Here is a 53,431-nt window from a genome sequence, read left to right as displayed (position 1 = left end):
TCGTACAGTAAAATTCACGAGTTTATAAGGGTTTCCGGGTGTTGGGTCGTGCGGTCGGCCTACGTCTCACCTGAGACAGCCGGAAACCCTTGATTTTTCGTTGCGGCGTCTCAGGATTGGAACGGTGAGACGGTTAAGGTCTTTGATTGAGCTGTACAGTGCCAGATTGAATGACATCGGGACAAGGCTACTTTAATGACACCAGCGTGTCTCTACGACAAATAAAGTCACGTGCACATTCAGCACAACACAAAATCAGTACCTGGCCTTGAGAATCTGAGCCGCCGTCAGCCTGTTCTCAGATGCCAACTCTGTTAACAGAGCCGAGGTAATTGCAGCATTCCTCTCAACCAGTACCGCCTCGTATAACCCCTCGATCCGGGTCAGCACGGTGACCCGTTGGGCGATGGGGTCAACAATCCAAAACTCGGCAATGCCTCGGGCTTCGTACTGCGATCGCTTATAGCGGTAGTCACGATCGATGTTTTTCTTCCCTGGCGACACCACCTCCACCACTAGCCGAGGTGGCGGCATATCTAACGTTACCGTTGCCCGGTTCGCCCCCTCAAGAGCCATAGCGAGTTCCTCTGACAACACCATCAAATCGGGCACTCGCACGGTGGTGCGTTCCCCCATGACAGCTATCTCTGTTTTAGTTCGCAGGCGATCAGGGGGTATACCTTGCTGCAAAAAGTAGGCAAACAAAAACGAGGTAATGCGCTGATTTAGGTCGCTCTCTGGCGGCATTTCAACCGGTTCCCCGTCTTCTAACTCATAGAGGGTGTCGAGGTTGCTAGTATAGGCAAAGAACTCCTCCAGACCCATGCGGGTAGTTGCAACGGTCATGGTGTCCTAGCCTCCAACGAGAAACGCCGTGGTAATCGCATTATCCCAAGTTCACCCGCAGCGTGCCATTCCCCTCGTCTCGTTTGGGCTGCCACCAGGCGTCAAGCATCTCGGCCAAACTTGCTCATCATCGCCTCAGCCCGTTTGCGGTTAGCCAACTGCTGCCGGTTATCATGCTTCTGACTAGCGTTTTCTACCACCTGGGCCAGGGCCTCGGGGTTAGCCTCCATGTACTCGTACATGGCCTCGATCAACACTTCACGGCTTAGCCCCTGGTGCCGACAAAACGTGTGCAGCCGTTCGATCAGATCGGCTTCTAGGCGAAAGGTGCTGCGCTTTGTCGGTGGCTCACTCTCTATCTCTATATGTCTAGACGCCTGAATGTCTGTATGTCTAGAAGCTCCCACCGCTATCCCAGTATTCAGAGCTTCGGACATCTGGATATCTGTATGTCTAGACTTCACTGGTTCCAAAAGACCTGGCACACCGGCGTCAACCGCCATACCCTCATCTTCTATATGTCTAGATATCTGTATGTCTTGAGATTTTGGCGTCTGGACATCTTGAGGCTTTGAGATCAGGGAGGCATCGCGGGGGGCGACCTTAGGACGCTGCCGCTGTTTGAGTCGGTCTAGGGCATCACTCATGGGTAAGGGCCTCTACAATTTGCTCGAAGGGGTATTGCAGGTCGGGCTGGTCCAGTTCGCTGAGCAACTTGCCCTGCCGAATAGCGTTCTTAAATTTTTCGGACTCGCGGATGGAGGCCAGAATGGGGGCCTCACCGGCGAACTCTTGCATAGCAGCTATGTTTTGCCGACCCTCTAGGGTTTGGGTGTTGCCCACCCAGCGATCGCGAAAAGGAATTATTCCTAGTACAGACCCAGTGAACGCCTCTAGCTCAGCTTGTTCATTCAAAAAATCCAGCGTATCGACTAGAGAGTTCACTCCTTTAACATTAGCCTCTACCGGAATTAGCACATGGTCAGAGGCCCCGACGGCGGAGAGGCAGATCTGCGATCGCGACGGTTGCACATCGATCAGTACTACATCGAACATGTCGTGAATCTTGCGCAGCCGCTGCTTTAAGATGAAGGCCCCCGCCCCGCTGCTGCTGAGAAAATCGCTTACTTTGAACAGGCCGCGATCGGCAGGCATCACAAATAAGTTCTCGTACTGGGTGCCGTAGACCCCATCCTCAACCTCGACCTGCTTGGTCAGCACCTCAAAGAGACTAGGCTCATCAGGCTGCACCTCATGCCCCAGATAAAAGGTCAGATTTGCCTGGGGGTCAGCATCTACTGCCAGCACCTTTTTGCCCTGCTGAGCCAGCAGCAGGGCGGTAAAAAACACCGTCGTCGTCTTCCCCTGTCCCCCCGACAGAGAAATCGCTGAGCAGATTTTCACAGGGCTAATCCTATAACAGCGATTTGAAGATAGCATCTTGGCATCAGGACATCAATATGTCTATATGTCTAAACTTAGATATGTCTAGGTACATAAGCATATTTAAGTTTAGATACTGTGTGCAACGGTTTTCTAACGCTCGGTTTGCCTTCAAGCTTTAGCGTGGCAAGGGTTTCAGGATATAAAAGCCTAAATTTGAGTCGCCCTAGTTAACTAGTGCATATCCCCGATAACGCCTGCGTTTAAGAACATCCTGCATCAGCCGATTGCCTTCTTCGATATCTGCGCACAAGGTTTCACACTGCCCACACTTACCCGTTCGGCGGCCACCCCACTTGCGCAGCAAGACCCACTCACCAAATAGGTTCTGGCGTAGAGCGCACCAGTAGTAGCGATCGCCCCGCTGCCAAAACAGCTCCTGCCATTGTGCTGGGTCATAGCTTAGCTGGGTCATAGGCTCCACCTTCTCGATCCCAAAAAGCCTTGTAGCTCATTGCCGTCTTAGCCTGATAATAAGGGGTCTGCAAATGAAGGAAAAGTCCCTTGCCCCAAGACAATTCCCTATTCCCCGCCGACAATTATGATGTCTTTCTCAAGGACCTCAAAACCCGCATACGTCAGGCGCAGGTAAAGGCGGCTCTCGCCGTTAATAAGGAGCTGATCATCTTGTATTGGCAGATTGGGCGGGAGATTCTCGCCCGCCAGCAGCAGGAAGGCTGGGGGGCAAAGGTCATCGACCGCCTCGCCAAAGATCTGAAACGGGAATTCCCTGATATGAAGGGGTTTTCACCACGCAACCTCAAATATATGCGGGCTTTTGCGGAAGCTTACCCAGATCAGACAATTGTGCAGGAGGTGCTTGCACAAATTACTTGGTATCACAATCAAGCTCTCCTAGATAAGTTAAAAGCCCCAGATGAACGGCTCTGGTACGCCCAAGGCACTCTTGAGAATGGTTGGAGTCGGAATGTTCTGGCCATGCAGATTGAATCCAACCTGTTCCAGCGTCAAGGTGGGGCGGTTACTAATTTTGGGCGGACCCTACCGCCTGAACAGTCAGATCTCGCCCAACAACTGCTTAAAGACCCCTACAATTTCGACTTTCTCAAGCTGACATCCGCTACCCAAGAGCGAGAGCTAGAAAATGCTCTGGTCGAGAGAATCAGGGATTTTCTGCTAGAGCTAGGCGTCGGGTTTGCTTTCGTCGGCAGTCAATATCGACTGGAAGTCTCTGGCAACGAGTACTTCATGGATATGCTGTTCTACCATCTCAAACTGCGGTGCTATGTCGTGATTGACTTAAAGGTGACCGAATTTCGCCCTGAGTACACCGGCAAGATGAACTTCTACGTCGCGGCAGTGGATGACCTGCTGCGCCACCCTGATGATCAGCCCACCATCGGCATCGTGCTGTGTAAGTCAAAGAATAAAACTGTTGCTGAATACGCCCTGCGCAACGTCAGCACCCCGATCGCCGTCACCACCCACAGCCTGCCCGACCAGCTAAAGGCCAACCTACCCACCATCGAGGAGCTAGAGATGGAACTGGATGCGGTGGCGAGTGAGTTGTCGGAGGGGAATGAAGCAGTTGATGCGTGAAGTAGCTAAGTCATCTTCCGCATCGATTTCGGTCAGCCTAACAGTGAGGGTTTGCTGGAGTACCTCAATGTAGCGATCCAGCTCCCGAGAACCATGCACGCACCACCGCAGAGCCTCAAAAGACATCTCAATCACGTCTTTTTTTGTAGTCTTGCCTTAGTTGCGTAAATTCATCGCCTACAACGATACGAACGCGTTCGCCATCTTCTTTTCGGATAGTCAGCTCGCTGAGCCCTAGTTCCGATAGACAATCGGCCAAAGCCAGCAATTGCTTAGTCAAATCCGGGGTATCCATATTCATCCGCTGCTATAGATCGTTTGTATTATCACTCAGAACAACAGCGCCCCCGTCACCTACTGCCATAGCCTTGCAATGAATTTCAGTAACAGATAATCATTGCCGCCCTTTGACTCAATTCAAATCACCCTGAAAGCGTTATCAAAAGAGAGTTGCAGGCACTCAACCCCCTGAATTCGGATCACCCCCTAAGAGATGGGTTGTTGAGGGTCTCCAATATCAGAAGGCTCTCCAGCCCCAAGAAAATCAAGCACACGCAGATGATAGAGCAGTAGCAACCGATCCTCGTCCGTCAGCTCAGACCAGCGCTGGCCCTCAAATCGATCGGCTATGAATTGTCGAATCACCTCCCCAGACCAACCCAGGCTCCTGATCTGGTTTTGAAGTTGCCCATGCAGGGCTGGGTCATAGGCCGCAGGCTCGGCCTCCTGTGGAAAAGAGAAAGCGTCCCCCCGCACCCCCCTTTCCGGAGAAAAAGAATTTATATCCGACCCCGACTCACCAGCGCAAAGCGCCTCACCCTTCATATCTCTCTCCAAGGGGTGTAATTCCTTAGTTTGTAAAGAGTCTAGCGATTTTGGTACCGCTTTTACGATCGCCGCTTCAGGGGCTAGGAGGCTTGCTGTTGGGGCCATTACACCCTCTTGATGCTCGGGGTGCCAGAGGTGGAGATGCTTGTAGAGGGTTTGCTGACTGACTCTGGCTCCTTGGGCGATCGCCTTGGCCCGGGCCGTAATCTGCTCGGGCAACTCCCCCGCCTGCTCTAAGTTGGTGTAGGCGGCGCGGATGCGATGCTGAGCGTCTTCGGTCTGCCGCTGGTTGAAGGGCACAAGGTTGTTCTTCGGGTGACTAGTGTCGCGGGTGGGGGTGCTGCCTAGAGGCCAGTAATAGCCCTCGACAGCTCTAGCCCAGGCGATGACCTTGCGCTCGATGTCGTGCTGGTGGCGACAGTACTGCTCGTAGCCGGGGCAATAAAGGGCGATGCGCAGGGTGTAGTCGATCAGGGCTTGGCCCTGGAGGCCCTCGAAGACGCGGCCGTAGCAGGCAATGGTTTTGAGCAGGTGGTTGGTTTGGCCATAGGCGGTCCAACCTTCGGTGATTTCGAGATCCAGGTCGTGCCGCCAGCTCTCGACGGGGTGGCTGCGGCGCTTGGGCCGCTTGCGGTGGTTATCCCGACCAATTTTCATCGCATGGCGCAGGGTGTCCATGTCTTGGTGGCTCGCTGCACCATCCCAGAGCCAGAAGAACCGGGCCAGGCTGTCGCCAATGGGGTTGAGGGCATCGTCGAGCAGGCAGGAGCCGCTGCCGGGCTGTAGGGGCAGTCGGTGGCCCATGTATTCGATGAAGGCTTGAACGCCGTAGGCTTTGACGTTGGGGAAGATTTCGAGCTGCCCAGCCTGGAGCCGAAATCCCTGGGCTTTGAAGCATTCTTTGAGGGCAACGGCCAGGTTGAAAGTGTTGACCCGCTCAGCAAAGGGGAGGTAGAGGTGCAGGCCGCCGCTCCAGCTGGAGCGCAGCAGCAAGGTGCGGGTGATGCCAATGGTCTCTAGGGCAGCCCGAATCTGGGCCACCCCGTCGGCGCTGCAGTAGTCGCCACCGGCGTCGAGGTCGAGCAGGGCGTAGCGGGTGTCGTGGGTGAAGCGGACGCCGATCAGCTGGTTGGCATCTTGCCAGTAGTTCCACAGCACCCGAGGCCGCAGCGGATAGGTGGTGACGGTTGTCCAGGCGGCTTTGGCGGTTGCTTCATCCGGCAGGTCAGCGCGGATGAAGTTCCAGGGGTAGTGGCCAAAGAGTTCACACAGCCGCTGGCCTGTAGGGTCAGCGGGGAGGGGTTCGGAACGGGGAGCTCTACACGACTCCTCGCCCCATCCTGTCGATGCGGTCATGGGGGCTTCTCTCTCCTAAAAAAGAGCAATGAGTATTGCCCCGAGAGAGATCCGGTGTTACCATAGCCGCATAAGAAATTAACGCGCGACTCGGGACTGGTCCTCTCGGGTTTTCGCTTTTTAAAGAGCCGGTGGCATCTGCTGCCGGTTCTTTTTGCCTACTAAGGTCAGGAAAATTGACACTGATCGAGGCTCAGACGAATGGTCAGTTCAGCCGAACCCTAGCCATTACTGAATTAGTCTTTGCACCTTCTTTAGCCACTCTGCTAGATAGTTCAAACGTTCTCAAGCTGAAATATTGCCAAAGGTTAGCACTGAAAGTTTTGATTCTCAATAGCCTCCTATAGGCCTATACGCCAGAGTTACAGGTCACTTATACGCCAAAGTTACAGGCAAAACCATACGCCAAAGTTACAGGTCAGAAAATGACCATACGCCAAAGTTACAGGCAAAACCATACGCCAAAGTTACAGGTCATTTCTCGGAAAGCCTGCTTGTTAAAGCATTGAAAAAAACATGGCCAAAAACCATACGCCAAAGTTACAGGCAAAACCATACGCCAAAGTTATAGGTCAGAAAATGACCATACGCCAAAGTTACAGGCAAAACCATACGCCAAAGTTACAGGCGAAGGGCCAAAAAACATACGCTAAAGTTACAGGTACCTCAAAAAGCTTTGCCCACAAACGTTACAGAGTGTTTTTATCAACCATTCTTTCCTTAAAATGTGGCTCAATGCCGTGTCTGACAAGATGAGATCTCGCCGTGAGTCCCCCCAAGACGCCAACAATTGAATCAGACATATTCCCGGTAGACGGGCAGCTGCTTATGGTGTTGCCACGGGCTGGAGCATCGGTAAAAAACCCAGATGTGCAGGTGCCCATCCTACGGTCAGATGGCGACGGCTATTACCTTGAAATGCGCGTAGAGGCTGATTCGACAGACTCTACGGAAGTGGCCGTTACCCGCCGTGTTCCCCTTGAAGACCTAACCGCCGAAGAGTGGGAAGAGATCCAAGCCCAATATTCCAGCCTAGATATCGAATCCTGTATTGACATGGGAGTCAGTAAGGGGCTGGAGAAGATTCAAGACCGCCGCATCGAGCGACTGCTGGTCGCCCTGCTCACCTTTCTCAACCCGCGTCAGGTCTCCATCGTGCTGCATTTGTATCGCTTAGCAGCCCAGCAGGACCAGGGGCCGTTGGTTTCGTTTCGCTCTAATGATTTGCTGCAGGCCCTAGGCTATACCAAAACTAAAGATGGGGGATTTGCATCAAAACTCAGATCTCAACTTCATAGAGACCTAGTGGCTCTGCACCGCACTGAACTGGTGTTTGCCCAGTCTCTTCGCAAGGGCGACAATCTGGGGGCCAAGGTCACTATCAAAAGTGTTTTGCGAATCAGAGATTATGAAATCGACAATGTGCCCCGAGACTTTGACCTAGCTAAGGCTGCTGACTATACCTATGAGTTAGCCGATGCCTATACCATCTCCCTAGAGTTCTTTGATGGCCCGGCTCGGAACGGAGACTATGTACTCTTTGCCGATAGTCTCGACATTCGCCAGCGTTTAGGAGGCAGCGCCAAGCACGACTACAAGACTAAGCTGCTCATCTACCTCGCTAGCCGGATGCAGTGGGATCGGCCTGAGGATGGCCAATACCTCACTATTTCAAAGCGGTATCTATTTAAGAATCTGGACTTACTGGGCAGTAACACCTCTCGCAATAACCAGATTTTCTGGCGCACAGTGGAAGAGTTGAGCAGTGAGGGATACATCCTGGGAGCACAGGAGCTACCAGGAAAGAAGAAGTTAGCAACGATTCAATTTCAGATCAATCCTGAAAAACTGAGAGCTGAGGGGTAGGAAAGTGCATCGGTGCGGAGGGTGCAGCTGTGCATTTGCCTAGGGAATGGTTGCCAGATACAACCGCAGAAATAGAGCAAGCTGATAGCCTGCACCCTCGGCGGGGCAAAGGGCAGGACTGTTAATAATTTGATCGCGTTAAGGCACTGCGACTCTAGCCCATGCGGAATTTCACACCTGCCCCTGGCGATCGCCGGGGGCATTTTGTTGGTTGCTACCGCCGCCGTCCAACTGTTCCCTTTCTCTGCCGGCCTTTCATTGAAGATTGGCCTAATAGGCAGTTTTGGCATAGATACTGATGGAGGGCGTGGGTAGCGCTGATCCTACTTCATTGGGGTTGTTGTTCGTGAGCGCTAAGTAGTTGCCGCGATCGCTAAACGCAACCCGATAGCCATGAGGCCAGTCCTGAACTTCTCCAGTTCTCACACTGCCCAAGCGCGCTCCGGCCACCGGCCCAGCAAAGAAATAGCTGTCGCCATCTGGACTTAGGCCAATGGCGTCATCGGATCGATCAGCCGGTAGCCCCTTGCTGGTCACACGATCGCCTGTTTGTGGATTCCAAGTGACGAGCAGGCCATCGTAGGGCGATCGCGTTAGCACATTGAGCAGCCCATCGTTTCTAAAGGCCATATCCATTCCCCAGAAGAGAATATCTTCCGGCGGCAGCGTCCTAGCGTACTCAAACAGGCCGCTCTGATTGAGTCGCCATAGGTCTACACGACCCGATGAATCATTCGGGTAGATCTGGATGGCTAAAAACTGACCATTGGGGCTAATGGCAAATCTACCGCTGGTGTCTAAAGATTGTACCACTTCACCATTCGCCGTATTCCATAGAGCTAGTTGTGGTGCAGAAGCGCCGTCTCGATAGGGGTTCACAAACGTTATGATCCGCTGATTGTCATGGCTAAAGGCAATCTGACCCCCATCGATGGTTGAAGTTGCCTGGCTGATTGTTTTTCTCCACAGCGGCTGACCTGTCTCGATAGTCCATGCCGCTAGTTCAACGGTGTTGGTGGGAGACGTTTGCGCGATCGCCGCTACCTTCGTCCCGTCCTTGCTGATCGCCGCCCCATCAAAACGAGTCTGCTCGTCAGCAGTAATCTCCTTGATTAGCGCCCCTGTTTGCGTATTCCATACCTGAAGCGTTGCACCGTCTGTCGTCAGGGCCAGTAGCCGTTGTCCATCCGCGCTAAAGCTACACACGTCCGCTGCCGTTGGCAAGGTTGTTATAGGCGCTTTATTCCAGCGAGCACCGGCTGCTGCTACCGGTTGCGCCCTACCATCTTTGACCAACGCCTGATAGACAAAAGCCGCCACCTCAGCGCGGGTCGCTGGGCGATTGGGCAGGAGCTGATCGAGGGCAGGATAGTTAACAACGATGTTGGCGGCCCTGGCAGCGGTGATGCCAGGGCGAGCATATGCCGGAATAGCAGCAGCATCCTTATAGGCAGATAAGTCCGCCACACTACCGCCCTGATATCCCAATCCATTGGCGATAGAAACCAGGGCCTGTACGCGGGGTATCGGTTGATTGGGCTTAAACTGATTCCCCGGATATCCTGAGAGAAAGCCCGCAGTGCGAGCTTTAGCAATATAGCCAGCCGCCCAATGATTGTTAGGCACATCCGCAAAGGTTGGAGTACCGGGCTGCGTTGCATTCAACCGCTCATTCGGTATTTGAAAAGGCTGCGCTGACATAAACGCTTGATTCAAAATCACTGCAAACTGCGCGCGGGTTACGGGTTCGTTAGGCTGGAACGTGCCATCGGGGAAGCCGCTAATCACACTGAACCGGGCGAGGCCTGATATGTACTCATAAGCCCAGTAGTCGGCAGGGACATCTCTAAAGGAGGTGCTTGGCGCTAGAGTGGGTGCAGGCACTTGCGCTGATACAGACGCACTTAAAGGTGCGAGCAAGCTGAGACTCAAGCTAAGCGCTAGGCCGAGGCAAAATTGTGATCTGAAGCGCATATATTTATTTGCGGGTGGTTTCAGGGAGTAGTAGGTTTCATGTTCCGTCCATCTGGAACGGCCTAATACTGGAGTAGTCCAGTATTTCAGGCGGACTTATACTCGCCTGGGCTAAAGCCGTGACATACTTAGGTTTTAGCAGTTTTTATACTACTGCCTTGGCTCAGTACCGAGGGCTTTTTGCTGTCTAGGCCCGCTGCCTAAAATTCAGCCACAGCAGCACGGTAAGGCCACCTAACCAGAACAAGTCTCTCCCTAGCCCGGTGTTGTTTCCGGCGTAGAACATCCAATCACTAGGCCATTCCCCAAAGTCCATATCAGTACCCCACTCGACCAGGCTATGGTGCCCAAAACAAAACCCCCACGAGCCAGCGGTGCCAATGGGGGTTAAAAATCAGGTTTTCTGGATCCACCCGCTCTGGGGTAGCTTCTCTCCGCTGTGGGCCTATGGTGCTCAGCATGTGGATGCGATAGCAGGGGCAGGGCGAAAAGTGGCCCAGGCTAGTTGCCCCGCGCCACAAAGCAGCATCACAATCTCTCTTAGCAACTCTTTCATGAATTGACTAAGGGAACTAGCGTTCAGACTGCAATGCCTCAGCCAACGACACACCGCAGGCCAGCTCGATCGCCTTAAGCGCTGCGGATGGGTCTGTGAATTGATCCAGCTCTACGCCGTAGCGATAGGCCAAATCTTCAACCCTGTACAAATCGTTAGGGCCTCTATCACTAGCCGGCACCCCAGCTAATCGGCAAATTGACCCGACCATCTGCTCAACATCTCCGCCAAACCCAAACCAAATGGTGACCGCTTTGAACTGCATACTCCCTGGTTGACCAGGATCAGGGGCCAGCTCAGCATAGATGGGCCATTGTCCCTCGCCGTGATTGCTGGAAAAGAGTATTCCGCGCAAATGAACGTCGCCACCGGGAGGCAAAAAACAGATTTGGCTTGCCAAGTTGCCGCAGTCTGCCAAACCCGTTAGGCCTTCCTCATTAAGCGCAACAACCCCTGTCTTATAGCCATCTCTAAGCGCAGCGTTGGCGTCGAAAACACCGTGCATTGAGAGACCATCAAGCGCCTCTGGCGTAGTGATCATAATTTTGGCGCAGTCAGCGCCGACTGAACCCATATAAACCCGTTTGGGCGGTTTCATCTTGGGGCTAATCATTGCTCTCGCTCTCTATAACTACTTCGATAAGTCATGCATCCAGGTCAACTTAAACCGCTTAAGCCAGGCCATAATGTGGTCAAGGCAGCTCAGCAAAAACCGTTGCCATAACCAGAGATAGGAAGCACTTACCGCACTTGAAACGCTGTTAGACATCCGAACATCTAAACAGTAAGACATCTCAACACACAGCAGCAGCGATCATAAGTGCACAACTGTCTCTCCCCCAAGATCTACACCGTCGCCGGATGAGGGCCAGCCTCGACAACGTAGCCAGCAAAGTCGCAGGGGACCGATTGCCCTGCAGCTACATTGCACAGTGTCAGGCCCTGACTAGCGCTCTACTATCGCTCTGAAAGGCTCGCTCGCTATAGCTGGAGTAGGCTCAACAAAGGGCATCGAGTAGCCCCAGATCGTCGCCGGGCCCGTCATTCTTGTCCATTGCCTCCGCTCGTGCCTTCAGTTCGTCGTAATCGTGTCCCGTGGCCTCACACCATCTCCGCAGGATTGCGTCGATCTGGGCCGCAATCTCGCGGTTTTGTTGGCGGGCTTTGAAAAGTTCGCAAACTAAGTCGCCTCGGGAATCATCGCTATTCTGGTTCATCACTGCTGCCTTCTATGGGTTGCGGGTCGGTGCCAATATCGGGCATCATGGCCAGTCGTTCATACTAGCTAAGGGCATGCACTGGGGGTGACCCTAGGGACGGTTCTAAAAGGGTGAGGGGCAGTTCATTGAGGGCTGAACAGTCAAGTTCTAGAGCCTGCAGCTCGCCACACGTGAACGATGCAGGGTCTTTTTGCTCCTTTGGATGTCCTCATTCATAATGCAGGCTATTGCAGTAACAAAAGCCCCTGCGCTAAGTTCAGCGCAGGGGCCAAAGGCATTGACTTCAGGCGGTTAAGATCACCTACGCCATGACGAGCCCAGCCGAGTTGAGCGTAATGACTAAGTCGTTAAAGTCGTTGTCAGACGAGTCTTCGAAACTCCAAACACCACCACTGCGCTGAATGCGAGACTCACCGATAGTAGCCAGGTTATTGATATCACCACCCACTAGCAGCACAGGAGCGTAGTAGGTGCCACCGGGCAAGGTTAGGGTGACATCGGTCGTTACCAGGTTGTCGGCAAACAGCTCAACATTGAGCAGGTTGGCGGCAATGGCGGCCTCATAACCAGCATCCCCAGCTATCAGGCCATTTACCCGCCCCTGGGCGTCGGTTGCGTAGAACTTCAGCACATTATCAAAGGCCGCTTCGCGCGAGGCAGTAATGTTGAGGGCCACGTCTCCGTCAAAGCCGGTCAGGTCAATCAGCTCAGCCACAGGGACTGAAGAATCTGGATTGCGGGGGTCAAAGCTGTCGGTGTCGATATCTAGAGCTGCCTCAAAGGCGTTGGCGACCACCGCCCAATCCACAAACTTGAAGTTGGTGCTGTTGTTTTCGAGCTGTTCACCATCTTCAATCACATTTTGCGGATCGTTGGCACCGTCCTGAACGACTAGCAAGCCGTTGGGAAAAGCGGAGCCCAGCGCGACGTTAGTGATATCCAACCCGTCAGACTCGTTCACCTGGTCGATCAGGCCGGTATTGCCGACCGTGAAGCTGCCGAGGTACTCGTTGTTGCCCTCCCGAGAGAAGACCGCAAAGGAGTTGTTGCCCTGGCTAGACGCAATCAGGTAGCCCGTGCCCTCGGGCCCGTAGTAAATCGTCAGTCCTTCAAGGTCGGGTTCTAGGAAGTCTGCATCAATGGATTGCACCAGGGTGAAATTGCTGCCGCCATTGGGTTCGGCGTCAAATTTGAGAATGCCGACCTCGTTTTCCAACGTGACGTAGAGCTGGCCCAGTTCCTGGTCAACCACCAGGCCCTCAGACTGGGAATCGGCTGCATCCCCCGTCGGTACTGGCAAATCAATCATGCGCACCACGCGGGCATCCACGTAAGAGGCATCGGCGGGGCTGACCTGGGGCAGCAGCTCGAGCTGGGCCACCTGGTTGCCGCTGGCCTGAGTGACAAAGGCATAGAGTTTGCCGGTCACAGGGCTGAGGTAGGTGGCTAGCCCGTAGGCCGTAGCCTCGCCGTCATCCACCCCAAAGATCGAGAAGGCCGGGTCGCTGAGGGTAGGTGCCGTGAGGTCATACAGTTCGCCGGTGGTCGCGTCGATGCCGAAGATAGCGAGGGTATCGTTGGCGCGATCGCTCATCACTGCGATATCGGTCGTGAAGGAACCTGTGGGATTGAAGGCCGGCACCTCAATGCCGTAGAGCAAATCCACATTGTTGTAGCGGATTTCGCCATAGTCCGCAGGCAGAATAGTCTGCTGAAGTTCCCCTTGCAGATTGAAGGTGGCGGCACCGCCATCCTTGAGGGTGACGATGACTCGGCTGTTATTAGGGTTAGCAGGGTTCACCCAAATTGCTGGGTCGTCGGAGTCGCCTAGCAAGGGGGTGGTGCTGTCTTCATCGTCTACGGTTAGCGGCGTTTCTAAAACGGAAGGCACAGCGGGAATAGTGTCAAAATCAACTGCAAAGGCGAGGAACTGAGTGGATTGGGTATCGTTAAAGTTGTTGTCGCTGGCGAGAATCAGCGTTTGCCGACCATCTGCTAGCGTAGGGCCAAAGGTCAGGGCCTCCAGGTTGTCGGGAGCAATACCCAGGTCGGCTTCGATATCAAGAATCTCGCGCTTAGAAACGGCGGGATCAACTTCAAAAGGGCCAGGAGGAATAACCTCTCCGTCCTCTTCGAGAGCCTCTTCCCGGAACAGGTCAAAGACGCCCTGCACATCTAACTTGCCCTGAGAGCGGATTTCGTACAGCTTGACGGTGTTGCCCTGCCCTTCTGCAAAGGAACGCTCCAGAGCGAGGAAGGAGCCGTTGTCATCGATGGCGAGCAGCTCTACCAAGCCATTGTCACTAAAGGCGGTGGCGGGCACCGGCGCGGTGGGAACGGCCTCGACTTCGTAAACGTATTCGGCGATCGCCTCACCATTGGCTAAGTCATACTTCACAATGCGGCTGAGGCTGCCCTCTTCTAGACTGGCCGCAGGCCCATCCTGAAAGAGAGCATTCTCGGTGGCGGTGTAGAGGTACCGACCGTCGGGGCTGAGGGTGAGGCTTTCAAAGGCCAGATTGGGCCGAATGCCGCTGGCGGTTGCGGACAAAAATTTTGCATCTATCGGCAATTCAGACAGCTGCTGACCCGCTAACGAGAACTCGTTAATAAAGGGCGCAATGCCAGTGTTAGCGTTGCCTTCGGAGGCAATGTAAAGGGTGCCGTCGGGCGTCAGCACAATCGCTTCTGGGTCAATGCTTTGGGCTGCAAAGGGAGCACCGCTGGCATCGAGCAAGGTGGTGACATCGGTAACGGCAACATCGCCCTCGTCTAGGCTGCCATCGCTGAGGTCGATGTCTAGGGTGTAGAAACGGGCCGGGCCGAGCTGGCTGCGATCATCTGAAATGGCATAGTAAGCGTCAGCTTCGGCATCGTAGGTTAAGCCCGAAAGCCCGCCTACCTGGGTGCCCTCAAACGTCAGGTCAGTGGGGAAGGTAACCTCGCCCAGAAACTCCAGATCAGCCACGGTGCGTCGTCCGGTGTCTGTGACGGGCACCTCCACATCGACGTACACTAGGCGATGGTCAGAGGTGGGGAATTCCGCCAGCGGGAAAAGGGGATCGGTGCTGGGCTGCCAGAAGACTTGAGCCTCGGTAATGGTCAAATTGTTAGATGGCAGCACATAGTCAACCCGCAGGTTGCCGGGCGCGATATCAGTCGTTGGATCAGTAGGGCTAAAGCCAAAGTCAGCCGTATCGAAAGCGGGATCACCAATCTGGCTTGCATTAGTACCTCCTTGACGGATAGCGGCATCAGGGCCGCCAGCGCTGCTTGGGGTGACAGAGGTATTCACTAGAGGGTCGTCGAGCAAGAGTTGAGCCGCACCAGAAATGCTGTCGCCGTCAAAGGGGTCGGAGTTTTGGTCACCCATGATGACGAACTTGGCCCCAGTGGCCAACCCACCAATAGTGCCGTTGTCGTCGTAGATATACTCTTCGCCATTGATGTAGTCGGCCCAGAAGCGAATTTCGTCGTAGTTGCGGCGACCGTTGCGGTCTTCAGCCCCATCAAACACGGGCGGAGTGGGGTGGCTGGCCAGGACGTGGATAATTTCGCCATTAACCTCAACCGGCACATCGATGTGGTTTTTAGAAGAAAGGCGGAAGGCAGCAAGTTCTTCGGGGGTATACCAGTTGGCGGTGTCGCCGTCACTATCAGCATCGTTGGGATCGGTGGGTAGCAGTGCACCAGGCATGTCGGCCCACCGAAATTCTTTAAAGGTGCGGATCTCGTCTTCAACTATGGGGTGTTTGGAATAGATAACGAAGGCAAATTGCCCAGGGAAAAAGCCGAAGCCGTAGGCGTCATCAGGGCCGCCTACTGTGCCATCATTGTTTAGGTCGAGGCCAGAGGGTAGGCCAGTGTTGGAGGGAGCGGCATAGACATAGGGATAGGCAACAGGGTCAACGCCATTTTGAGAAACCGACAAATAATTTTCTTGAAAGAGGGCGGCGGCGTCTCCAGCCTCATCAAAGTCAAACTCGTTAACTAAAACGACATCGGGATTGCTGCGCTGAATAATTTCTGCGATCGCCCGAGCCTGAGCATTATCTGGTGTTGATAAATCGGTAATTAATTCTCCCTCGGCGGCGCGGTTGAGGGAGGCGTTAAAGGTAGCAAAGCGAATAGCCATAGGTTCTAGTTTTGGGGGACTTTGCAACGAGTTGAGACCTGGCCAGGCAGCAGAATTTCGGCGCAGTAAAGCAAAGGGCAATGCTTAAAGCCCCGTCACAGAACGCGATCGCACCCTATCTGATCTACTTACCTTGGTGCGAGTGCCTCCGTAAATCCTCTAAATCTGGAGATGACCTGATCACACCAATGCTGAGCATATCCCTGAGAAATCAAGAGCAGTTTATGGAAACTTTAATCTTGGTTTCCGAATTGCGTACCACTACCACGACACGCACTCTTGCCCTTAGTAATATTTCGCAAGGTCTATGATACCCCACCACAACTAGAGCACGGGGTCATTTTCCCTAACTGCGATGCGGCCTTAGGTTCGACACGGCTATAGCTCCTCTTCCAGCTTTTCAACGCGTGCCTGTAATGCCTCAACTTGTTTGCGATCGCCCCCATTCTTCCGTACAATGGCTCTTTGTTTGTTGTGGAGACGCATTAGTGTGTTAAAGAAGCAAAGCTAAATTCGGCTTGCTTTTCCGCCTTGAGCCAGCTTAGTAGTGCCGATGGTTAGACGAGGAACGGCTGAGTAAACTCTCTGTAGTCCTGCAGTAGAGAAGGTTTTGTTCAACGACACGAATTTGTCTCGATATCATTTAATTTGGCACTGTAAAAATCCCTTTCCTACAAATTTCTAAGGGGCTTCAATCAGCTCTTTAACTCAGAAGCCTTGGTTAGGGTAGAAGGGGGAATTCGGGTGTAAGGCATGTTTAACGAGTGAGAGGTTCAGCCAGCGGGTTTTTAACATTCGCTTGCTGTTTTTCGAGTTGGCGTTGCTGCCGTTCACGATCTGCATTAGTTTCTGGAACTAGCTTTTCTATTGCCCGTGCAATAATTGGCAAAAAACCGATAACAGCAACAGCGCCAATGATATTAAATAGCATTTGAGCATTTGCAATCTGCCGTCCAACATCATCACCAGAAATTGCTTGGGTTAATTGAGCTAGTTGTGGAGCTAAAAGAATTCCTACAACGGCACTACTGAGGTTAAATAAGAGGTGGAATAAACCCGTTCGCAACGCAGCACTTCCCCGTCCAATGGTGGCAACCAGAGTATCAGCACAGGTTCCAACTTCTGCACCCAGCATAATTGCAATTCCAGCAGGCAAAGCAATTAAACCGGAGCCTGCTAGTGTCACTACGATTGCTACTGTGGCCGAAGAAGATTGAATAATTACCGTAAAGATAGCCCCTACCAAAGCCCCTAAAATGGGATTACGACCCAGACTTTCCATCCAGTTTAAGAACGGTTCGTAATCTCGAAACGGCTCCATAGCTGAGTCGATCGCTTCAAGCCCGTAAAACATTAATCCAAACCCGAGCAAAACGATGCCAATAGATTTAATGCGGGCCGTTTTGCCTAAGAAGAATACCAACAGACCGCTGAACATTAAAATAGGAACATACAATTCGATATTGAGAGAAATAATTTGTGCTCCGACTGCTGTACCAATATTGGAACCCAGTACAACCCCAAGGGATTGTACAAAGGTAAGAATGCTAGCACTTACCATCGCAATCACCAGAATAATTGTGACGGATGATGATTCCAAGAATGTTGTGGCGACAACTCCGGTTGCAACCCCTGCAAAGCGGTTCGCAGTAAATTTGCTGAGGAGACGTTTCATCCGTTCTTCTCCCACGTCTTCCAATCCCTCAGCTAATCGCGTAACACCATAAATAAACAACACTAAACCTGCGAGCGCACCCATTACCACTTTAAAGAAGTCGATCGAATTTCCCCCTTGTTCCTCCTGACTCAAAGGAAGCTCAGGTTGTTGAGGAGCAACAGATTTAGACTCGTTACTTTCAGGTTGAGTCGTTTGAGCACTGGCGCTAGATGTGATAGCAGGTGAATTCAAAAATGAAACCTGAGAAGGAAACTCAGGTGGAAAAATGAGTAATGTTGCAATTAAAAGGACAAGACTCAGATAACTGAATAGTTTACGGTTTAGTTGCTTTAAGATAAACATGGTTGTCTCTCAATCATTTTGATCATGCTAAATGAGCGCAAAACTGATTCAAACATCAAGATTCAAGCATGCTTAGAATATCTTAATGGTTTTGCTCGTCTCTCCTCCAAAAGACGTAAATTAATCATTCTCCTCAGGCAAACCCGTGCTTTTAATTACATTTGACGGCGTTAAATTTCTCTAAAGCTAAACTTAACCATCGATTCATTTTGCTTAAAAGTAAGTAGAGGAAAAATTAAGTTAGTTTCTGAAATCAGAAATCAGATTTATTAGTGATAACTCGTTATTACGGTGGAGTGTTCATCTTCCAAGGAAAGTTGAGGCTCCAGCGCTCGAAGGATCCCCGATCGAACCGCAGAGTGGCCCAGGCTAGTTGCCCCGCGCCGCAAAGCAGCATCACAGCCTTTCTTGGCAGCTCTTTCGTAAGTACAGGCGTGGGGTAAGCCAGATTGGCTAATTGCGCGCGCAGGCAACTACTCCACTCTCACTATGGCGAGTACAAACGAATTCCTACTTGCACAGTAAAGTTAGCTCTTTTATATAGCGAAAAAATTAAGCCAATATCGCCGTCATATCAGTGAGTTCGAAGACCTAATCTCAACCACTGTAGGACTAGGAACAATGGCCCTACTCCTACTTCTGCGGCTCACTTTATAGCTGTGGTCACGTAGGTTAAGACACGGCTTGCTTGAGCACGACTTCGATAGCGGCTCGTAAGCCGTCGGCATGGGGAGTTATAGCTATAGCCAAGGTAATTAGGACGTAGGCTAAACGAGTGAGTCGTATCGTGTGAAGTGCAATGGCCATAGCTATAACTGTCCACTTTCTTGAGTCAATATCACTTTTTCGTCAGTATCTAGAGCATTTTTTGGCCTGCTAGCAATGACTTCGCTACTGTTGGTCTCGGTCAATCCATTTATGCACTACGGGAACTTCAAATTGACTTAGCTTTTCAATCAATTTCGCCGGATCTTCCTCTGCTAAAACAATATTTCTGTGTTCAGGACGAATAAATTTCTCTTGCGTCGCGTGGTTGAGAAAAGACAGCAGTCCGTCGTAAAATCCATCAATATTCAACAGCCCACAAGCTTTTTTATGGAGTCCAAGCTGAGTCCAAGTGGCTACTTCGCAAAACTCTTCTAGTGTTCCTAAGCCACCTGGTAGTGCAATAAATCCATCAGCAAGATCCGCCATCAGCGATTTACGCTCGTGCATTGAATCAACAATTCGAAGATCGCTCAATCCAGTGTGAGCAACTTCCTTGTCTACTAGGGCTTGGGGTATTACTCCAATCACTTTTCCGCTAGCAGCAAGAACAGAATCAGCAACTGCTCCCATCAAACCCACATTACCCCCACCGTAGACAAGGGTAATTCCGCGCTGTGCCATTTCTGCACCTAGACCTTGTGCAGCCTCAAGATAGCTGCCTCGTTCACCGAAGTTAGAGCCACAGTAAATGCAAATACTCTTCATTAAAGATGCTCTTTAACCAACTGCCTGAATCAGTTTATCAAGAACTTAAGATTGTTTTCTTTGCAGATGGCTTTCAAATGCTGCCACCACTTGTAAACGAAACGGCACAATTCGTTATTGAGGAAATCATTCCACCTGATTCCGAATGCCCTTACTTGAGGCGATCGCGCAGAGGCCAAATAAAAAACCCCACGGGCCAACAGTGCCGGTGGGGGTTAGTTCTCAGGGTGCATCTACGATTCAGGACTTCTGCCCGTTACTTGCTTATGATGCCCTCGTCGGTGGAGGTAGTAGCGAGGGTAAGGTATTTAGCGTAAATGGAATTTCACATCTGCCCCTGGCGATCGCTGGGGGCATTTTTTGCTGTGTCCTCGGTCGGAAGCAAAGGGGTGAGTAAGGCTGGCTGCGCGCGCAGGCAACTACTCTGCTATCTGCGACCTAAGCTTGCAAAACTTACTCAATTTCACCACGCGAGCTCGGTGAGCTGGTAGGGCTAGGAGGAGGCTCTATCGGCGATCGCCCTCATCAGCCTAGCTCCACAAGTGCTCCCAAAACTCTCAGCGTCGTTTTCTGCACTCTGATACCGAGAGGTATTCATCCGGTGAAAGGTCGACCGCGTCAGCACCAACCCATGCGAAGGCGCAGAGATAACACTTCCGACTAGCGATCGCACAACGAACATGAACGGGCATCGGGGGCAGGGCGATTACGGTCGAGCTGGGTCAGGGCGATCGCTCCCAACAGCAACCCAATCGCCACCACGCGGGCCGCGCTGATAGGATGGGATGCCAGGCCAAACCACCCCCACTGATCAATCACCAGCGACAGCACCATTTGGCTGCACACCACCGCCAGGGTAGTGGTCGTCAGCCCCAATTGCGACACCACCAGCGTATTCACTGTCACATAGATAGCTCCCAGACCGCCCCCACTAAAGGCCCACCACGGCACCTGCCCCAGTCGATCTAACTGTTGCGGGCCAAACACCCCCAGCACCAGCAGCAGCGTTAGCGTACTCGATCCCACCATAAAATTGATGGCCGCTGCGGCAATAGGAGAATGCAGGGTTTGCCGCAGTCGGGCATTGGCCGCCGCGCCCACTGACAAAAATCCACCTCCCGACCCCGCACCCAACAGAGCAATTAGCATATCCATCGATCGTTACCTCGGTTGAGTAAGCAAAAAGAGCGAAGCGGCCATTAGCCCTAGGGCAAAGCGACGATGGGGCGTGAGCCGATGCCGGGGCAAGTTTAACCAGCCATAATGGTCGGTGATGACGCCCACGATCGCCTGCCCGCCCACCACTAAACCCAAGGTGAGCGTCGTCCCCAGCACCGAAACAAAGTAGGTGCTAGAGGTGATGTACCAAGCTCCCAATACGCCCCCTATCCAGCTCCAGCGGGGAGCCTGGCCTAAGGCTGACCAATTCGGCGGATCGAACCGACCGCTCAACAGCAGGGCCATGAGCACAACGGTGCCCGTCAGGTAGGAGATATCTGCTGCCAGGGGTATCGAGTCGAGCGATCGCGCTAGTTGGGCATTCAAGCTGGCTTGAATGGGCAACAGCGCCCCACTCCCCAGGGCTAGCCCCAAAAACAGACAAGTTTGGCAGCGAGAAGCTACCTTTTGCAAATCAGACAAGCGCAGGGAAACCATTGAGAAATTGCCTCGAAAAAACTTCAGTTTGGGTCAAGCCTTAAAAGAATTGTGTCTAGCGTCGGTTTCAGACCTAAGCCGCGATCGCCCCTAATCGATAGGATCCCTGGGTCAATTCAGTCAGTACCGAAGGGGCCACTGGCACCCAATTAAGCAAATGCCTAGCGCGATCGCCTGATACCCGCTGATCGAGCGCTAGAGCATCCGCCAGGTCGCCCCAGGTTTGGCGGGCCTCGTCTAGTGAAAGCCTTTGCACTCGCTCCCCAATGCCAACGGCCTCAGCAGCCGCTAAGGCCACTTGGCCCATTGCCACCGACTCCCCGCTGGCCCCAATCAGTACCGTACCCGCTGGAGCCTGCTCCATCGCGGCAACATACAGCATTGCCAGGTCATCCACATGCACGAACGACCAGGCATGATGCCCAGCACCGATCACGGGCACGGCACCCTGACTTTGTCCAGCCTGGGTGAGCATGGCCAGCAGCCCGCCGCTATAGCCATAGACCAGGGCCGGACGGATCACCAGCGATCGCACTCCCTGTTCCGCCGCAGCTAGCACGAGGTCTTCTACCCCAGGTCGCCAGGCTACCAGCGGGGGCGGATTGAGGGGAAACGTTTCATCGGCAACGGTTGCCCCGGTATTGCCCATCACCCAGATGCCGCTGGTGTAAATGAAAGGCTTTTGGGTACCGGCCAGAGCTGCTAGCAGGGTTTCGACGGCCTGCCGATCAACCTTGGCCATGGCGGCATCATTAGTGGCAGCGGTGTGAATGACGGCATCCACCTGGGTTGCCGCCTGCCGCAGGCTTTCCCTATCGGTCAAGTCGCCCCAATGGGGTCGAATTCCTGATGACTCAAGCCGCTGGACGGTTGCTGCCGACCGAGCCAGAGCAACAACTCGGTGCCCCTTGGCCTGCAAGGCACGGGCAACGGCACTGCCAATGTAGCCGGTGGCGCTGGTGAGTAATACGTTCATGGCTAATCCTTCGGGCATTTGCTTGCTTAAAAACTATCTCGATATCAAGATAGTGAGCATAAAGATGAATGTCAAGAGTCTCGACATCAAGATATAATCACTCCATGAACTTAGACAGAATCGACCACATTCTTGAGCAGTGGCAGCACGAGCTACCCCAGGTAGATGTCTCACCTCTAAGCGTGATTGGCCGGGTGCTGCGCATTGCCCGTCTACTCGAAAAACATCGCGAAGCCCTGCTGGCCGAGTTTGGGCTGAGCGTTTGGTCCTTTGATCTGCTGGCTACCCTACGCCGCCAGGGGCCGCCCTATCAGCTCAAGCCCACGGATTTGTATAGCCTGCTGATGCTATCGTCTGGGGCAATGACCAACCGCATCGACCGCCTAGAGCAGGACGGCCTTGTAGAGCGCCTCAGGGATGCGGGCGATCGCCGCAGCGTGATTGTGCAGCTCACTTCTAAAGGTATTGAGCTGGCCAATGCGGTGATGCCAGTCTTGTTTGCCAAAGAACACGAACTGCTGGCACAATTTGCTACTCCCAACGAGCTAGACCTACTCGTGCCGCTCCTCAGGCAGTTCCTGCTGTCTCTAGAAGAGACGGTCTAGGCTCGCTGCATAACCCCGTCTCTCTTTTTGTCGTTTGAACGCTGTGAGAAAACCCCATGCAATGGCTCAATGAACCGCCCCAGTGGGCACAAACCGACCAGCAAATTACCCTCACTACCGCCCCCAACACTGACTTTTGGCGGGTTACCCACTATGGCTTTATTCGCCACAGCGGTCACTTTTTCTACGAAACTATCACCGGAGACTTCGTAGCCGAGGTCACGATTGTGGGACAGTATCGCGACCTCTACGACCAAGCGGGGCTGATGGTGCACATTGACAACAACCACTGGCTGAAAGCGGGTATTGAGTACGTGGACGGAGTGCAAAACCTGAGCGCCGTCGTCACCCATGACTACTCTGACTGGTCGATGGTGGCGCTAACCAAGGCCCCTGAAACGCTGCGGCTGCGGCTAGAACGGCGGGGCGAGGCGATTGAGCTACTTTACAGGGATGAAAACGGTGACTTCAGGCCCTTTCGGTTGACCTACTTTCGCGACGCGCCTACCCTCCAGGTAGGCATCATGGCCGCTTCCCCCGACGGAGATGGGTTTGAGGTGACCTTTGCCGATTACGCTATACAGTCGTCTATCAAGGCGTAATACCAGTCCATCTTGGCTAACACTAAGGGAGGTTGATTAGTCCAGCCTTTGCATAGCTGTAGTAATGACAGCTCGAATAGCTGCCCTATGCCACAGAGCAACATCACAATCTCTCTTGGCAGCTCTTTCGTAAAACGTTCCAAAATCTGTCCAACACGGTGCTGGACAATCACCACTCAGCTACGCAGGGCCTCCTGTAGGTATAGGTATAGAGGTGGGATAAGCCAGAACGGCAGTTGCGCGCAGGCAACTATGCGGAGTTTAACCAAATTTAGGCGAAGCTATGCCTAGTTGTGAGGATAGCTAGCAGTGCCCTAGAAAGACAAAGCCGAGCATCAACGGGAGCATACCGAGCCCTTGAGCTTTACCAGAACCGGCTACGGCTAGATAAACCAGGAGATGAACATAGTGGCTGGAAACCAGCAGAGAAGATAGTGCGTAGTCCAACGAGAACAACACTGTTCGCCAGTAACCTTTTTTAATCAGGCTCAGAAACCCTACAGAGCAAGCTTTGTAGGGTCATCGTCTTGACCGGTCACGTACGTTCCCGAATAGCTGGCGTTACTGGTTCGGGTATGAAGCAAGGGCTAGACGCATTGAGGACTATTAAGGACTCATTTAGAATTCCACAAGTTCATACTACTATTCAGCAACACCTCCGAATAGTTCGTAGTTCATGGAAGAAAACGATTGAGATGATTTGCCAGCTCGGAAACATTGGGTTTATCGAACAGGTTAAAGTGATCTCCTGATACAGAGCAAACCTTAACTCCTCCAGTTACTACTTTTTCCCACCCTAGAGTTTCATCCAAAAACTGAGGGCTTAGATTAGCCTTTTCTGGCAGTTGGGTGGCCCTCAACAACAGTACTGTCCCTGAATAGGGTTGGGGCTTGTAACTTCTGATAGCTCTTTCGCTAATAGCCATCATTCTTTCTAAAACTGCTTCGGAAGAGTGCGATCGCAAGTAACCCAGGGATAGCCATTTCTGGTGAACTCTTCGCACCCCAGCGCCTAGTTTGGCTCTTAATTGACCAAACATTGTAGGAGTACTGAAGTCAAACCAGGACTTAGTGAAACAGTAGGTATCGATTAATGTCAGCAATCCTATTTCATGGCCGCCTTGTACCAGCTGTTGGGCCATCTCATAGGCCACCAAACCGCCAAACGAATAACCACATAGAAAGTAGGGCCCTGTAGGTTGAAGTTTCTGTAGCTCTTGAATATAGAAACGAGCCATAGCTTCAACTCGGTAATCTACATCTTCGCTACTGCTCAAACCTCGGGCTTGTAATCCATAGATTGGCTGTTCGCGGTCTAACTGCTGAGCCAATGCATAGTAATCAAGTACACTCCCGGTTCTAGTATGCACGCAAAACAGCGGCGATTTTGATCCGTAAGGTTGGATAGCTACTAGGGACTGCTTAGAGTTATCCTCTGATGTCTCCTGCAAAGCCTTAGCCAATGCTTCAATGGTGGGCAACTGGAAAAACTTGCCCAAAGAGGGCGATCGGCCAAAGATATCTCCGACCTTAATCAACATACTGGCAGCGAGTAAAGAGTTTCCGCCTAACTCAAAGAAGCTATCAGTTATTCCAATAGGCCCAAGCTGAAGCTCCTGTTCCCAAATCTGGGTTAACCTGAGCTCTGTTTCATTTCTAGGCGAAACAACGTCATTCTCAAAAGCCTGACGGTCCGAATTGGGTTCAGGTAGCTTCTTTTTATCAATTTTGCCGTTGGCGTTTAGTGGCAGCTCATCCACAAAAATGAAATGTGCAGGCACCATATAATCGGGCAACCTACCTCTCAAAAAGTTGTTAAGCTCTTGGGCTGTAGAGCGATGGGAACCGGTAGTTACGATATAGGCTGCCAGGTAGGAGTTTTCTACATCAGATTGAGAGGCCAAGACAACACATTCAGCAACGCTGCAATGCTGGGTCAAAGCTACTTCAACTTCTTGGAGTTCGATGCGAAATCCACGTATCTTCACTTGAGAATCTAAGCGTCCTAGGAACTCGAGATTTCCGTCGGACTGGTAGCGGACTAAGTCACCTGTCTTGTACAGCCGAGTTTCAGTATCGGAAGAGTAAGGGTGGGGTATAAAGCGTTCTGCGGTTAGGTCAGGTCGTTTGAGGTAGCCCCGCGCTAACCCCCGCCCTCCAATGTAAAGCTCTCCCGAATCTCCCGTTGCCACCGGCTGCAGGTGCTCATCTAAGACGTAGGTCTCGGCATTTGCAATTGGACGACCAATTGGAGCGATCGCAGTCTCTAGACCAGGTCGGCAGGTCCAATAAGTAGCGTCAATAGAGGCTTCAGTTGGGCCATAGACATTGTGTAATTGCGTTGTTGCTCCAAATTTGCTTATGAAGAGCTCTTGGAGAGTGGTAGGTAGCGCCTCACCTCCGCAGAAGACATGCCGGAGCGGCGTGCCCTGAGCACCTTTGGTTTGCTCTAGAAAGACCTTCAGCACTGAGGGCACCAATGCCAAGATCGTAACTTGCTCTCTTGCGATCAATTCGACTAGATAGGCAATATCCCGCTGTCCACCTGGCTTTGGCAAAACTATCTGTGCCCCACAGGATATCGGCCAAAATATTTGCCATACCGATGGGTCGAAGCTAAAGGAGATGTTTTGCAGTACCCGATCCGACGGTGTTAATGGGAAGGCGGTCTGCCGCCAAAATAGCTGATTACAAATGCCCTTGTGTGGAATCATCACCCCCTTTGGAGTTCCTGTAGACCCCGAGGTGTAGATGACGTAGGCTAGGTGATTGACAGTGATCGGGAAATTTGGGTTTGTGTGCTTCTGACGTCCGATCTTCTCCTGCTCAAGATCCAGGCAAATGACATTGATATTCTTCTGGGGAAGGTTGCTTATCAGGTGGGAACAACTGACTACCAGTGAGACTCCAGATTCAGCCAAAATTGAAGCTGTGCGATCGCTTGGATAATCGGGATCGAGCGGCAGGTAGGCACCTCCGGTTTTGAGGATACCCAGCATAGCAATCACCATGGCTGGTGAGCGATCAATGAATAGCCCTACTACTGTGTCGGCAACTACGCTCTGTTGACGAAGGTAATAGGCAAATCGGTTCGCTTGCTCGTTAACATGCCGGTAGGATAGGCACTGTTCCCCAACTCTGATAGCAATGCTTTCGGGGCTATGTTCAGCCCGCATTTCGAAGAGTTGATGGAGCAAGGTCGTTGAAGAGATGCTGTCCCACGCCTCAACCCAATCACTGCAAAATTTTTGTCCTGAATCGCTTTCTGACGCTACTTCTCTAGAGGGCCAGACAGCTACGTCTTTGTTTTTTGGCAGCATATTTTTGGGTGCACACATCAACTGAGAAAAACTATCAGAAATCTTGGTAGCGCAACGTGTAAGGATTAATAGCCATGTTCTCAATATGTTTTTTGGCTAGCCAGATTGGTTGTAAACCTGCTTCGGCAAAATGCCATTCTTACAATCGATGCAAGTAAAGTTTCCTTGAAGCTTGCTGAATCAAGATTAGTCCTAACTTTATATAGAAAGAACCTAGGCTAGAGGCAAATCTAGATTAGCCTCAATGCCTAGATCTCTGAGAATAGAAGCGCTTAATTGTAGTCAATAACTTTATTCTTAACTGATTATCGGTAAAGTTTCCGTAATTTCCACGATGAAAGCAAATCCAAAATGGCGACGAAACGCCTAAATGAACGATAGGCACTACCTTGGTTCAAATTTTGATGTCGCTTTTTTCTGGAGTCTGTACAAATCAGAGTAGCTTATCAACCGTCAGTCCTATGCTCCCTAGGCTCACCGTTAGTACTGGCTATTTGGTTAAGGGCACACAAAAGCCCACTGATGCTGGCCTCTAGCAATTAGTTCATCAAAAGTCTATCAAATCATAAATTAATAATTTCTGATTTCACCCGTTCGATATTTTCTTGGATCAAGGCTAAAACTCTTGTCCGTCTAGAAACTAATCGTCTAAGGCAAGGCTGAAATTAGTTCTACCTTGTCTCTAAAATCTTTCAAGGCTTTATCGTTTTGTCTTTTTTCTGGCTTTAACTATGCTCACAACATCTAGAAAAGCTGCGGATGTCGTCTATATAGAGAAAATTCAAGATTGGATAAAAGAGTTTTTAGGTAATCCTCATCCTAAGTTAGGGCGGCCAGGAATTGTCTGCCCATTTGTGCCACGAGCGCTGCGAATGGACACTATAAAAAGTGTCGTGATTCATACTGAAGGGCTGGAGGAGTCTCAAATCGCCGATCTGGTGAAAAGCTATCGAACCCAATTTTTGATGATGGAGCCACAGCAGGGTGATCTGGCCGTATATAAAGCAATTTTACTGATTTTTCCAGATATTTCAGGGCTGCTTGAGCAAACAGCCGTAGTTGATCGAGTTCAGCAGCAATTAAAGCCCTTCTTTGTAGAAGAAGGGCTAATGATTGGAGAATTTCATGAGCATAACGAAAGCCCTGGGCTACACAATCCAGACTTTCGGCCTCTGCGGAGCCCGATTCCCATGCTGGCAATTCGATTCATGACCGAATCTGATCTGCCCTTTCTCAGCCGAACCAGTGAAGAACCCCAGGTGCGAATGCGTTACCTCAATGCCTATTTGCAGCAGATGTCGGCCATCAACAAAGATTCTAAAGCGCTTGCAAAGGCTCATGCTGCACTCCAGATCGCTCAAAGCCAGGTAGCTAGTGTAGCCCTCAATGCAAAGTTGGTTGGAGAAAATTCTTCAATGCCCTCGAGTCGCTGTCCTGTGTTCAAACTAAAGCATCTTTTGAGTCAGCAATTACACAAAATGGTTTCTAGACATTGCTGATTTAAGAAATGAACAAAGGAGCTAAGGCTTTAACTCAAGAGCGGCTCACTTTGGCAGAGCTCTGCCCCAACCGCGACTGCAAAGAACTCGGCATCGACCCTGAGACATGAAATTATATAGGGCGATGAGGCTGCCTAGTCTACTTCACGCTAGAAGCTGTAAGTGCTAGCCCCACTAATGCCGAGCATCGAGCAGGCATCCCTTATATCCAGAGCGACCGCATGATTGCTGATGTGGCCGCGGCTAGTGGCGTTGTGTCGCACCAAGAATAGGTAGTCCGTCTAGGGGCATCGTAGGCAGACACAAAAGCTACAGCAATTTGACCATCGTGTTTATACGGGGTTTCCAGTTGTGGCATTCTCACGCCGGCATCTGATCCGGTCAGTGCCTCTGTGAGCCAACAAAACTGCTCAGGCTAATTGCCCCGCGCCACAAAGCATCACAGCCTCTCTTGGCAGCTCTTTCGTGAGTACAGGCGTGGGGTAAGCCAGATTGGCTAATTGCGCGCAGGCAACTACTCAACCTACAAGCCTTCAGCAGGTTAAGGCCATTGAGCACTCGGTTTGCTCGATAGTTACCTCTCCGACCTCCCAGCAGTGCCATTCTGCTCATTCAAAGTTGATATTTTAGGAAATAGGTTGACTACAGGCGGTCCAACCGCATAGGTCAGCGGCAGCAGATAACCTTGAACTCAAAACTAGAGACTGGTGGCTGTGCGCTGCACCGCAACTAGCGAAAAGACTCAATGGCCTGCCGGATGTTGAAAACCGCCAACCACTTTGTCAAGCTCTTGAGAGATCGCCAACAATTCCATTTCACGCCACCGTTTTCCCACAATTTGCATTCCAATCGGTAATCCATCTTGAGTTTGTCCAATCGGAATGATCACAGCAGGATGCCCGCTCAGATTGAAAGGCATTGTGTAAGCCCCATTGGCAACAGCGTGAGGATAGGGTTTACCATCAACCTCAACTGCACTCCAAGCAGGACAATGGGGGAACGCCACAGTCGCCGCAACTGGGGTCAACCAAACATCCCAAGGCTCCAATGCTCTATCAAGTTGAGTCGTAAAGCGATCGCGCTCAGTCAATACCTCAAAATATCCCTTCAAGCTAGGATTTAATAATTCTGGGAGAAGACGGCTGAAATCGCCTAGTCTGCGAAGTGAGCGATCACCTTGAGTAGCGGTACGAAAAATTTGGGTTAAGCTTCGGCGCACGTTGTAGCGGTCTACAGGCTGAGCGTAAATGTTAATGTAAGCTGCCAATCGTCCGTACAGATTCAGGATCTGAGAAAGATCAAAGTCTTGGGGCTGCCAAGGAGCAATTTGGACATTGGATTGAACCAGCTTTTGCTTCACAGCTTGCATCGTGGCTCGAATTTCAGAGGCAACTGGCACCTCAGTCCATTGATCCATCCAAGCAATTTTGAGATTTTGCAAAGACTTGCCAGTAGGAATATCCAACGGCAGAGGTGGAACATCAGGGCGGCGCTCGTCGGCTCCCACAATCAATGAAAAGCAGAGTTTAAGGTCTTCGAGCGATCGGGCAAAACAGCCCACGGTGATCATCTGTCGAATACAGACTGGCATCCCAGGAACTTCTGGAATTTGTCCTGCGGTAGAAATGCGACGGTCAGTCGGCTTTAAGCCATAGACACCACAGAAATGAGCAGGCTGACGAACCGAACCTGCAATATCATTTCCCAAATCTAAAGGCGATAATCCAGCAGCAACAGCAGCAGCACTGCCTCCAGAACTTCCCCCAGGGGTGTAATCGAGATTCCAGGGATTATTCACTCGTGGGAAGAGAGAGTTGGTACTTTGGTAATCCCCCGCCAATTCTGCCATGTTGGTTTTGCCCATAATGACAGCTCCGGCTGAGCGCAACCTTGAAACGACTGTTGCATCTTGCTGGGGAATATAGTCTTTGAGGGGAATGTACCCTGCTGTGGTACGGAGTCCTGCTGTTTCAAAAATATCCTTAATGGTGACTGGCACCCCATGTAAAGCGCCCCAGTTCTCTCCACGTCCTAAAGCTTCATCTGCTTGCTTAGCTCTGACACGGGCGTTTTCTTCATCCAGGGTACAGATGGCATTCAGCTTCGAGTTATGCTGAGCGATTTGAGCCAGATAAGCGTCGAGGACTTCCACTGCTGAGACTTGGCGATCGCGAATTATCTGAGCAAGCTGATAGGCAGGAGTGAAGGCTAGGTTCGTCATGAGAGTCAGCTAGGGTATTTCTGATAAAGTTAATTGTATTCACTTTTAGTTAATCTAGTTAACTAAACATGGGTCGCCCGCCTAAAGAAAATTCTTTAACGCCGCATGATGTGGTTCAAGCTGCGATCGCTTGCCTCGATCGAGAAGGGGAGTTGGCGTTGGGTGTCAATCGAGTAGCACGAGAGCTAGGGGTTAAGCCACCTGCTATCTACAAACACTTGGACGGGAACACAGGGCTGCGTCGCGCCGTAGCCCTAGAAATCTGGCGCAACTATTTGACGCACTGCCAGAGTCAGATGACCGACACTATAGAACCCTTTGCCTTACTTCGTATCGGGGCACAAGCAACCCGCAACTTTGCCCAGCGATATCCTGGGCGTTATGCGGTAATGATGCAATACCAAATGCGACCTACTGATCTAGAGGAGGCGGAAATCATTCAGAACTCTTTGCACTTCTTCCAGAAGTCGCTGCAACTATACAAATTGAGTGAGAATGCTTTGATCGACGTGATGCGGATGGTCAATGCAGCCGTCTACGGTTTCATCACCCGAGAACAGCAAGAACTGATGACCCTCAACCGTTCGACTGATCAGAGCTATGAAGTCATGCTAGATGCGCTAATTGTCGCCATTAAACATATCCAGCAAAATGACTGTTGAATGGGGTTAAGCCAGATCGGCTAATTGCGCGCGCAGGCAACTACTCAACCCTCACTGCGGCTGGCCTCTACCCGCCTAAACTCCAAACAAAATTCGAGGCGCTGACGCGCCGGGGAAAGTAGCCCATTTTTCTTTTTTGAGTTTGAGCCGAGAGCTGCTGGAAAACTTAGTAGCATCATGCCAGTTCACCTGCTCAATTGGTAGGTCAGCCCCCTTTAATCTGTACGAATCAGGGCTCACTCTCGCTTTTCTTGCTTGTACCCCGCCACTACCATCCATTGAGCATGAGTCACCGGATAGCGACCGATCAAAAAAGGGAGAACCTTCACCAATCGCTGGGGACGTTAGTACCGTTGCTATTTGGTTCGCCCTCTAGGGCACCCATCATAAATTCCCCGCCGGGTATCAGCATCAGCGTCAGCGTTACCCCATCACCCAAGTCTTCGGTGTAGGCATTGTTGGTGCGTTTGTATCGATAGAGGGTGAGGTTGTCGGGTGGGGCCGCCATGCTGTTGCCGTAGAGCTAGCTGTGTTGTTAATGATTATGGCCCAGCAATAGAACGACTAGCGCCAAAAACGTGAAGCCAAACTTCTGCCCGCCCAGCTTCCTGCGAAACTTCCTGCAACAGCTCCAACAAGTCCTCCAACAAGTCCTCCAACAACTGCTCCAGCAGGTCCTCCAACCATAAATCCAATTCCTGCTCCAATTTTAGCTCCAGCCCATGCCCCACCAGCAGCACCAGCCCATCCACCGGCTTCTTCACCAATTGCATCTTTACTATTCCGACCTAATCGCCAATTATCCTGCCGAAGTGCTGAACCAATATTCCATACACTCAGCCCTATACCTACTGGTAAAGCTACCCTACTAATAAGTGCAGCTCCTCTTGAGAGTGGACGAGCTATCCTTACTAATCTAGGAGATACTTTTATATGAGGATCTGGCCTTCCAGTAAATTTTGGGTTGAGATTGATGTGTGGGTAATTAACCCTTCCATGTGGCCGATCTAACCTAACGACCCAATTCCTGGGGGAACGACCTTTAGTATCGAAAATTCCTGCAACTGTTGAGCGCCTCCAATTTCTCATTGGATAGCGAGGATGTAAAACAAATCTTCGCGGAACAGCAAGCGCTCGCCCAGTACTCCCTACTGTCTCTCCCCCTCGTTGATATACAGTTGAAGCGACACCATTCCAATCGATGTAACCCTTCTCAAAATTTTGCCGGAATACACCATTACCCAAGCTATATCGTGCTGAGGTGGGATTTCCAAGGATCCCTTGATACGTTTGAAAAGCTTCTGCAAACTGACTATCAACTTGAAACCCACTAGGAATTTGAGGTTGGTTATTAGAACCAAGATTCCGTATGTACAAAGCAGACATCCACCCTATTCCGTTTGCAAGACGATACCAAAGCCTGCTGCTGCCATAATTATTGAAGTCATGAACCCACCCTCCAAGAGCTTGATCATTAAATATCAACTCTGATCCAGCTGGTATTTTCGTTACCTCAGCGAAGTTTAGCCCTGGCCCTGAGCGAACTCTAAGCCATCCAGTAACAGCAACATCTCCGACGCGCTCAATTTGTCCTGAGAACAAGGAAGCTGGACGCTCAAAAGGAGTAACTTTGCCTTCCCCATCCCAAGACGTCGGTATATTTAAGGGAGGTGGTGTATGAGATTGAGGACTAGTTGCTTTCGCAAGGCTAACTGCTGCTGCTAAGTTGACAAGTCCTGCTCCCGTTTCTGAATCCCACCCTGGAGTGTTTAGATCAACGGCTGTTCGTTTCAAAATCTCTTTAACTTGCAGATAGCTTAGATCAGGATTTGCAGCCCAGACTTGAGAGGCAGCACCTGTTACTTTGGCGGTGGCAACGGATGTTCCTGCCATTCCACCAACACCAAAATCCACAGGGATCTCTAATCCGAAGTCATCTTCTAAACTCAAATTGTTATCAATTTCAGAACCTGTATCAATTTCTTTAAGAGCGCCAAAGTATTCCCGTGCTGCTAGAAGCCAATCTGTGATCTCCTCATTTGGAGAGTCAGAAATTTGAGCAGTCCTATCAAGTTCATCGGCGAGATATTCGTCTACTGAATTTAGAAAATCTCTAACGCTGCCAGGAATGATCGAATCAGGTGTGTCTGTGATTTCTATATTTTCCAGATCAATCCATGCTGCTTCCATGGACTTAAAAAGACTCTGAATATTCCTCAAATTCTGTATTAGATCTGTATTCAGAGCTTCTGAATCATTGCTCAGGTCTTCCAGTTCTAATGAAATTGCTGCTTGGAATTCTCGTAAATACTCTTTGATATCAAGATCGTCTCGAAGTCTTTCAACAGAGTCTTTCGCTACATAATAGAACTCTTGCTCTTCCTGATTTAACTTATCTGGGCTTAGAGGAAAATCGCTTTCCCTTAAAAGCTCTAAATCGGCTCCGCTATCTATTAATGAAGTGACTGGTTCTTTAGATGTACCACCAAAGGACACTAAATCCAGTCCGTTACCATAGCTAGCGTACTCTGCACGATCTCCGGAATAATCTGATGAACCAACAGTAATGATATTGTCAAACTCTTGAGACGCCTGTCCTAGCACAGACATAACACCAGCATTATTTCCAGATGATGCAATTACTAAGACTCTATTCTGTCTCGCATACTCAAGAGCCTGACGTTCTCCAGGAGTAAACTCATAGCGAGTAGTTACATTTCCATCTGAATCTATTTGAGTTAGATCAAAGCTCAGGTTGACAACGGCGTTTGGCTGTCCGGATTCCTTGGCAGCATCGACAAACTCAATCAGTGATTCTGCCCATCGACCGGAGCCAACAGCACGTCCTAACCAAATCGGGGCATCGTCGTTGATGCCATCGATCCCAATGCCGTTATCCCGTGTTGCACCGATAATTCCTAGGATGTGAGTCCCATGCTCATTGCCTTCACTATCTTGGAAAAGCGGATTGCCATCCCCATGCACAAGGTCACGGCCTAAAATGACTCGTGAATAGTCAATATCTGGATTGCTGCCGTTAAAGCCAGTGTCAATAATGCCGATCAGCGGTTGATTCTCAGCTGCCTCGTTGAATTCCAGAGAGGCATCAGCATAGGCAAGAATTTGATGCCCCATGTCTGTGTCGCGCCAATCAACCTCAGCATCCAATACGTCATCCAGAAGCACGGTTTCTGCATAGGCTCCTGTTACTTGGAAAATAAGGTCGTTGTAGTCACGATCACTGCCTTGGTCCACCCTTAAATCTTCGAATACAAACACTTTGCCTCCGCCAGTTGCATCAGCAATTTGCCCGGTTGCGAACATATCATCTGGGTTTGCGGTCGCCAGCGAGAACAGCGGAGTGCTAGCACCACCCACACCAGGATTATCGGCTACCGCCTCGACGCGACCATTGGGCACTAGCATGACGCCAAAGCGATCGCCCGGTCTCATCTGGAACGTCTTCACCCCTTGGTAGTCGCCGGAGTTCCAATTACCGGACTCACCCGGCGTCGGGCCGTCAAAGCGGGCCCCCTCCAGACGGTCAGAAATAACAATGTGGCCTAACTCCGACTCACTCAGTGCCCGCCGGGCCGCCTCCTGAATAAACGCCTCAGAGCCAGGGTCAAACTCTTCCATGCCCTCCAAGCTGAAAATGGCCAACTCACCCTGATAGCCGCCGCCATCAAACAAGAAGTCAATGCTGACCTCCCCCGTTTCCCCAACCGTGAAGACCCCCGACTCAAACTGAATTGGGCCATCCAAATTAGCTAGATAAGCCTCAGGGTCAATCTCCTCCAGCTCTTCCTCTAACAGAAAATCCTCTTCTAAGAACGTGACCAGGGCCGCATCACTCCCCTCTAGGTCACCCTCTAAATCAGCCGTTGCCGCAACTTTTTCATCGACTCCAGCCTCGACCTCATCGGCCTCCGCATCGCTGGCGTCAAATTCTGAGTCAAACTCTTCCGCCTCATCACCCCAACCCGGGATATGGAGATCCGCCACATCCGGCGTCTCCCCCTCCATATCCACAACTCCACTAGGTGTCAGCCTGGGCTCTAAGAACAGCGTCTGGTGCTGCTTCTGGGCAAACCCCTGGGGCTTCTGACGACGGCGATGGGAGAAACCGAGAAAGAACAGTGACATGGCAAATCACCCTGACTGAAGGATAAAGACGGTAGCTCACTTAAACAGGCGGCAAAACCAGCCAGCCAACGCCTGCAACAGGCGTAAGTGTCAGACCACTCAGAACAGGGGGGCAGCTGCATTGAGGTCAACAAGTTCTCCGTACCCTAATTCGTACTGAGTTTTATTTGCAATACAATCTACGTATTTACACGTAAAATTTCACACATGCCCTTCCGACATCAGAAATCGATGAAGAAACATAGAAAAAGCTTAGGGAATGATAAAAATCCTTGAGAAAACTGGGAACCTTACGGATAAGCTCCCGATAAACCGAATAAATAACGCTACTAAAGGCAGATGAGCGAAATCTGGGAAAACAGCCAGACGTGGATCTGTCCAGACCTACGTCCCCATTGGTGTCTTTACGAACACCGGTCTAGCGACGGCTACAGCCTTAAATCAAGTGATGGTCAAATCCACCTGTGGGTTAGTGATATAGCCGGGTATGCCCTGCTGCACTTCACCAACCGCTACAGCGTGGGCCAGGTGCAGCAGCGGTGCCAGCGCCATTTTGGACCAGCCTGCCCGCCTAACCTAGTAGTTAGGCTGTTGCAACAGCTGATGCAGACAGGCGTTCTCGCACCAGTTGAGGACATAGGGTCAGCCCAAGCTGCCGCTAAACAGCCTGCGACCTCATCCTGCCTACAACTGCGGCCCGCCGTGGAATGGATTGGGCACAGCGACGGCTACTGGATTCTGCGCAACCCCGAGACTGTCACCCACCTGCAGATTAGCCCTGCCGATAAAGCCATCATCGAACAGCTAGACCAGCAATCCGCTGCCCAACTGGCTCACCGCCATCAGCGTAGCCCCAGCGAGATCCGGCAACTTGTCAGCTTCTTAGCCCTAAAGTCCATGCTCCAGGGCATCGACCCGCCCGCTCCTCCAAAAAAGAAATTCAATCCGCTACAGCTGTTGTACTTCAAACGTGCCCTGCTCAATCCTGATGCCTGGCTAGAACGCCACGTCGATAAATTGCGCTGGATCTGGCAACGTCCGACCTTCTGGCTGCTGTGCGGGTTTCTGAGTTTCACCCTAGTGCAAGCACTGGCTCAACAGCCCTACATCGTGACCTACGCCCAGTCTCTGATAGCCGCTTACAGCTGGAGTCTGCTGCTGCCCTTCGGTGTCCTGGCCATGGCGGTTATCTCCGTCCACGAACTGGCCCACGCCTTCACCCTGAAACACTATGGCGGTCGCGTTGCGGAGATGGGCCTGCTGTTCATGTGCCTAATTCCTGCCGCCTACACAGAAACCAGCGACTCCTACAGCCTGCGCTACCGCCACCAGGCTGCCCTGGTGATTGGTGCAGGAATACTATGCCAAATCATCATTGGTGCTCTGGCTTTCTGGCTATGGAATTTAAGCTCCCCCAGCTCCTGGTTTCACACCGCTAGCTTCCTGCTAATTGGTGCTTCCCTGTTTACTGTCCTGCTCAACCTCAACCCCATGGCGAAATTTGATGGCTACCACTTAGTTTCCGCCGCCAGCGGCATCAACAACTTGAGAGCCCGCTCCTTCGCTCTCTACGCCAGTCTGCTACAACGCAAATCCAGTCCAGAGTCCGGCAGCGACTACTGGCTGCTGTTGGCCTATGCCCCCCTAAGTTTTCTCTACCTGCTGCTGGTCTTCAGCCGCCTAGCTCTGTGGCTAGGGGACTGGGTCTTAACCCATATCCCCGCCCTGGGCCTACTGCTCCTGAGCCTGTGGCTGATTTACTACCTGCTGCTACCTGACCCTCAACCCAAAACCTGACCCCAGTTTGTTACCCGCATCTGTCTACCCATTCCCTATTCCCTATGAGTGCATCTACCAATCCCAACTCACCTGCAGAACAATCTCCCCTCCGCGTTGTTCCCCCACCCCAGACCCCTCCCAATAGCCGCGAAACACCAGTTCGATCTACCGCTGCCCCTGTTGCCCCCCCTCAACCACCACTTTCAAACCCTCAACCCCAAGCTGAAGACCAACCTCACCGCCGCCCTTGGCTCAAGGTTGGTCTAGCCCTGGCTTGTCTGGGTTTGGCTGGATTCATCCCCACCCCCTACAACGTCGGCGGACAGGTCATCCTGGAATGGCCAGAAGGAGAACGCCAGCCCGTGCGCTCCCCCATCACTGCCACCATCCAAGACTTGCTTGTCACTCCTGGTGAAACCGTTACTCCAGGTCAACCCCTAGTACGCCTCCACAGCTACGACCTAGAGCGTCAACAGCAAGAACTAACTCGCGAACTCGCTGAAGCCCAACGGGAACTCGCCGAAGCCCAGCAAAGCCAACTCCAGGCCCAGGCACGCTTGCTAGAAACCGAAGCTGCCGCTGCCGCTGCCCAAAGCCGAGCTGCCCGCAGTCAATCCCGGGTAGCCCAAATGGAACAGGGTACCCTGCCTCCCGAAGTGCAAACCCTGATGGTGCGCAGCCAGCAGCTCGCTGGACAAGTCGAAGACAGCCGAGTTGAAATGGAGCGATTCCAAACGCTGCACCAGGCCGGTGCCGTCTCAGAACAAGAGATGATGACCACCCAACGCCAGTACCGAGAAGCCCAAAGTGCCCATGCCGCTAGCCAAAGTGAAATCCGCGTCGCCCAACAACGACTGGGAGATCAGGCCCAAGATGACTCTGGCCTAGCCGCTGCCCAAACCGCTACCCGAACTGCCGCAGCCACCGTCGCGGACTCTACCCTACTGATTGCAACCTACCAAGACAAGATCAACACCCTGCATCAGCAGCTAGAGGAACTTGCCCACCTAGAAGCTGACCTCACCCTCAGCGCTACCCGTCCTGGTACCATCCTCAGCGACAACCTTGACCTGCGCATCGGCGAAGAAGTTAACCCCAGTGACGTACTGATGCGCATCGCCGACATCCAGACCCTCACCGGCAATGTCGAAGTTAAAGAAGAAGACCTGAGCTTCTTTGAAGTCGGTGCCTCCGTCAGCTTCCGAGCCCGCCAAGCCAAACTTGACCCCTACCAGGCTACTGTCGAGAAGATTAGCTACGACGACCTGCAGCCTGACGCTACCAAACAACGGCAAGTCGCCATCGTGCGCGTGGTCATCGACAACCCAGACGAACGGCTTAAACCCGGTGCTAGCGGCTACGCTAAGATCTTCTCCGAATGGATCCCTGTCTACCAGCGCATTGGCAGAGAAATCATCAAGCTAGTTCCTGAGCGATTCCTATAGCCTCCTGGGGTCATCATCCGCAGCGAGCCGTGGGCGAGGGCCAGTGTCACGATAGACCAGGGTCATTCGGCCCTAACTTCTCTGTCCTAGTCCATCAGGGTTAAACCATTACCGCCAGCAGCCCCAGGGTCGATTTAGGATAGGCAGAACCATGAGTCGGTTGCAAAGAGAGACACCCAGTGAAATAACTTTGAGCCCTAGGATAGTTGTCCCGCGCCGCAACCACTCCACAACTGAGTATCATTGCAAACCGTCTCTGCATAAGGCATCTAAGCCAGTCGAGAGCTTTGACTGCGACTTCTAGATAGAACAGCAAGATCAGGCTTTGAGACAACTGTCACAGAGCAGAACAGGCCAAATCAAGTCCATTTTGCAGCTCTACTGGCACAGAGTATATTTGCTCATAACTTATTAAACAGATATTCGTGCACCGGTCTTTCCTCTTAACAAAGAGCATCGCCTGAGAGTAATGAATGTAATTACACTGCTCTTTTTGTGTAAATTTTCATTCAGTTCAACAACGCGGCCCGGCCCGATGAAGGAAACCATTCGAATAACCGATAAACGCGCTAGCAGGTTGGGTCCGCTGCAGCGCGAGGTTACACGACAGAGTAAAAATTCTCATAGAGAAGGCAAACCATCCATTGTTACTTCCTCCAACGCCGATGCAGAGGAGGGTTCGAAGTCGTACTCACCTTTTCTTCGAATCAGTACTTTAACAGTTGCCCGAATCCACTGCTTCTCGGAGTCTGACAGAGGGACTAGTGTCGAACGCGATTCGAGTTTCCGGGCGTCGAGTGGGGTGCCCCTCTCTGAGGTCAGTTCGCCAAGCTTATCCAAGACTTTCCGATCAATCTTGTAGACCCTTGACGCTTCCCCCCTGGCACCTTTATCAGCTCCTGTACTCCACTGCATAAGGCTAAGGCAAAAATACCCAAGAGACTGATAGCTTTCTTTCCCCTCAATGTGGTTTTGATAACGCTGCCACATTGTACCGACGTCAAGACTTGCCTTAAACCTCGTCGGTGGCTGAGGGTACACTTGTCGGGTAGGAGGGAGGCAAATCCCAGTTGCCTGCATCGAAATTGGTCCTAGCATTATTCCAATTTGACAAGCGATGTGATCGGCTACCTGTGGTGAAGGGCTTCTGTCGATGATATTGGCCTTATTGAAGCAAAATTCGATGGCATCCCGATCCATTTCAATGGCTGAATAGATCATCCAGTCTTTCAAAAATGGCTCGACAACTTGCCGTGCGGACTCCACCGTAGCGAAGTGCTGCTTCAACTCGACGGTAAGGGTGTCCGCCTCCAGATGGAGGCGAAAAGCATCGTAATCGCTTTCCAAAGGTGGTGGGTTGTCAAATTGTACTTGGCTTGTATCTACCCGAAATTCGTAGTTTAGCCACTCAACGTGCGGATCGTTCACCTTGCCAAATCCTCAGGTACACTGCCTAACAAGGCAAGATTCAGCACAGACCGTAGAGACGTTCAGCAAAACTTCTATTCGCTTGAGCCCCCGATTATTAGCCTGGTTCAAAGAGCAACTCGATGCCTTCTATCCGTAGGGTAGTGCATTGGAGCTCTGAAGACTGTGGTTATTACAGCTGCGCGATCGCCTCCACCTTCTCCTCCTCCGACACATCGAGGTACCGCTGCAGCGCCGCCATCGACGACCAGCCACCTAGATCTTGGATTGCCTTCAGCCGTACCCCCGCCTTATCCAACCGAGTTGCCCAGGTGCGCCGGTTGCTGTGGGTGCTGTAGCCGCGCAGACCCAGGCGATCGCACGCCTTCCGCAGCGCCAAATCGCAGGCTTGCCGCGTAATCGGCTGTTCCCCACTCCGTCCCGGAAACAGGTACCCTCGGCTCGGTAACTCCGCCTCCTGCAACACCGCCCTCAGCTTCGGATGAATTGGCACCGCCCGGGTGCGCTTTGTTTTCGTCGTCGCCTTACGCAGCACCAGCGTATTGCCCACCACATCCTCCACCCGCAGCTGCCTCGCCTCACTGACCCGGCAACCGGTGTAGTAGCAAATGGAGAAGAGCGATCGCATCTTCGGGCTCAGTTCCTCCATCACCTGCTCAAACTGATCTGCCGACCAAATTTCCGCCTGGTCGTGGCGATTTTGCTTCGGCACCGGCTCACCTTAGAATTGGATCCAAACTAGTCCTGCAGATCTTGACTTGCTCTTTTTGTGATTTCAGCAAGTCTAGTTTATTGAGATAGCAAGGGTTTCGGCGAATCTACGCAAAAACAGGCATGCTTATTGAGAACAGATCCTTCTTTTTGAGAATGCCAAACCGCTGAATATCAGCCCTTGGCTGAGTTAACGCTGTTAACCCGATTAATCCGTACCACCGCTAACCAACTGCCACTCTGAGATGAACTACTCGCGGGGTCGATTGCTTCCAACATCAAACGCAATGGCTAACCCAGGAATAAAAGGGAGCACTCCCCAGTTTTTACCAAAGAGCGCTTAAGTCTTAACTTTGCATTACAACTAAATTAGCCGTATTGTTGGGCAGCCTTGTATGCTCTTCTACTCTGGTTAAGTTACTCTGATAGCGCTTGGTTAGGCGATCGCAGTGCTGGAGATTGCTGAGCCCGTCAAGCATATATCACTAGTTAGTAAGAGATCTGCAAAATAAGCCATAGAAGCAATGTTTGGAGCTAATAGTATACATGAACTAATTGTAAGTCCAATTTTAGTCCAGCACATAATTTTCTAAAATAAAATCACTTGTCAAACAAGGATTTTAGAGGGTTGAATAGTTGCACAATCAGCAACCCGTCAAAAATCGCTGAAACCCTTGAGGTGCAGGAATTTCAGCGATCGTGATTGTCTGAAGGAAATTGGTTAACTTTCTTGAAATCATCAACTCAAGCTCTTTTAGTATTTTTAGCATGGGCCAATAGATTGAACAACTTTGTCGTTTTATAGATACCTTATAATCTGTTTTATATGATTTACAAAGCTTACTGAAGCAGTCGTTTACTATATTCTGTTTTGCTGTTGAGCGTTAGGCGTAGAACATCAGTATAAGGCGTGGCCCATTCACTACTGGCAACCGATACCCTATCCTTCATGGCAACAGCGCGAGCGCTACGTGGCCACCATCACCCGATGGCACCTTGAAACCTGTCTCAAGCTCAGTCTAAAAGGCGGTCGAGAGGCTGAGTAAAAATACCTGTGTGCCAGTAGACCAAAGTTTTGGCCTAAATCGGGACTACAGTCCTATGTGCCAGTTGCCAAACCCAACGAGTTTTCATGGATTAGAAATCGCTGAAATGCCCATGTTGTCGTTGATGGGTTGCGGCGCGGGGCAACTATCCTTGGGTTTGCCATCGGTCCATGGCTTAGCCCTTCAGGGATGAGGGCTTCTTTTCTCATGAAGAGGGAATCATAGGTTTCCGGAATTCCCCATTTCCGGCTTGGAGTGCTGTAAAAGTAGCAATATTGCAACTAGGTGGACAGGCAGAACAGCATGAACGAAGACAGAGTGTTAGCTGAGTTTCTCTTGGATGACGGTACCGCTGTCCGGGTTGAGGTGCCTAGGCCCTTAGATAGCAGTGCTGTAGAAGAAGTTTCAATCTTGGATGAAACGCTTTATAAGAGCGAACAGAGCATCAAATCTGCCCTGAGCAAGGCGTCTGCGATTGCAACCTCGGTGATGTCGAGCCTGAGGACGGGTGTGGCCGACGAGGTGGAAGTCAAGTTTGGTCTGGATCTGAGCGTAGAGTCTGGCGTTATCATTTCCACCGTAGGTGGCAAAGTAAATTTTGAAGTTACTCTCAAGTGGACCGGTAAAGGGGCTAATTAACTGGTATGGCTGACTCCAGCGTCAAGCCTAATACACCAGGCAAGACCGCGATCGCCCGCATCTACAAAGGTAATACGGTAGTTGGGGCTGGCTTTTGGGTGGAGGGCGGCTATCTACTCACCTGTGCCCACGTCATCCGCGATGCCCTGGCTCTTCAGTCAGAGGAATCAGCCCTGGGTCGGACGGTAAGAATCAACTTCCCCTTCGTGTCTTTGAGCCAGAAGCTCACTGCTAAAGTGCTGCTCTATCGCTATGACAAGGGGGAAGACACGCCTGACGAGGACATTGCCGGCTTACGAGTTCTAGAGTCGCTACCTGAAGGGGTGTGTCCGGCCAGAGTCGTAAGTAGCTATGAATTCCGTAACCCCTACCAGGTTCTGGGGTTTCCAAAGGGCCATGGCAAGGGAATTGGCTCCTACGGCCAGCTACTAGAAGAGTTACCCAATGGCTTAGTGCAGATGGAAGATACTAAGGCCGAGGGGGTCGCGATTTTACCTGGGTTTAGCGGTACTCCCGTTTGGGATGAAGGCTCTGGATCAGTGGTGGGCATGGTGGTGGCCCGTGAGAAGGATCAGCCCCAGGCCAAAATTGGCTTCATGGTTCCTGGTCGGCAACTGTTGGCAGTGCGTCGTGAATTGGAGAGTTTGGGGTTGTTGGCTCTGCTGACCGATGCTTCAGATGCCTTTGCCGATGCGATTAAGCTTGCCTATCGACTCTGCTGTCCTCAAGGGTGGGAGATGCCTGAGAGCTTGGTAGGCAAACTAGCTAGCCTTCAGGATGTGAAGCGGGGCGATCGCCCCTTTGAGGCAATAGCTCAATTTGTAGGGTTGCTGAGTCTGCCCGACTTAACCCTCGATGCCGACCTAAGGGAAAGCTTGCGGAATTGGGTGCAGCAGCGAGTGGAGGATGCCCAACCCCTACTGGATGAGGCCCAGCGTTTGTTGGATCAGCACCAGGTAGCCCAGGCCAACGACGCCCCCTCTCACCTGCTGATCTACGTTAAGGATGAATCAACTGATGCTCGATCTGTCTCAGCCCTGTTTGTGCGAGATGCCAGCCAGTACACCATTAGCACTGGCATGGGCGGTGAACCGGTGCAGGCCCCTGGCCAAGATCCCTTTCACGAAAAGGTCACTCTGGCCACCCTACCGGCCCTGGTGCAGGCCTGCTTAGATGAGGTGTTGGATAAAGCGCCTCAGCGGTTAATGCTGCATCTGATCTTGCCTATGGCCTGGCTCCATCAGGACTGCGATCGCTGGCCGCTGATGGATTGTTCTAGCAATGAGGTACTGGCGCTGCTAGACGAGATTCGCATTGGTGAACGCTTTTGCTGTGCAGTTCGTATCACCGAACGGCTCAACCCTGACATTCTCAAACGGTTTCGAGAGCCCTGGCAAGACAAGTGGAAGCAGCTTGAGTCTCTGAGGAGCAGCGATCTCTGTACAGCCTTTGTGCCAGGGGATGGAGTGGCTCCGGGTCCACTCAGAGCCAAGCTGAATTCACCGAATACGGTTGGCCTCAAGCTCTCGACTGTTTATGACGAGAGCCAGTATCCAAAGCTGTTCGCCACGCTGATCGCCACCGGTACCCCCGCCGCCCTGTGGCTGCGCTCTGACCAGTTCGCCGCCACGGTTGCTGCCGCGACCGATCTAGACGGGTTGCTCAACTGTAAAATCTCTACGTTGCCCGAAGCCATCAAGCAATGCCGTTCTGCTGCCCTGGCTATGGCTGAAGATGCCCACATTGGTCATCATCTCTCTTTCCTGCTGGATGACCCTAACCTGGTTCCGCCCAGCACTCATCTGTCCCTTGCTATGCCCCAGCCATGACCAACCCCGACTGGCGAATTTTTCAGGGAACTCACACTCCCCACGAAAACAAAGACTACGTGGTAGACCGGCTGCCCGACCCGCCCAGTTGGCGACCCTTTGGCACTAAACTAGCGGCCCACGAGACCGTCGCCAACCTGAAGAAACGGCAGCGGGGAGCGACCTTTCAGGCTACCGACGATGAGATCGACATGGTCAATGCGGCCCTGTATCTGCGCCGTCCCCTACTGATAACGGGGAAACCGGGGACGGGCAAAACCTCCCTGGCCTACGCTGTGGCCTACGAGCTCAACCTGGGGGAAGTGCTCTACTGGCCGATTACCACCCGCACCACCCGCAAAGATGGCCTCTACGGCTACGATGCGATCGCCCGTCTGCGCGATGCCCAGTTGCAAAAAGAGAAAGACATTGGCAGCTACATTACCCTTGGCCCCTTGGGAACGGCGCTGTTGCCGACGGATCATGCTAAGCGCCCCCGAGTGTTGCTCATCGATGAGATCGACAAGAGTGATATCGATCTGCCCAACGACCTGCTCCATCTGTTTGAAGATGGAGAATTTGAGATTCCTGAGGTGGTGCGGCTGGCGGAGGAGATTAAACAGGCTAAGCAGCCCGTCCGCATTCGCACGGCCTATACTGAAGCCGATGAATTGCAGTGGGTAGAAACGGAGACGGGGCGCTTTCGCTGTGGAGCCTTTCCTTTTGTGGTGATGACCAGCAACGGTGAGCGCGACTTTCCGCCCGCTTTTTTGCGACGCTGCCTGCGACTGAATATGGGTGAACCCAAACCCGATCGCCTCAAGCGCATTGTTGAAGCCCACCTGCAAGACGACCTAAATAGTGGAGCCAAGGTAGCTGAGGCCAGTAAGCTGATTCAGCAGTTCTGCGATCGCAGCAAAGATGGCGACCTGTCTACCGATCAGCTGCTCAATGCCATCTACTTCGTCACTCGTGAGCGAGTGCCCGAGAACAAGACCAAAGATAAACTGGTCGAGTCTTTGTTGAAATATCTCTCTAGTACTGAGGATGCATGAGGCCCGGTAAGCCCAGGGTTGCAGACATTGATGGCCTGGCCACCCTGCTCAAGGAGGTGGGGGTAGACTTTGGTGCTGAAGATGTGGCTGATGCCCTGTGGCTGGCCGGGCACATGGGTGACCTCTCTGGAATAGCACTCAAACAACAGAGAGACTCGGGTCGCAGCGGCACCCAAATCGATATCCGAGAAGAGTTTATTGACGACGATACCGACGACGAGTCTGGGCTCGCCCAGATATCGCTGCCCACCCGCCAGAGCCAGGGCAGGGGTGGCAGCTCCTCTAAATCAGGCATTGCCATCAAGGCCCCCGCAGCTCCGGCCCTGCGCATTCGCTTAGACCTGGCCCGTGCCCTGCGGCCCCTGCGCCGCCAGGTGCCCTCCCCCGGCCAGCTAGAGTTTGACGAAGCCGCCACCCTCGACCAAATTGCCGACCAGCAGGTCTGGTTTCCGGTGCTAAAGCCGGTGCCAGAGCGCTGGTTAGAGGTGGCCCTGGTGGTCGAAGCCATGCCCTCGTTACCCCTGTGGCACGAGACCATCGGTGAGGTTCAAACCCTGCTAGAGCGGCAGGGGGCCTTTCGGCGGGTTACCACCTGGCGGCTCGAAACCCAGGCCGAGGGCAAACCCCAGCTCTTTCCCCACTGGCAGCGCCCAGCCCAGGGTCAAATACCCCGCCGGGCTCAGCACCTGTGGGATGCTGCCGGACGACGGTTGATTCTACTGGTGAGTGATTGCACCTCTGAGGCCTGGTACAACGGCTCAATGGTGCGGTGGTTAGAAAAAAGTGGCCACCAGGCCCCTATGGCTGTAGTGCAGCTGTTGCCTGAACGGCTCTGGTCTCAGAGTGCGCTGGCTCAGGGCACCTCCATGCGGTTAAGTGCCCTAGAGCCTGGTACCGTCAGTGCTAAGCTCGCCGCTCGGCCTCGGGTGCCCCTGCTCCAGGAGCTGCTGGCTTTAACTGAAGCTCAGCCCACCCAGGGGGTAACGGTGCCCATTGTGACCCTAGAGGCCGAGCCTATCAAGCAGTGGGCCAGGGTGGTGGCCGGGGCGGGCGGCAGCCAAGCCCTGGGGGTACAGTTTGTGGCTGTGTCGCAACTTACCCAGGACAGCCCTCCAGCTGTGCCCTCCGCAGAAGAGCGGGTACAGCGCTTTAGAACCACGGCATCGCTGATGGCCCAGCGGCTGGCAGAGCTGATGTCTGCGGCTCCGGTAAGTCCGCCGATTGTTGATTTGATTCGGCAGACGTTGCTGCGGGGGGCAGAGCCGGTGCATGTGGCGGAGGTCTACATGGGCGGGCTGATGGAGGCCCGTGAGGTGGAAGCTGCGGAAGGAGATGGCACAGCCCTGGAGTATGACTTTGCTCCGGGGGTGCGAACCCTTTTGGCCGATGCCCTCTCTAGAACGAAGACCGAGTCGGTGCTAGATGTCGTGTCGCGGTACATCTCAGAGCGGCTAGGGTTGAATACTAGAAGCTTTGAAGCCCTGCTGCGGTTTGATTTTCAGGGTGACCCCTCAGCGCAGGATCTGGTGGTGCCCTTTGCTGAAATTGCTATCCCCACATTGCAGCGCATGGGGGGCGAGTATGCCGAGTTTGCTGAGCAGTTGGGGGCTACGCCCAAGGTTACTCCGCCGCTGCCCACCCCCGACCCCGATGACCTATTCCCGCTGCTGCAAACCTATACCTTTAGGGAAGCCACCCTGGTCTTTGAAAGCGATCCCAATGCACTACTAGAGCGTGATGTGGCGGTTGGGCAGCAGTTCATTGAGGCTTTGGGTGAGGGGGTGCGGCCAGAGCTGGTCGAGTTTGAAACAGCCTCGATTGGACCCCGTCTCTCTGTAGAGGCATACATAGACGATGTTGAGACAATCCTGACGGAATTAGAGCACTTGCTGGGTAGCCAAAGCCCCCCTCAACGATTGAAGTCGGTGCAAAGAACTATTTTGCGAGGTACCTGGGAAGGGCAGAGCTATGACGAAATAGCTTACAGTATCGCCAATGATAGAGCCTCACTCAAGCGGCAGGCGGCTCAGCTCTGGCAGATGCTATCAGCAGCATTGGGCGAAAGCATTACTAAAAGAAATGCCCGTGATGTTTTGACCCAGTGGAGTAGGCAGACAGGCGAAACAGGATTGACCATTCAACGCACTACCCGACGAGCCTGGCAGTATGTCGAAACTCTGAGCGGCGGAGTTGAGCTAGCGATGGCTTATATTCCAGCAGGTTCTTTCATCATGGGGGCTCCTGAGGATGAGGAAGGCCGTTCCAATGACGAAAGGCCACAACATGGGGTGACTTTTGCTGAACCCTTCTTTATGGCCAGGTACCCCATCACCCAGGCCCAGTGGCGGGCGGTAGCGGCAATGCGTCAGGTGGAGCGTGAGCTAGAGCCAGACCCATCCAGATTCAAAGGCGATAACCGTCCGGTAGAGCAGATCTCTTGGTACGACGCGGTGGAGTTTTGCGCCCGGCTGAGCCAGCGCACGGGGCGAGACTATCGCTTGCCCAGCGAGGCCGGGTGGGAATACGCCTGTCGGGCGAGCACGACTACCCCATTCCATTTTGGTGAGACGATTACAACTGATTTAGCCAACTATCGAGGAACGGATTGGCAAATTGGAGAGACGACCTATTCAGGAGCCTACGGCGATGGCCCCCACGGGGAGTATCGGGAAGAGACGACAGACGTGGGCCGTTTTGGTGTAGCCAACGCCTTTGGCCTGTATGACATGCACGGAAACGTTTTGGAGTGGTGCCAGGACTGGTGGCATGAGAGCTATGAGGGATCCCCTACAGATGGTAGTGCCTGGCTGGCCCACGAGGACGATGCTGAAGAGAAACGCGTACTGCGGGGCGGTTCCTGGGCCGACGATCCTGAGTACTGCCGGTCGGCGCTCCGTAGCGGGTACGCGCCCGACCACACTTTCAACTTCGTTGGTTTTCGGGTGGTGTGCGGCGGCGCGAGGTAGCCCTTTTCCCTTTTCCCCTCTTGCCCTTTGGTAGGCTGTAGTACAAATGCTCTTTATGATTCAAGGCTATGAAACGAGATTTGCCGATTGTTCAAAAAACCTATGACCTGGTGAAGTGGTACGTGCCCGTTCTCAACAAGCTGCCGCGCGACCATAAGTTTTTGCTGGGAGACCGCATCATCACCGGCCTCTATGACTTGCTAGAGGGGTTGATCCTGGCCCGCTACAGCAGCGACAAGCTGCCTCGGCTCAAAGCCCTCAATGGTCGCCTCGATCTGCTGCGTCACCAAACCCGACTGCTGTTTGAGTTTGAGCTGATGTCGGCGGAACGGTACCAATACATCAGCCAGTTGATCGACGGCATTGGCCAAGAGCTAGGCGGCTGGATGCGGCAGCAGCAGCAAAAGACCGCCGCCAATGCCTAGCTATGGTTAAGCGGCATGGCAACCTCTGGCCCCAGATCGTTCACTTTGAGAATTTGCTGCTAGCGGCGCGCAACGCCCAAAAGGGCAAGCGCATGCAGGCCAGCGTCTTGCAGTTCAACTATCACCGCGAAACAGAACTGCTGACCCTCCAGGCCGAGCTGCTGGCAAAGACCTACAAACCCCGTGGCTACACAACCTTTGAAATCTACGACCCGAAGTGTCGCCTAATTTCGGCGGCTCCTTACCGTGATCGGGTAGTGCATCACGCTCTCTGCAACGTGATCCAACCCATTTTCGATCGCACCTTTATTGACGACTCCTACGCTAACCGCACGGGCTATGGCACCCACCAGGCCTTGCGGCGGTATATCGACTTCATGCGCACGACTCCCTACGTGCTCCAGTGCGACATTCGAAAATACTTCCCCAGCATCGACCATGCCGTTCTCAAAGAGATTCTGCGGCGCAAGATCAAATGCCCAGAAACCCTCTGGCTGATCGACTGCATCATTGACCATAGCAACGAGCAAATCCCCGTCCACGAGCTGTTCCCCGGCGACGACCTGCTGACGGTGCTAGAGCGGCGGCGGGGGTTGCCCATTGGCAATCTCACCAGCCAGTTTTTTGCCAATGTCTATCTCAACGGCTTTGACCACTTTGTCAAAGAGCAGCTCAAGGTTAAAAAGTACCTCCGCTACGTGGATGACTTTGCCCTCTTCAGCGATGACCACGGGGTTCTAGCCGATGCTCGATTGGCCTTAGAAGACTATCTGGCGGGGCTACGCTTGAGGATCCATCCGGTTAAAAGCCAGCTCTTTGAAACGTGCCACGGTGCCAACTTCCTGGGGTTTCGAGTCATACCCCTGGGCGAAACCCATCCCAAGGATGTGCGGATTCGGGTGCGGCGAGAAAACCTGCGCCGAGGCAAACGCAGGCTCAAACAGCTCCAGGCTGACTATGGCAGCGGTAAGATTGGGTTTCAGGCGTTGGATAGGTCTGTGCAAAGTTGGCTGGCTCACCTGAGCCATGGCGACACCTGGCAACTGCGCAAACAGCTATTTGCCGATCTCGTTTTTGCGAGATGGTGAAGACGGGGCAGGCACCCCGACTGCGGGGCGGTTCCTGGAACAACAATCCTGAGAACTGCCGGTCGGCGAACCGTAACAGGAACGCGCCCGACAACACTAACAACAACGTTGGTTTTCGGGTGGTGTGCGGCGGCGCGAGTACTCTTCTGGGCCAGAACTGGCAGATGGGAATCTACCGGGCGTGCGAAGAGGAGTCCAGACCTGGTCCGGTGATGCTGGCGACGGCATCCGAATAGAAAACAGGGCTGAGTAGCCTGGTAAGCCCGGCTGAACGGTTGCTCAGCCCACCCTTTTTCTTAGGTTTCTATGGCAGCACCTCCGAAGGCTAAACCAGAGCCTCTCATTCAATATCGAGAGCGCACCGCCCAGTTTTTCACCGAAGACAAGCTGGAGCTATCGACGGGGCAAACGCCACTGGATATGGTCTACCTTCCCCCTGGAAGCTTCCTGATGGGCTCTCCAGAAGATGAGCTAGGTCGATACAAGGATGAAGGCCTTCAGCACTCTGTAACCATTGCTCAGCCCTTCTTTATGGCTAAGCACCCCATCACCCAGGCCCAGTGGCGAGTGGTGGCTGCAATGCCGCAGGTAGAGCGCGAACTCAAGCCAGAGCCGTCTAACTTCAAGGGGGAGAATCGCCCGGTAGAGCAGGTTTCTTGGCTGGATACGGTTGAGTTTTGCCGTCGCTTAGCAAAAGCCACGGGTCGCCCCTACCGCCTGCCCAGCGAGGCTGAATGGGAATATGCCTGTCGAGCGGGCACTACCACCCCGTTCCACTTTGGCGACTCGATCACTACTGACCTGGCTAACTACCGGGGCACCGATCGGGAATACGAAGGTGACATCTACTCGGGAGCCTATGGCGATGGCCCCCACGGTGAGTATCGGGAAGAGACGACGGATGTGGGTAGCTTTAAGGTGGCCAACACCTTTGGCTTGTACGACATGCACGGCAACGTTTTTGAATGGTGCCAAGACTGGTGGCATGAGGGCTATGAAGGAGCCCCTGCAGACGGCAGTGCCTGGTTAGCCCATGATGATGATGCTGAAGAGAACCGCGTGCTGCGGGGCGGTTCCTGGGACGACGATCCTGAGTACTGCCGGTCGGCGGGCCGTGTCAGGCTCGCGCCCGACCGCGCTAACGACCTCGTTGGTTTTCGGGTGGTGTGCGGCGGCGCGAGGTAGCCCTTTTCCCTTTTTCCCCCTGCCCTCTGGCGATTTTTTGGGGCAAATTCTCAAAAACGGTTTTGAATAGTTGCCTGCGCGCGCAGCTAGCCTGTCTAGTTCCCGGCGCGCGTAGCTAGCCTGTCTAGTTCCCGGCGCAACTACTGATAAGCGGGCTAGGCTCATACAGCACTGGGGCGGTTAACTCAAATTGGTTAGCCCCACCTGGTCATTCGTGAAGGGCTAGCCAAGAGTTGGTGGGTGTCCGGTTCAGTCTGCGTCCTGCTGGATAGAAACGGGGCCTGCACCTAAGGAGAAGGTCAACACCTCGTGCCTACAAAAACTCATCTAATTATGATTGCTCTGTAAATCGTTCGGGCCGCCGGAACACCGTGGCGTAAGGGGTAGAAGTTATTTCAGTACCGAGCACATGCTGACAAAATTCCTCTCTCCCCTTTTCTTCCTATCTACGACTCTCGTATTTGTAATGCCCGTCAATGCCCAGACTGCGGATGGCTGTGGTCACTCATTCATGATTTTGCCTGGCGGCAACTGCTTAAACCTTGGCTATACAAGCATATTGGGAGCCAGCCGGAGAAATGTTTCCCAGGCTAATGCTCAGTATCAGGAGCTGTTTGACGCAAACGTAACTCTTGAGGTCATTTATGACCAATACCCGTTGCTGGACAACGAAACAGAGGAGGAGAGAGAGGAACGCATTGATAACCTTGTCGCCACAAAGCAATTAAGAGATAGGACAGCAGTGCTTGGCCAAAGCATTGAAGAGCAACTGTACCCGCTGCATGTGCAGTCGATGTATATCGTTGGGGAAGCATTCCGCTAAACACCACAGCTAATCACTTGGATAACTGCCCCTAGGAAACAATGGCCCCGAGGCGCACATGCCCACTCCATTACTTCCAACTGAGAGCAGAGCAAAACAAGGCCCCCAGTGCTGGCCACGGGCAGATGTGAAATTCTATTTACGCCAAATAGCTTACCCCTGCTACTGCCCACATTGACGAGGGCACCATAGGCAGGCAGCAGGCAGGAGTCCTGACTTGTATCTTACCCAACCCTTGAGGTACTGCATGGCCTCTCCGCGATCGCCCCAAGTATGGAGCGTAGTGATGGTGACCTATCCAAAACCAACCCAAAAGTGTGCTTAAAGCAAACTCAGCTGTTGTACCTTGGGCTGGCCAACTTTTGTGAGTATGGCGGTAGGTATCGCTGCCCTGAAACGGTTTATAGAAAAAGTTATAGCTTCATCTACTTAGTGTAGGAATTAAGAAACATGTGACCTTCCTGTACACCCCAAGCTTGAACGTATATGGAATTATCCGATATTCTAAGAATCAATAATGCTTAAAAAGATTTCTTCTATTTGCTTTTTGGCCTTAGCCAGTGTGGGATTTTTTGGAAGTTTATCCTCAGTAAATGCTCAATTCACCTATACTTCTCCCGCTCCTGATCCCCTTCCTGTCGGGGAAAGTGATCGGTCTCCAGAATCATTGGCGGAAGACAGTGAATCTTTAATTATGGGGAGCTGGGATTTTTCTTACAGTATTACGCCGGACAATAATTTATTCGTTACTCGTATATTTGTAGCTATCCTCAATCAAGATAGTATTGGAATGGCCAGCCAGGTCGATTGTGGCCGGGCAGCATACCGGTTTATTACCGTCCCTTATTTTTATCGAAATCAGGAAATGCCTGGGACACCAATTTCAGACATCTCCATAAACACATGGGAATATTTCAACAAAAATGAAGCATTAGGTCGGGCAATGATGAGAACTTGCGAATCCGCAGCAAGGGCAGAAGGCATTGATTGGATCTGGGAGTAGCTGTAAATCATCTGTTTTCCACAACCTCATTGAACCTGCAAATGTTGATGCGGAACGTAAGGACAGGCAAAAGCTTAGGCGTGATTTGAATAGCAGTAATGAACTGACCATAATTGCTGCTAAAAGCACTAGTTCTTTGGGACAGCTTAAATACACTAAAGCGGCGTCTGAGCTAGGTTGTAATTAAAAAAAGACTAAATTCACTGCCTTTAACTATGCCAATCTAAAACCCCTGAAAAGCTAACGACGCAGACGGGATATATTATTCTAACGATGACAACACGCCATAAAGCCTCTGGCTATGCTGCTAGGGGCTTTTTTGTGATTCAACTCAGTTTTGCCCCTGGCTTGAGGTGCGATCACATCCTCCTAAGCAAGGAGTGTCGATTAATACGATAAAGCGTTGATCGCCCTCTTCTTCTGCTCCGGGCTCACCTCCAGATACCGCTGCAAACTGGCCAAGCTCCGGTGACCGCTGATCTCCTGAATCACCCGTAGGGGCACCCCGGCATTGCTCAGGTTGGTTAGCGCCGTGCGCCTGAAGCTGTGGGTACTGATGCCAATCCCATCCAGCCCGGCATAGGCCAGCACCTGGTCGAGCAGCCAATCTGCTGACGATCGCGCCAACTGGCCGCGACCATGTCGACCCGGGAACAGGTACTCAGCCCCGCCGTTGTCATAGGCCGCCAACAGAACCGCCAGCCTGGGGTGGATGTCGATCTGCCGGGTGGCCAGCTTGCCCTTCGTCGCCTTGGCCGGAAGCACCAGCACGTCGCCCTTGATGTCGCCGGTTCGCAGTGAGATTGCCTCACTCACCCGCAGTCCGCAGTAGAGCAGGATGCCGAACAGGGCTTTGTCTCGGGAAGAGTCCATCGCGCCAAACAGCCGGGCAATTTCGTCATGGGTTAGTACCTTCGCCTGGCCGTTGGTGCTCATGGGATCCGGGGTGTGTTTGCTTTGCTTTACTAGACAGTATTAATATTTCGTACAGTAAAATTCACGAGTTTATAAGGGTTTCCGGGTGTTGGGTCGTGCGGTCGGCCTACGTCTCACCTGAGACAGCCGG

The 53,431-nt window shown here is 52.4% G+C and carries 40 protein-coding genes; 18 read left to right on the top strand and 22 right to left on the bottom strand.

Translation table 11 applies throughout. The annotated features are described in order from the left end of the window. Positions 1 to 255: 255 nt before the first annotated feature. The 4 genes from H6F75_RS27370 to H6F75_RS27355 all read right to left on the bottom strand — a co-directional run bounded on the left by H6F75_RS27370 (position 256) and on the right by H6F75_RS27355 (position 2,704). The gene (locus H6F75_RS27370; protein ID WP_190756511.1) at positions 256 to 846 is read right to left on the bottom strand and encodes a Uma2 family endonuclease; all 591 of its coding nucleotides are present in this window, start codon (positions 844 to 846) and stop codon (positions 256 to 258) included. A 101-nt stretch (positions 847 to 947) separates the two neighbouring features. Continuing rightward, positions 948 to 1,493 (bottom strand): hypothetical protein, encoded by a 546-nt coding sequence (locus tag H6F75_RS27875; protein WP_199304164.1) that lies wholly within the window; start codon positions 1,491 to 1,493, stop codon positions 948 to 950. Further along, on the bottom strand, positions 1,486 to 2,250 hold the full coding sequence (locus tag H6F75_RS27360) for an AAA family ATPase (protein WP_190756509.1): 765 nt from the start codon (positions 2,248 to 2,250) through the stop codon (positions 1,486 to 1,488). The genes H6F75_RS27875 and H6F75_RS27360 overlap by 8 nt, the downstream gene beginning before the upstream one ends. Before the next feature lie 205 nt (positions 2,251 to 2,455). Next, the gene (locus H6F75_RS27355) at positions 2,456 to 2,704 is read right to left on the bottom strand and encodes a WGR domain-containing protein (protein ID WP_190707638.1); all 249 of its coding nucleotides are present in this window, start codon (positions 2,702 to 2,704) and stop codon (positions 2,456 to 2,458) included. Between the two features lie 89 nt (positions 2,705 to 2,793). Between H6F75_RS27355 and H6F75_RS27350 the strand changes: the two genes are divergently transcribed. Next, a complete protein-coding gene (locus H6F75_RS27350) occupies positions 2,794 to 3,849 on the top strand; it encodes a PDDEXK nuclease domain-containing protein (protein WP_190756507.1) in 1,056 nt (351 codons plus the stop codon). A 127-nt stretch (positions 3,850 to 3,976) separates the two neighbouring features. Here H6F75_RS27350 and H6F75_RS27345 read toward each other — a convergent pair whose 3' ends face one another. Together H6F75_RS27345 and H6F75_RS27340 are read right to left on the bottom strand one after the other, a co-directional pair. After that, on the bottom strand, positions 3,977 to 4,144 hold the full coding sequence (locus H6F75_RS27345; protein ID WP_190756505.1) for a hypothetical protein: 168 nt from the start codon (positions 4,142 to 4,144) through the stop codon (positions 3,977 to 3,979). Between the two features lie 191 nt (positions 4,145 to 4,335). Next, on the bottom strand, positions 4,336 to 6,033 hold the full coding sequence (locus H6F75_RS27340) for a hypothetical protein (protein ID WP_190756503.1): 1,698 nt from the start codon (positions 6,031 to 6,033) through the stop codon (positions 4,336 to 4,338). Positions 6,034 to 6,861: 828 nt separating this feature from the next. On the opposite strand from H6F75_RS27340, the gene H6F75_RS27335 reads away from it, so the two are divergent. Continuing rightward, entirely contained in the window at positions 6,862 to 7,899 is a 1,038-nt protein-coding gene (locus H6F75_RS27335) for a hypothetical protein (protein ID WP_190756517.1), read from the top strand. A gap of 270 nt (positions 7,900 to 8,169) precedes the next feature. On the opposite strand, the gene H6F75_RS27330 is transcribed toward H6F75_RS27335, so the two are convergent. From H6F75_RS27330 to H6F75_RS27295, 9 genes are all read right to left on the bottom strand, one after another. Further along, positions 8,170 to 9,783, bottom strand: coding sequence for an S-layer homology domain-containing protein (locus H6F75_RS27330; RefSeq protein WP_190756501.1), 1,614 nt, complete (start codon positions 9,781 to 9,783; stop codon positions 8,170 to 8,172). A gap of 662 nt (positions 9,784 to 10,445) precedes the next feature. After that, on the bottom strand, positions 10,446 to 11,042 hold the full coding sequence (locus H6F75_RS27325) for a hypothetical protein (protein ID WP_190756499.1): 597 nt from the start codon (positions 11,040 to 11,042) through the stop codon (positions 10,446 to 10,448). A gap of 908 nt (positions 11,043 to 11,950) precedes the next feature. Further along, positions 11,951 to 15,784: a phytase gene (locus tag H6F75_RS27320; RefSeq protein WP_190756497.1), complete on the bottom strand. Its 3,834-nt coding sequence runs from the start codon at positions 15,782 to 15,784 to the stop codon at positions 11,951 to 11,953. 757 nt (positions 15,785 to 16,541) lie between these two features. After that, positions 16,542 to 17,804, bottom strand: a complete 1,263-nt coding sequence (locus tag H6F75_RS27315) for a Na/Pi symporter (RefSeq protein WP_190756495.1) — start codon at positions 17,802 to 17,804, stop codon at positions 16,542 to 16,544. A gap of 672 nt (positions 17,805 to 18,476) precedes the next feature. After that, the gene (locus H6F75_RS28670; RefSeq protein ID WP_277874297.1) at positions 18,477 to 18,611 is read right to left on the bottom strand and encodes a hypothetical protein; all 135 of its coding nucleotides are present in this window, start codon (positions 18,609 to 18,611) and stop codon (positions 18,477 to 18,479) included. Positions 18,612 to 18,695: 84 nt separating this feature from the next. Continuing rightward, complete coding sequence (locus tag H6F75_RS27310) at positions 18,696 to 19,277, bottom strand: TIGR00730 family Rossman fold protein (RefSeq protein ID WP_190756493.1); 582 nt, start codon at positions 19,275 to 19,277, stop codon at positions 18,696 to 18,698. A gap of 660 nt (positions 19,278 to 19,937) precedes the next feature. Continuing rightward, positions 19,938 to 20,432: a DMT family transporter gene (locus H6F75_RS27305; RefSeq protein ID WP_190756491.1), complete on the bottom strand. Its 495-nt coding sequence runs from the start codon at positions 20,430 to 20,432 to the stop codon at positions 19,938 to 19,940. Positions 20,433 to 20,438: 6 nt separating this feature from the next. Beyond that, on the bottom strand, positions 20,439 to 20,933 hold the full coding sequence (locus H6F75_RS27300; protein WP_190756489.1) for a DMT family transporter: 495 nt from the start codon (positions 20,931 to 20,933) through the stop codon (positions 20,439 to 20,441). Between the two features lie 73 nt (positions 20,934 to 21,006). Beyond that, a complete protein-coding gene (locus H6F75_RS27295; RefSeq protein WP_190756487.1) occupies positions 21,007 to 21,909 on the bottom strand; it encodes an NAD-dependent epimerase/dehydratase family protein in 903 nt (300 codons plus the stop codon). 104 nt (positions 21,910 to 22,013) lie between these two features. Between H6F75_RS27295 and H6F75_RS27290 the strand changes: the two genes are divergently transcribed. Together H6F75_RS27290 and H6F75_RS27285 are read left to right on the top strand one after the other, a co-directional pair. Continuing rightward, the gene (locus H6F75_RS27290; RefSeq protein ID WP_190706958.1) at positions 22,014 to 22,514 is read left to right on the top strand and encodes a MarR family transcriptional regulator; all 501 of its coding nucleotides are present in this window, start codon (positions 22,014 to 22,016) and stop codon (positions 22,512 to 22,514) included. Positions 22,515 to 22,570: 56 nt separating this feature from the next. After that, positions 22,571 to 23,116: a DUF1349 domain-containing protein gene (locus H6F75_RS27285; RefSeq protein ID WP_190756485.1), complete on the top strand. Its 546-nt coding sequence runs from the start codon at positions 22,571 to 22,573 to the stop codon at positions 23,114 to 23,116. Positions 23,117 to 23,790: 674 nt separating this feature from the next. On the opposite strand, the gene H6F75_RS27280 is transcribed toward H6F75_RS27285, so the two are convergent. After that, entirely contained in the window at positions 23,791 to 26,436 is a 2,646-nt protein-coding gene (locus H6F75_RS27280) for an amino acid adenylation domain-containing protein (protein WP_190756483.1), read from the bottom strand. A 731-nt stretch (positions 26,437 to 27,167) separates the two neighbouring features. Here H6F75_RS27280 and H6F75_RS27275 point away from each other — a divergent pair. Beyond that, entirely contained in the window at positions 27,168 to 27,935 is a 768-nt protein-coding gene (locus H6F75_RS27275; protein ID WP_190756481.1) for a DUF6875 domain-containing protein, read from the top strand. 742 nt (positions 27,936 to 28,677) lie between these two features. On the opposite strand, the gene H6F75_RS27270 is transcribed toward H6F75_RS27275, so the two are convergent. Continuing rightward, the gene (locus H6F75_RS27270) at positions 28,678 to 30,156 is read right to left on the bottom strand and encodes an amidase (RefSeq protein WP_190756479.1); all 1,479 of its coding nucleotides are present in this window, start codon (positions 30,154 to 30,156) and stop codon (positions 28,678 to 28,680) included. 68 nt (positions 30,157 to 30,224) lie between these two features. Here H6F75_RS27270 and H6F75_RS27265 point away from each other — a divergent pair, with 68 nt between their 5' ends. After that, on the top strand, positions 30,225 to 30,818 hold the full coding sequence (locus tag H6F75_RS27265) for a TetR/AcrR family transcriptional regulator (protein WP_190756477.1): 594 nt from the start codon (positions 30,225 to 30,227) through the stop codon (positions 30,816 to 30,818). A gap of 325 nt (positions 30,819 to 31,143) precedes the next feature. On the opposite strand, the gene H6F75_RS27260 is transcribed toward H6F75_RS27265, so the two are convergent. Both H6F75_RS27260 and H6F75_RS27870 read right to left on the bottom strand, forming a co-directional pair. Beyond that, positions 31,144 to 31,326, bottom strand: coding sequence for a hypothetical protein (locus tag H6F75_RS27260; protein WP_190756475.1), 183 nt, complete (start codon positions 31,324 to 31,326; stop codon positions 31,144 to 31,146). Between the two features lie 56 nt (positions 31,327 to 31,382). After that, on the bottom strand, positions 31,383 to 34,964 hold the full coding sequence (locus tag H6F75_RS27870; protein WP_199304162.1) for a S8 family serine peptidase: 3,582 nt from the start codon (positions 34,962 to 34,964) through the stop codon (positions 31,383 to 31,385). Between the two features lie 339 nt (positions 34,965 to 35,303). On the opposite strand from H6F75_RS27870, the gene H6F75_RS27245 reads away from it, so the two are divergent. Both H6F75_RS27245 and H6F75_RS27240 read left to right on the top strand, forming a co-directional pair. Next, positions 35,304 to 36,761 carry a hypothetical protein gene (locus tag H6F75_RS27245; protein ID WP_190756473.1) on the top strand — a complete coding sequence of 486 codons (1,458 nt, stop codon included), beginning with the start codon at positions 35,304 to 35,306 and terminating at the stop codon, positions 36,759 to 36,761. Positions 36,762 to 36,805: 44 nt separating this feature from the next. Continuing rightward, entirely contained in the window at positions 36,806 to 38,188 is a 1,383-nt protein-coding gene (locus H6F75_RS27240) for an efflux RND transporter periplasmic adaptor subunit (protein ID WP_190756471.1), read from the top strand. 621 nt (positions 38,189 to 38,809) lie between these two features. Here H6F75_RS27240 and H6F75_RS27235 read toward each other — a convergent pair. Next, the gene (locus H6F75_RS27235) at positions 38,810 to 39,616 is read right to left on the bottom strand and encodes a hypothetical protein (RefSeq protein ID WP_190756466.1); all 807 of its coding nucleotides are present in this window, start codon (positions 39,614 to 39,616) and stop codon (positions 38,810 to 38,812) included. A 172-nt stretch (positions 39,617 to 39,788) separates the two neighbouring features. Continuing rightward, the gene (locus H6F75_RS27230; protein WP_190756464.1) at positions 39,789 to 40,328 is read right to left on the bottom strand and encodes a tyrosine-type recombinase/integrase; all 540 of its coding nucleotides are present in this window, start codon (positions 40,326 to 40,328) and stop codon (positions 39,789 to 39,791) included. 1,348 nt (positions 40,329 to 41,676) lie between these two features. Between H6F75_RS27230 and H6F75_RS27225 the strand changes: the two genes are divergently transcribed. The 10 genes from H6F75_RS27225 (at position 41,677) to H6F75_RS27180 (ending at position 52,365) form a co-directional block, all read left to right on the top strand. Further along, positions 41,677 to 42,012 (top strand): CU044_2847 family protein, encoded by a 336-nt coding sequence (locus H6F75_RS27225; RefSeq protein ID WP_190756462.1) that lies wholly within the window; start codon positions 41,677 to 41,679, stop codon positions 42,010 to 42,012. A gap of 5 nt (positions 42,013 to 42,017) precedes the next feature. Continuing rightward, a complete protein-coding gene (locus tag H6F75_RS27220; protein ID WP_190756460.1) occupies positions 42,018 to 43,841 on the top strand; it encodes a trypsin-like peptidase domain-containing protein in 1,824 nt (607 codons plus the stop codon). After that, positions 43,838 to 44,875 (top strand): MoxR family ATPase, encoded by a 1,038-nt coding sequence (locus H6F75_RS27215; protein ID WP_190756458.1) that lies wholly within the window; start codon positions 43,838 to 43,840, stop codon positions 44,873 to 44,875. Before H6F75_RS27220 ends, H6F75_RS27215 begins: the two co-directional genes overlap by 4 nt. Further along, the gene (locus H6F75_RS29120) at positions 44,872 to 47,841 is read left to right on the top strand and encodes a formylglycine-generating enzyme family protein (protein WP_347710720.1); all 2,970 of its coding nucleotides are present in this window, start codon (positions 44,872 to 44,874) and stop codon (positions 47,839 to 47,841) included. Before H6F75_RS27215 ends, H6F75_RS29120 begins: the two co-directional genes overlap by 4 nt. 68 nt (positions 47,842 to 47,909) lie before the next feature. Next, complete coding sequence (gene avd / locus H6F75_RS27205; protein ID WP_190756456.1) at positions 47,910 to 48,266, top strand: diversity-generating retroelement protein Avd; 357 nt, start codon at positions 47,910 to 47,912, stop codon at positions 48,264 to 48,266. A 2-nt stretch (positions 48,267 to 48,268) separates the two neighbouring features. Then, complete coding sequence (locus H6F75_RS27200; RefSeq protein ID WP_190756454.1) at positions 48,269 to 49,354, top strand: reverse transcriptase domain-containing protein; 1,086 nt, start codon at positions 48,269 to 48,271, stop codon at positions 49,352 to 49,354. Further along, positions 49,348 to 49,590, top strand: coding sequence for an SUMF1/EgtB/PvdO family nonheme iron enzyme (locus H6F75_RS29115; protein ID WP_190756452.1), 243 nt, complete (start codon positions 49,348 to 49,350; stop codon positions 49,588 to 49,590). The genes H6F75_RS27200 and H6F75_RS29115 overlap by 7 nt, the downstream gene beginning before the upstream one ends. Before the next feature lie 70 nt (positions 49,591 to 49,660). Beyond that, complete coding sequence (locus H6F75_RS27190; RefSeq protein ID WP_190756449.1) at positions 49,661 to 50,539, top strand: formylglycine-generating enzyme family protein; 879 nt, start codon at positions 49,661 to 49,663, stop codon at positions 50,537 to 50,539. A 466-nt stretch (positions 50,540 to 51,005) separates the two neighbouring features. Beyond that, positions 51,006 to 51,362 (top strand): hypothetical protein, encoded by a 357-nt coding sequence (locus H6F75_RS27185; RefSeq protein WP_190756447.1) that lies wholly within the window; start codon positions 51,006 to 51,008, stop codon positions 51,360 to 51,362. Positions 51,363 to 51,879: 517 nt separating this feature from the next. Then, positions 51,880 to 52,365 (top strand): hypothetical protein, encoded by a 486-nt coding sequence (locus tag H6F75_RS27180; RefSeq protein WP_190756445.1) that lies wholly within the window; start codon positions 51,880 to 51,882, stop codon positions 52,363 to 52,365. A gap of 387 nt (positions 52,366 to 52,752) precedes the next feature. Here H6F75_RS27180 and H6F75_RS27175 read toward each other — a convergent pair whose 3' ends face one another. Continuing rightward, positions 52,753 to 53,301, bottom strand: coding sequence for a tyrosine-type recombinase/integrase (locus tag H6F75_RS27175; RefSeq protein ID WP_190756443.1), 549 nt, complete (start codon positions 53,299 to 53,301; stop codon positions 52,753 to 52,755). Positions 53,302 to 53,431: the final 130 nt, after the last annotated feature.

This window comes from Nodosilinea sp. FACHB-131 (genome assembly GCF_014695395.1).
In the GTDB taxonomy this organism is placed as follows: Bacteria; Cyanobacteriota; Cyanobacteriia; order Phormidesmidales; family Phormidesmidaceae; genus Nodosilinea.
This window is presented reverse-complemented; position numbering and strand designations above follow the sequence as displayed.

Excerpts from the sequence above, each read along its gene's own strand:
- avd (WP_190756456.1), top strand. The coding sequence starts at position 47,910 with ATGAAACGAGATTTGCCGATTGTTCAAAAAACCTATGACCTGGTGAAG.
- H6F75_RS27300 (WP_190756489.1), bottom strand. The coding sequence starts at position 20,933 with ATGGTTTCCCTGCGCTTGTCTGATTTGCAAAAGGTAGCTTCTCGCTGC.
- H6F75_RS27265 (WP_190756477.1), top strand. The coding sequence starts at position 30,225 with ATGGGTCGCCCGCCTAAAGAAAATTCTTTAACGCCGCATGATGTGGTT.
- H6F75_RS27245 (WP_190756473.1), top strand. The coding sequence starts at position 35,304 with ATGAGCGAAATCTGGGAAAACAGCCAGACGTGGATCTGTCCAGACCTA.
- H6F75_RS27875 (WP_199304164.1), bottom strand. The coding sequence starts at position 1,493 with ATGAGTGATGCCCTAGACCGACTCAAACAGCGGCAGCGTCCTAAGGTC.
- H6F75_RS27345 (WP_190756505.1), bottom strand. The coding sequence starts at position 4,144 with ATGGATACCCCGGATTTGACTAAGCAATTGCTGGCTTTGGCCGATTGT.
- H6F75_RS27335 (WP_190756517.1), top strand. The coding sequence starts at position 6,862 with ATGGTGTTGCCACGGGCTGGAGCATCGGTAAAAAACCCAGATGTGCAG.
- H6F75_RS27275 (WP_190756481.1), top strand. The coding sequence starts at position 27,168 with ATGCTCACAACATCTAGAAAAGCTGCGGATGTCGTCTATATAGAGAAA.
- H6F75_RS27220 (WP_190756460.1), top strand. The coding sequence starts at position 42,018 with ATGGCTGACTCCAGCGTCAAGCCTAATACACCAGGCAAGACCGCGATC.
- H6F75_RS27225 (WP_190756462.1), top strand. The coding sequence starts at position 41,677 with ATGAACGAAGACAGAGTGTTAGCTGAGTTTCTCTTGGATGACGGTACC.
- H6F75_RS27240 (WP_190756471.1), top strand. The coding sequence starts at position 36,806 with ATGAGTGCATCTACCAATCCCAACTCACCTGCAGAACAATCTCCCCTC.
- H6F75_RS27215 (WP_190756458.1), top strand. The coding sequence starts at position 43,838 with ATGACCAACCCCGACTGGCGAATTTTTCAGGGAACTCACACTCCCCAC.
- H6F75_RS27290 (WP_190706958.1), top strand. The coding sequence starts at position 22,014 with ATGAACTTAGACAGAATCGACCACATTCTTGAGCAGTGGCAGCACGAG.
- H6F75_RS27340 (WP_190756503.1), bottom strand. The coding sequence starts at position 6,033 with ATGACCGCATCGACAGGATGGGGCGAGGAGTCGTGTAGAGCTCCCCGT.
- H6F75_RS27305 (WP_190756491.1), bottom strand. The coding sequence starts at position 20,432 with ATGGATATGCTAATTGCTCTGTTGGGTGCGGGGTCGGGAGGTGGATTT.
- H6F75_RS27270 (WP_190756479.1), bottom strand. The coding sequence starts at position 30,156 with ATGACGAACCTAGCCTTCACTCCTGCCTATCAGCTTGCTCAGATAATT.
- H6F75_RS27175 (WP_190756443.1), bottom strand. The coding sequence starts at position 53,301 with ATGAGCACCAACGGCCAGGCGAAGGTACTAACCCATGACGAAATTGCC.
- H6F75_RS27190 (WP_190756449.1), top strand. The coding sequence starts at position 49,661 with ATGGCAGCACCTCCGAAGGCTAAACCAGAGCCTCTCATTCAATATCGA.
- H6F75_RS29120 (WP_347710720.1), top strand. The coding sequence starts at position 44,872 with ATGAGGCCCGGTAAGCCCAGGGTTGCAGACATTGATGGCCTGGCCACC.
- H6F75_RS27280 (WP_190756483.1), bottom strand. The coding sequence starts at position 26,436 with ATGCTGCCAAAAAACAAAGACGTAGCTGTCTGGCCCTCTAGAGAAGTA.
- H6F75_RS27315 (WP_190756495.1), bottom strand. The coding sequence starts at position 17,804 with ATGTTTATCTTAAAGCAACTAAACCGTAAACTATTCAGTTATCTGAGT.
- H6F75_RS27180 (WP_190756445.1), top strand. The coding sequence starts at position 51,880 with ATGCTTAAAAAGATTTCTTCTATTTGCTTTTTGGCCTTAGCCAGTGTG.
- H6F75_RS27355 (WP_190707638.1), bottom strand. The coding sequence starts at position 2,704 with ATGACCCAGCTAAGCTATGACCCAGCACAATGGCAGGAGCTGTTTTGG.
- H6F75_RS27320 (WP_190756497.1), bottom strand. The coding sequence starts at position 15,784 with ATGGCTATTCGCTTTGCTACCTTTAACGCCTCCCTCAACCGCGCCGCC.
- H6F75_RS27260 (WP_190756475.1), bottom strand. The coding sequence starts at position 31,326 with ATGGCGGCCCCACCCGACAACCTCACCCTCTATCGATACAAACGCACC.
- H6F75_RS27295 (WP_190756487.1), bottom strand. The coding sequence starts at position 21,909 with ATGAACGTATTACTCACCAGCGCCACCGGCTACATTGGCAGTGCCGTT.
- H6F75_RS27310 (WP_190756493.1), bottom strand. The coding sequence starts at position 19,277 with ATGAAGAGTATTTGCATTTACTGTGGCTCTAACTTCGGTGAACGAGGC.
- H6F75_RS27200 (WP_190756454.1), top strand. The coding sequence starts at position 48,269 with ATGGTTAAGCGGCATGGCAACCTCTGGCCCCAGATCGTTCACTTTGAG.
- H6F75_RS27325 (WP_190756499.1), bottom strand. The coding sequence starts at position 11,042 with ATGATTAGCCCCAAGATGAAACCGCCCAAACGGGTTTATATGGGTTCA.
- H6F75_RS27870 (WP_199304162.1), bottom strand. The coding sequence starts at position 34,964 with ATGTCACTGTTCTTTCTCGGTTTCTCCCATCGCCGTCGTCAGAAGCCC.
- H6F75_RS27285 (WP_190756485.1), top strand. The coding sequence starts at position 22,571 with ATGCAATGGCTCAATGAACCGCCCCAGTGGGCACAAACCGACCAGCAA.
- H6F75_RS27370 (WP_190756511.1), bottom strand. The coding sequence starts at position 846 with ATGACCGTTGCAACTACCCGCATGGGTCTGGAGGAGTTCTTTGCCTAT.
- H6F75_RS27185 (WP_190756447.1), top strand. The coding sequence starts at position 51,006 with ATGCCCGTCAATGCCCAGACTGCGGATGGCTGTGGTCACTCATTCATG.
- H6F75_RS29115 (WP_190756452.1), top strand. The coding sequence starts at position 49,348 with ATGGTGAAGACGGGGCAGGCACCCCGACTGCGGGGCGGTTCCTGGAAC.
- H6F75_RS28670 (WP_277874297.1), bottom strand. The coding sequence starts at position 18,611 with ATGGCCATTGCACTTCACACGATACGACTCACTCGTTTAGCCTACGTC.